Source organism: Methylomonas subterranea, from assembly GCF_024505185.1.
GTDB lineage: Bacteria > Pseudomonadota > Gammaproteobacteria > Methylococcales > Methylomonadaceae > Methylomonas > Methylomonas subterranea.
The window spans coordinates 1-46493 of the sequence record NZ_JANIBJ010000033.1 but is presented as its reverse complement, the minus strand read 5'-3'; the positions used below and the strand labels follow the sequence as shown (position 1 = coordinate 46493).

The window sequence follows — 46493 nt, the reverse complement described above, 5'->3', positions numbered from 1 at the left end:
CACATCGTACAGCAAACCCCGCCCTCGCACGTCCTTCCCTTTGATTTATAAGACTTATATCCAGGAATTTCATTCGCGCTTTGAGCGTCTGGCCCTGGGATGAGCCTTGTCGTACACATCAGACAAATGTTGAAAATCTAAATGCGTATAGATCTGGGTTGTGCTGACATCGGCATGTCCAAGCAATTCCTGCACCGCCCGTATATCTTGACTCGATTCCAGCAAATGGCTGGCAAACGAATGTCGCAACATATGCGGATGAATGCGCTCGGATAAACCGTTTTTGCGACACCATCTATCCAAGCGCTGTTGAATGCCGCGCTGACCCAGTCTCGCGCCGCGCGCCGAAACAAATAATGCTGGAGAAGCACACTCCGGGCGACAAGCCAACCACAGTTGAATTGCCTTTATGGCTTTCGAGCCAACCGGAACTTGCCGCTGCTTACCTCCCTTGCCATGCCTAATCCTTAAATAGCCATCCGACAGACTGAGGTCGGCAACATCCAACATGGCCAACTCGCTCAATCTGAGCCCCGAGGAGTAAAACAGCTCAAACATCGCCAAGTCACGGATTTCCAAAACCGAGTCCGTCCCGGCGTTTAGCATGCCAGCCACCTGATCGACATCCAGGGTTTTGGGCAGTTTCTTGCCGACTTTTGGCGCCCGCACAGCCAGCGCGGGATTTTGCTCTACAAGTTGTTTTTTTAACAGAAACCCGAAAAAGCTGCGGATTGCCGCCAACTCGCGCCGTATCGACTTGGCCGCTATTCCCGATTTATGCCTGTCGGCGACATACAGCCTGATATCGGCATTCTGCAAAAACCGCCATTCGCTCAACCTACTATCAGAACAAAATTTTTGCAATCTTGCCAAATCGCGGCCGTAATTAGCCACGGTATGACAGGAAGCCCACTTCTCTCCGCGCATATATTCCAAAAACATATCCACCGCTTGCCGAGCTTCACCGTTCATATCTATTCCGTGTTTTGCAACAAAGAAATCAAACGCGTGCCGACAATTTCACCCATCTGAGTCAGAAACACACTCCCCATACTGTAATGAAACCGCCCCTCGTCCCGACTGCCTATTGCCAACAACCCGTCCAACCGGGTAAACAACATTGGGATAATTGCGCAAGACCTTGCTTCGGCGGCGGCATCGCCAAACAAAAACTGGGCCTGAGCCAATGTCGGCCTCCCGCATTTGGGCTGGTGATTCGACAATTCCCCGGCAAAATGCACCAGCCCCGCATCTCCCGGGGAGACAAACAAATTATTCAAGGGAGAATCCAGATTGTGCTTAATGATTTTGACCGCCACGAAGTCGGTCAAAAAGCTTTCCGCCAACACTTCGTTCAAATTTGCAATAGCATCTTGCAACGTGGATGCTTCCAACATTGCCAAGGTCAACTCATGCATACGCTTAAATGCCGCATCATTTTCGCGCGCTATATCGATCAGCGCCGTAAGCTGATTTTCCTGCTCCTGATGCTTGGTTCTAAACAACTCGAGTTGCTTGGCAATCAACGAGATCGCATTTCCGCTGGGATGCGGAATCAACATTTGCTCCAGCAACCCCAAATGATTTTTAAAAAAATCCGGGTGTTGCTGTAAATAGCTAGCAACCTGTTGCTCGCTTAACGGCTCTTGCTGTTGAACATTCATATCCGTATCCGACCTTCGTAAACCGATACCGCCGGCCCACTCATAAAGACAGGCTGCCCGCGACCGGCCCACTCAATCCGCAACTCGCCACCGGGCAACCCAACAATAACACTGTTCTCGAGCAAGCCCTGCTCAATGCCTACAACCACGGCCGCGCACGCCCCACTGCCGCAAGCCAGGGTCTCCGCGGCGCCTCGCTCATAAACCCTCAATCCGATGCGCTGCCGATCTATAATTTGCATAAAGCCGACATTGACTCTTTGCGGAAACAGGCCATGCCGTTCCAACCGAGCACCCACCGTCTCCACGGGCGCATTCGCAACATCATCCACCATAATCACGGCATGGGGATTGCCCATGGATACCGCCCCAAAATGGATAACAGCGCCATCCAACTCCACTGGATAAAGCAAGGCTTCGGCATCGAATGACAAGGGAATCTGCGCGGGCGCATGTTTTGGCACCCCCATATTCACGGTTATCAAACCATCGTCCATAAAGCGCAATAACAGTTGCCCGGCATCGGTATCAACCGTTACCCTATCTTTATCGGTGAGATTCTTATCCCTTACAAAACGGGCAAAGCAACGCGCACCATTACCGCATTGCGCCACCTCTCCGCCGTCCGCGTTAAAAATCCGGTATTTAAAATCCGCATTTGCGCTAACCGGCCTTTCAATCAAAAGCAATTGATCGCACCCCACCCCAAAGTGACGATCAGCAATGAAGCGGATTTGTTCCGCCGACAAGTGAATGGCTTGATTGATGGCATCGATCACCACAAAGTCGTTTCCAAGCCCATGCATTTTAGTGAAATGGATCATCATAATCAGCTCGGCAACAGCGCCTCGCCCGCCCATAGCTGCTCGAAACTCTCTCTTTCCCTGATTAAATGAACCTGCTCGCCATCCACCATCACTTCGGCCGGGCGCGGGCGCGAATTGTAATTCGAGCTCATCGTAAACCCGTAAGCGCCGGCGGATCGAATAGCCAGCAAATCGCCCGGCATGAGCTTCAACTCCCGATTCTTACCCAGGAAATCGCCGGTTTCGCAGACCGGCCCGACAATATCCCAGTTTAGCGACTCCGTTCGACTGTCCTTATGCGCCGGAATGATATCCTGCCAAGCGCCGTACAATGCCGGCCGCACCAGATCGTTCATCGCCGCATCGACGATCGCAAAATTCTTGTCCGCCGTCGGTTTGAGGTATTCCACTTTAGTCAATAAAATACCGGCATTGCCGACAATGGCCCGCCCCGGCTCTAGCATAATTTCATACTGCCGGCCGGCCAACTTCTCCATCAGTGCCGCCACATAATCAGCAGGCAAGGGCGGCTGTTCATCACGATAACAAATCCCCAAGCCGCCACCCAAGTCCAGGTGATGCAGACTTATCCCTTCCGATTGCAATTGATCAACCAAGGCCAACACCCTGTCCATGGCAGCCAAAAACGGCGACGTTTCCGTCAATTGCGAACCGATATGGCAATCGACGCCGACTATTTTGATATTCGCCATTTGCGCGGCGCGACGGTATTCGTGGATGGCGGACCGTATATCGATACCGAATTTATTTTCCTTGAGGCCGGTGGATATATAAGGATGCGTTTTGGCATCAACATCCGGATTAACCCGAAAGGAAACCGGCGCGACCACGCCCAGTTCGCCCGCCACGCGATTGATTCTGTCCAGCTCACCACTGACTTCGACATTAAAGCACCGTATGCCTGCTTGCAAAGCCGCCCGAATTTCGTCTTCGCGCTTGCCGACACCGGAAAAAACTATTTTTTCCGGTGTCCCGCCAGCGGCCAACACCCGCCGTAATTCTCCGACCGAAACGATATCGAAACCCGATCCCAATCGAGCCAATAGATTCAGAATAGCCAGATTGGAATTGGCTTTCACGGCATAGCAAATCAGATGCGGATAGCCATCGAATGCATTATCAAACGCCCGCCAATGGCGCTCTAGGGTAGCACGGGAATAGACGTAGCAAGGCGTGCCGAATTCCGCGGCAATATCTGCGACAGCAGTGTCTTCGGCAAACAACTTGGCTTGCCGATAATTAAAAAAATCCATGTTTATTGTTCTTCGGCGGGAGATGTCTTAGGTACGTAAACGGGAGGAGGACTATCGGGCAAGTATAGAGGGCCGGTCTGCCCGCATGCCTGAGCAAGCAATCCCAACAAAACCAGAAAAAATAGTGCATTAACTTTCATAGCTACGGCAATCATCCAAAACGCGGAAAACTCCGCAATGAAGGTGTGAAAATATAGCACAGACCGGACATTAAAAGCATGATCAAGCATCGCGCATCGGAAAGGCGCGGCCCATCAGTCGCTTATAACCAGCGTCCTTTTAGAATTCGGAAATGGAGCGGAATTTTCCGCGATCACGAACCAGCGGCCGACTGATCCATATACTCCACCTCTACTTCCGCCAACCCTTTAACACCCAATTTTTTTGCGGCCGCGTGCGATAAATCAATCAATCTGGCATCATGAAAAGGCCCGCGATCATTGACCGTCACGGCGATGGAGCGGCCGTTTCGCAGATTGGTCACTTTTACCCTGCACGGCAAGGGCAGGGTTCTGTGCGCGGCGGTCAACTGATTCGGATTGAACCGACTACCCATGGCTGTCAGGCGCCCGGACTCAGCCCCATACCAAGACGCAACGCCGCGCATACGATATCCTGTCGCCGACAACAGCGGATAGTAGGTTTTACCCTTGACGACGTAGGGCTTGTTATAAGATGCCTGCTTATCGTAATCGGGAACTTCCGCCCGCTCCGGGCTTGGCGGCAAGGGCGGCTCTGAAGCACACCCGGCGATCAAAATTACCAGCACCGTTTGGGAAATAAACCGGCCGAATGGGCGGGCAAACCGCCGCCAATACCGCTCAACGCTTGCAAACATTCCCGCCATAGACTTACTCCCGTAGATTTGGATTAATTGTTTTTTCAGTCAATTCCTTTTCAATGTGCCAAGCCAGCCTTAACGATCCATTAACACGAAACGCTCAAACTCGGCCAGGCCTTACACGATTGGTTATAATGCGCCACAACGGAAATCAATACATAACAAGGAACATCTTTTGCGCGCACCCAGCGCCATTCATATGAGGGGAGACACACGATGGCTGACGACTTGCATAAAATCCTGATTATCGGCGGAGGCGCGGCCGGTCTGGAGTTGGCCACCAGTTTAGGTCAACAGCTGGGCAAACCGGGACTGGCGGAAGTCACCCTGCTGGATGCCGCTTCAACCCATATTTGGAAACCCTTGCTGCATGAAGTGGCTTCCGGCACCCTGGCGGAGGCAGAGGAAATCGAATACATGGCCCAGGCTCACCGCAATCACTTCCGTTTCCTGTTCGGACGGATGGAAGGATTAAATCGGGAAGCCAAGGAAATCATCGTCAGCCCCATCACCAATAAACAGGGCGTCGAATTGATTCCGGCCCGCCGCTTCAAATACGATACGCTAGTGATGGCGGTCGGTAGCGTCAGCAACACCTTCGGCATCAAGGGCGTCGATAAATATTGCCGTTTTATCGATACCACCAAGGAAGCCTTCCGGTTTCAAAAACAACTGGTCGAAACCTATTACATCCAGTCCTACGCCAACCAGAATCGCCAGCGCGACAAGCCGCTGTCGATCGTGATCATCGGCGCCGGGGCCACCGGCGTGGAATTGTCCGCCGAGTTGCACGAAGTCACCAAACTGCTGGCAACCTACGGACTGGAAGGCTCGATAGGCGTCAACATCACCATCATCGAAGCCGCCACCCAACTATTGCCGGCCCTACCGCCCAGGCTGTCGCAAGCCACCCAGGAACAATTGATCAAGCTGGGCATTCAACTAAAACTGGGACGCAAGGTAACCGAAATCACCGAAACAGCCGTACATACCTACGATGGCGAAGTATTCGACGCCGATCTGAAAGTGTGGGCGGCTGGCATCAAGGCACCGGATTGGATGAAAAACCTAGATGGCCTGGAAACCAACCACATCAACCAGTTGGTGGTCGATCAGACCCTGAAAACCAGCGACGACAATATTTTCGCCATCGGTGACTGTGCCGCCTGCGCTTGGATAGGCCACGGAGGCAACGTGCCGCCGCGCGCCCAATCCGCGCACCAAATGGCTTCGACGCTGGCAAAAACCATCGCCAACCGCCTGAAAGGCAAGCCGGCGCTGCCGTTTGTTTATCGCGATTACGGGTCGCTGGTTTCGCTAGGCAAATTCAGTACGGTCGGCTCGTTGATGGGCAGTTTGATGGGCACGGTAAGCGTGGGCGGCTTCATCGCTTATGTCGTGTATTTATCCTTGTACAAAATGCACCAAGTCGCCATCCACGGCTATTTTCGCACCGCGATGCTGACGCTGTCTAACCTGTTCAGACGCAGCACTCATGCCAAAATCAAAATGCACTGACCTTAAACCCCTACGAGACATCTGAATGTTAGAAATCGAATACGAATTCCGCGAGAAAGACCTGGTCCACTTCAACGAGTTAAGGCTGGCCAACGATCCGGCAATGCAGAAAAAAATCCGCCAGAATCGCCTGCTGGTTCCCGGCGTCATGCTGGTATTTGGCCTGTTTTATTATGTCTACTATGTCGACATGATGACCACAGCCTATATCACGTTGCTGGCGATGGGCTGGGGCGTCGCCTCGCCCTTCATCATGAAAATCGACCTGCGCCGGCAATTTTTCAACAAATATACCGAGGCAGAAAAAAAAGCCATGTTCGGCATCCATCAGCTAAAGATAGAGCCCGAATATTTGCTGGAAAAATCCCCCGGCGGCAAGCATAAAACCCCCTGGGCCGAAATGCTTAGAGTAGAACGGCATAAAGAATACGTGTATATCTACGTCGATATCAACGCCGCGATAGTAATCCCGCGCGAGACTGTTAAAAACGGCGATTTGAAAGCCTTCGCCAAGCAAGTGGAAAGCATGATAGACCGTTTAGGTTAAGAGCCCGTCGCGCCGCTGAATATACAAGCGGCAGGCATTCACGCAATCCGCCTTGGTTTTGAAGGGCCCGCCGATTTTGTCCACGGTATAAAACCACCAGCCCAGTTCATTCACATAATAACGGTCTTGCGGCTTGAATAACGGCTTGTCGGGTGTTCGAGGTTTATGAGGCATATTTTATTCACCTATCCTTAACGGCCAAGGGCAGCCGGGCTTTGCTCTGCTACACTACAAACAGCATTGACTATTCGGCTACTTTAAGCACTAAATATCCATACTTATAACAGGAGAGGCCTCATGAACAAAAAACCAATGATTGTTTCGGCGCTATTGGCGTTAACCCTACTCAGTGGCTGCAGCTCATATTACCGCCATAGCGAAGTCAAGGACGACGATCTGGTAGAGGTCAGCCACAAAGCGGTCGAACGATTGTTGCAGAACCTGAAACAACCTCTACCCAGAGGCAATCTGGTGGTGATCAATTCGCTGGTCAATGTCGGCGACCTGGGGCAAACCATGCCATTCGGCCGCATCGTCTCCGATCAACTCTCCTCCGCCATGCATCAGAACGGTTACCGGGTCATGGGCATGGAATTGCCGACCGAAATTTTCAATAAAAACGAAGTGGGCATCCTGGAACTCCCTGAAAAAACCAAGGAAGCCCTCAACAATGTACATGCCAACGCCTTGGTCATAGGCACCTACGCCGCCGGACGCAAAAATGTTTACGTTTCCCTGCGCGTAGTGGAAATAGCCACGCAAAACATCATCTCGAGCACCGATTATTCCATACCCATGGGCCCGGACGCCAAAGCCATGGCTTTGCCGCCCGAATCCAAGCATTAACATCCAAGGCGAGTGAATACTCCAAGCGTCATTCACTCGCCCTTATCCATCTAACCCCAGCAGTCTATTGATCGCCGGCTTGTTTAAATAACCAAGCGCTTTTTTGTCCAGGCTGTAAACATGTTCCCAACTTTCCCGGCCTTCAGAACTTTAGCCGCCTTGCTGTTAGTCGGATGCGGCATTGACTCGGCATCGGCACAGCTCCCAGCGCTTCTCAACCCCAACACCGCCCTTGAGGCCAGGGACTTGGCAGTCATTGTCAATGACAGCGACCCCTTGAGCCGGGAAATCGCCGAATACTATAGGCAAAAGCGCCAGATACCCGCCGAGCAGGTGATTCACGTCCGCTTTGCGGCGCACCATGCTTTCTTTAGTCAAAGCGAGTTCCGTAAAATCAAGCAGCAAGTGGACCGACAAACACCCAAGCACGTGCAGGCCTTCGCGCTGACGTGGTTGCAACCGTTTCGGGTCGAATGCATGTCGATTACCACTGCCTTTGCCGCCGACTTCGATGCGTCATTTTGCGCCAGCGGCTGCAAGACCACCCGAAACAGCCCTTATTTCGCTTCCGAAGCCGCAAAACCTTACGATCAATATCGCTGGCGTCCCACCATGGTCGTGGCAGCGGAGAATTTCGCTCAAGCCAAAGCCTTGATCGATCGCGGCGTGGCGGCGGACTTCAGCCATCCGCAAGGCGCGGCTTATCTGCTGAAAACCTCCGATCAAGCGCGCAGTTCACGCGCCGCGGCCTTTCCGGATATCGCCGAAAAATTCGGTCCCTTTTTGCAAGTTCATTATCTGAAACAAGACTACATTGCCGGCCGCGATGACGTAATGTTTTATTTTACCGGCCTGAAAACAGTACCTAACATCGGTAATAACCGTTATTTACCCGGCGCCGTGGCCGACCACTTGACCTCTGCAGGCGGCGTGATGTCGGGCAGCAATCAAATGAATATCATGGAGTGGCTGAAAGTCGGCGTTACCGGCAGCTACGGAGCGGTGGTGGAACCCTGCAACTTTCCCGCGAAATTTCCGAATCCGGGCATACTGATGTACCACTATCTGCGGGGCAGCTCCTTAATTGAAGCCTATTGGAAGAGTGTTGCCCAACCGGGGCAAGGGATTTTTGTCGGCGAACCGCTGGCCAAACCGTTTGCCTACTCCAACTAAAGCACCAGACCCGACAAGCGGCTCGCCACCGCCTGTCGGACATCGAAATTTACTTGCGCGTCAAAAAGAAATACAGAAACTTACATTTCAAAGTCATCTCATTTCCTTCCATTTCCACCACCGCGCAATCTTCATATTTTTCCCGGCCGGGCGTGGTTTGTTTTTTTATCACGCCATCGGCCACGCTATATTTGATCGGAATATTCATTTCGCCGATACCGCTACGGGCATCCTCGCCGGTGGTAACCAAAGTGCCGTCCTTTTGAAATTCCCAAGTCACGTGCAAGGGCTTCTTTTCCCGGTCCAGGGCCAGGGCTTCGGCCGTAACGACCCATTTTCCCAAAAGTTTGGAATTATCTTCGAGTTTGATTTCGGCATTGGCGGAAAAAGCCACAAGCGCTGCACAAAGGGATAGGAATGTTGTTATTGTTTTCATGGAATTCTCCCGACCGAGCGAAAAGATGGATTGAGCCGAAAATATAGCATATTCAATTTTGCCTCCCGCTTTTTTCTGTCTGGACTAAAACCAAGCGGGTATTCGACAATCGATCATGCCAACAGCACCGGCTTTTATCGAAAACACACCAAAAAAAACCCAGCCCCACACAGCCCCAAGACAATATGGCGGCCGCGAAACGCAAGCTGACCTCTTTCCAGCCCACCGCGCCGCCGTCCAAAGCGACCAGTTTGATTTTCCAAGCCCGAAGTCCCAGTGTTTGTCCGCCGTGAGTCCAAAACCAGCCATAAAAAGCATAGCTGACCGCAACCAGGTAAATCGGAAAAAAATATTGCTCGGACGAGAATGCCTGGCCCGAATTGAAGGGAAGGATGAGAGCGGTGGCAAAAAACCACACCGCCAGCAACAGCAGGGCGTCATAAATTACCGCCCCCATGCGACGCAAAAAACCCACCGCCAAATCGGCTTCGGCGGTGGGTTTTTTGGCCTTTTTGGTTTCGAAAGCCGGCAATTACTTGCGGAACAATTCGAGTTTTTGCCCCATATACATGCTCATAGCTACCAGCGCGCCCACCATCAACAGCGAAAACAAAAACGGCGGCCTATGGAACAACAGTATGGCAAAATCAGCTACAAACAAACTGGTAAACAAAGGCTGGTCAACAAAGCCGATCAAAATTTTCTTAAACATTTCCCCTCGCTCCTAAAATAATTGCCGATCGCACCAAGCAAAACGATGAATCCACTTAATATTCAGCGCCATTGGACAATGGCACAACTAACTTATGGATTCTACTATATTGTCATGCGATGTAAAAGACAACGCCGGATTGAGCAGTCATCTTGCGCGGTGTTATCATAAAGCAACAAACAGCCTGACTTTGCGGCACATGCGCATAACAAACAGGGATTAAACATTATTCACAGGGTTATTGTCATTTTTAAATTCTTCAAAAAAATTTTTTCGGCGAGTGATTCGCACGTTAGCGAAGTTGGTCCGGGCCTGGAAAGCCAAGCAAGAATCTATACCCGTTCGGAACATTGTATTTCCCGCGCCCAAATCAGCGAAAACGCTTTAAAAGTGTTGCAACGCCTGAAAAAAGCCGACTATGAAGCCTATTTGGTGGGTGGCTGCGTCAGGGATTTATTGCTGGGCCGCGAACCCAAGGATTTCGATGTTGCCACCAACGCCAGCCCCGAACAAGTCAAGCAGGTGTTCAGAAATTGCCGCATCATCGGTCGCCGTTTCCGGCTGGCGCATGTGTTCTTCGGCCGCGAAATCATCGAAGTCGCCACTTTTCGCGGCTCCGAGCCGGAAGAATCCGACCAACACGTGATACATGAGGACGGCCGCCTGCTGCGCGACAACGTATTTGGCACCCTGGAAGAAGATGTGTGGCGCCGCGACTTTACCGTCAATGCCTTGTATTACAACATCCGCGATTTTTCCGTGGTCGATTATACCGGCGGCATGCAGGATCATGCCAATGCAGTCCTGCGCCTGATCGGCGACCCCAACATGCGCTACCGGGAGGACCCGGTCAGAATGTTGAGAGCCATACGCTTTGCCGTCAAACTGGGTTTTACGCTGCATCCCCAGACCGAACAACCGATTTACACCCAGGCGGAGCTACTGAAAAGCATTCCCGCCGCCCGGCTTTACGACGAAGTATTGAAGCTGTTCCTATCCGGCTATGGCGTACAAACCTTTGAAATGCTTAGACACTATGGCCTGTTCGCCATGTTGTTTCCCGCCACCGACAAATGTCTGGAGACCCAAGACCATGAGTTTCCGCGCCTGTTCTTGATCAGAGCGCTGGAAAATTCGGATTCGCGTTTTGCGGACGGTAAAAGCCTGACACCCTATTTTTTACTGGCCGCCCTGTTGTGGGAACCCCTGCAATTGGCCGCGAACAAACGTATCGAACAAGGCGAACACGAGACCCTTGCCTACCAGAATGCCGCCAACGAAGTTCTGAGCCGGCAAATCAAAATCACCGCCATGCCGCGCCACATCACGCAATCGATGCGGGACGTCTGGTTTCTGCAAGGCAAGTTTTCCAAAACCTTTGGCGCACGGCCCTATCGCTTACTCGAACAACCCAAATTTCGAGCCGCTTACGATTTCCTGCAACTAAGAGCGGAAACCGGCGGTGCCGACCCCGAATTGGTGGACTGGTGGGCGCGGTTCCAACTGGCGGACGAAGAGACCCAGCGCGTCATGACGGCGCCACCCAGGGGCGGAAACCCTAAAACCAGGGGAAAACCGCGCCGCTATCGCGGCCGCAAAAAATCGGGTACTCCACAATGAGCCAGCCGTCCGACCGGCACATAGCCTACATCGGCCTCGGCAGCAATCTTGACGACCCCTTGCAACAAGTCCGCGCCGCCGCGCTGGAAATTGGCGAAATATCCGAAATTTACCACCCCACGCTATCTCCGCTCTACAGCAGCCAGCCGGTGGGCCCACGGGATCAACCCGATTACGTCAATGCGGTGATGCGAATTCAAACCACACTGTCGCCGCCAGCCCTGCTAAGACAATTGCAAGCCATAGAAAACCGGCACGGCCGCGTGCGCTCAACGCGCTGGGGCGCCAGGACCCTGGACCTCGACATTTTGCTCTATGACAACCTTATCCTAGACCAAGCCGACTTGATCGTGCCGCACCCGGAAATGGCGAAGCGGGGCTTTGTGTTATATCCGCTGGCCGATATTGCCCCCGCCGATTTGTGCGTTGCCGGCAAGGGCAGTTTGGCCGACCTGCTGGCTGACTGTCCGGCCGACGGCTTGCGGAGAATTGCTTAATGACACTCTATGCCGACACCGGCAAGACGCTTTCCATCCGCGACCTGCTGACCATGAAACAGGCCGGGGAAAAAATCAGCTGCCTGACCGCCTACGACGCCAGCTTTGCCGCTCTTTTGGATCACGTAGGCATCGAATTGCTATTGGTCGGCGACTCGTTGGGCATGGTCATTCAAGGCCATGGCAGCACCCTGCCGGTCACGATCCAAGACATGGCTTATCACACCCGCTGCGTGACAAGCGCCAGAAGGCGGGCCTTTGTGATAGCCGACATGCCTTTCGCCAGTTATGCCTCCCCGCAACAAGCCTTAACCAATGCCGCCTTGTTGATGCAAACCGGCAACGCGCAAATGGTCAAACTCGAAGGCGCCAAAATCGATGTCATCGAATTCCTGGTCGCACAGGGCATTCCGGTCTGCGGCCATTTAGGCCTGCTGCCCCAATCGGTCAACCGTATCGGTGGTTATAAGGTGCAAGGCCGCGAAGCCGGCCAGGCCCAGCAAATACTGGAGGACGCACTTGTCGTCGAACAGGCCGGCGCCGGCCTGCTGGTACTGGAATGCGTGCCAGCCATGCTGGCCGAGGAAATCAGCCGAAATCTGACGATCCCCGTGATAGGCATCGGCGCCGGCCCGGCCTGCGACGGTCAGGTGCTGGTGCTTTACGACATGTTGAATATTACCGCCGGCAATCGCCCGCGTTTTTCCAAAAACTTCATGGCCGAGGCCGATAGCATAGAAGAGGCGGTCAGACGTTATCACCACGCCGTAAAGACCCGCTTGTTTCCGGCACCCGAACATACGTACTGATTCGATGCGAATAGTCAAGAATATAAAAGACTTGAGATGCGTCATCGGCGAGTGGCGGCAAAACGGACAGAGCATCGCCTTCGTACCCACCATGGGCAATCTGCATGCCGGCCATCTACAGTTGGTCAAAACGGCGCAACTACAGGCGCATCGGGTCGTCGTCAGCATATTCGTCAATCCGGCCCAGTTCGGCCCCAACGAAGACTTTGCCAGTTACCCGCGCACGGAGCAACAGGATGAAGACAAATTGACCGCTTGCGGCGCGGATCTGCTGTTCCTGCCCGACGTAGGGGAAATGTATCCCAATCCCTTGCAAACCAAGGTTTCGGTACAAGGCTTGTCCACCCTGCACTGCGGAGCCAGCCGACCTGGACATTTCGATGGCGTGGCTCTGGTGGTCTGCAAATTATTGAATATGGTGCAACCCGATCTCTTGTTTCTGGGCGAAAAGGATTTCCAGCAACTGGCGGTCATCCGCACCATGGTGGCCGACCTGAACATTCCGGTGACCATTCAAGGCGTGCCGACAGTCAGAGAGGCCGACGGTCTGGCCATGAGTTCGCGCAACGGCTATCTGACCCCCGCCGAGCGGCAACTGGCCCCGCTGCTATATCGGGCATTGTGCGACGCCCGCGCCGAAGCGTTGTCGGATACGGCTGATTTCCCAGCCATCATCGAGCGGCAAAGCCAAGCTCTGCGGAATGCCGGTTTCGAGCTGGATTATTTGCGGATTTGCCGTCGCGCCGACTTGTTGCCGGCCGATAAAAGCGACACGGATTTGGTGATCTTGATCGCCGCCAAGCTAGGCAAAACCCGTCTTATAGACAATATTTACCTTAGCCGCTAACGCCGAAAGCTTAACCGGCCCATGCCCAAGCCAGTTATGCTTAAATTTGATAGCCCGATCCGTTTCGGGCATAATTCTCAATCCCCTAGTCTTTTATGATGTTCACTATGCACATAAACATGCTGAAAGCCAAGTTACACCGGGCGCGTGTAACGCATTCCGAACTCGATTACGAGGGTTCGTGCGCCATCGACGGCAAAATACTCGATTTTTCAGGGATTCGGGAATACGAGCAGATACACATTTACAACATCAACAACGGCCAGCGCTTTACCACCTATGCGATTCGAGCCGAAGACGGCTCCGGGGTGTTTTCCATCAACGGCGCGGCGGCGCGCTTGGCCTGTCCCGGCGACTTGATCATCGTGGCGGCCTTTGCCAGCCTGGATGAAAAGGAATTAAAAAACTATCAACCCACCCTGGTTTATTTTGACGGCAACAACAAAATCAGCCATTCCAGCCACGCCATCCCGGTTCAGGCCGCTTGAGCTCGCGCCAACCGCCGCGCCTGGCGGCGGTTGAGCTTTGTTAAATCAGGCTTCGGACACGTCGATTTCGCTGACTTTTTCAGTCAGCGTAATGCTTTGCTCGATATTCACCAACACCTTCTGCAGGCCTATGCGCTTGCTGCTGTTGATCACCAGGGGCGACTTGATCGAGCCCTTGATGGTAGGTTTACCGGAACTATCCCCTTCTTCCTTGTGTAGCACGATCAACACCACCAGATCGTCGCCACTCTCGGCCTGCAACAATTTTTCCTCATCGTCGTTCAAGACGAAATTGTAATTGATATTGAAATGCGCAGGACTCGCAACGGACAGCGTCAATTCATCGCTATCCACACCTTGCAACCAGAAGACAATCTCGCTGCCCTCCTGATGGAACAGCTTGAAGCGGGTTTGCTCCTCAAAACCGGGAATACCTCTGGGAAAGGTAATGATGGTATCGGGATTGACTTGTTGATCGCCCAGCAGCTTAGATTGAATGTCCATAAATATCGCCCGTGATTGTTATTTTAAGAAGGAATGCTTGATGCAAAGCCAATTTATAGCACGGAACACGGCATTTGCAATCATAATCCCGACGCAGCCGCAAACCCGCAAAACCAATTTATCTTGTCATCCGCCATCTAAGCACTTAGAATTGCCGACCTTCTTTCAGGTGTCCGGATCGAATCATCGATCCGGCTTAAACAGGAAGTCGGTGCCGCGCTTTGTTGAGCAAAGCCGCCATGCCGACGCTGCCCCCGCAACGGTAGATAAGTAAAAGAACCGCGCGAACGCCACTGTGCCCATCGGCATGGGAAGGCCGCGATTCAGGCCGCAAGGCCACTTATAAGCCCGGAGACTGGCCGGAAAGATCATTCGAGACAGCGGTGGGCTGTTGACGAAATGGTCGCAGCCCGTCTTCGCCTTTTTCGTTGGCCGTTTTCACCCTGTCCTTTATTCACCCGCATGCGCGGTGGGCGCAGAGGACAACATGCAAAAAACTTTATTCAGTTGCTGGCTGCTGGCTGGCTCCGGCACAACTATGTCATTACCGGTCAATGCGGCCGGCGCGGACACCAAACTCCCGGAAACCGTGGTCACGGCCACCCGCGCGGATACCGCGCTCAATGAACTGGCGGCCGCAACCACGATATTTACCCGCGACGACATTGAAAGACTACAGGTCAGAACCGTACCGGAACTATTAAACCGCTCAACCGGCATCGATTTAACCCAGAACGGCGGCTACGGCAAAACCTCCAGCGTATTCATGCGGGGTACCAACTCCGATCAAATACTGGTGTTGATCGATGGCATCAAGGTAGGCTCGGTAACCTTGGGCACCACGCCTTTCGAATTCATCCCGCTCGATCAGGTGGAACGCATGGAAATTATCCGCGGCCCGCACTCCAGCCTGTACGGCTCGGAAGCCATCGGCGGCGTCATTCAAATCTTTACCCGCAAGGGCGCCCAAACCAACACGCCCAAAGTCAGCCTGCAAGCCGGCGCCGGCTCGTTCGACACCTTCAACACCTCCGGCAGCGTCAGCGGCAAACTGCGCGATTCCTGGTACAGCCTGTCCGCATCGCACATCAACTCGCAAGGCATCAATGCGCGGCAAGACCGCGACCCCGATCGGGACGGTTATTACAACACCGGCCTGAACGCCCGTATCGGCCATCATTTTGCCAATAACGCCGAGTTGGAAGCTTTTTACCTGCGCGCCGAAGGCCGTACCGATATCGACAGCTTTGAACCCGGCATGCCGAATAAAACCGAATTCGCCAACCAGGTAGTCGGCATCAACGGCGGCATGGACTTCGGCAAAAATTGGCGTTCCTCGCTACGCCTGGGACAAAGCCGGGACGACAATGACAATTTTTATCCGACTTCAAGGTACGACAGCCGTTTTCACAGCACGCGCTGGAATGCCAGCTGGTTGAACGAAATCAAGCTCGGCGACCAGCACGTCCTAACCATGGGCAGCGACTACCGCCTGGACGAAGTCGAAAGTTCCACCACTTACCTGAAATCCCAGCGCTACGATGTCGGCATTTTCGGCCAACTGCATAGCCGGATACTGGACAACCACCATTTGAATGCGTCTCTGCGCTGGGATGAAAATGAGGCCTTCGGCGACTATGTCACGGGCAATTTTGGCTGGCGATATAACTGGAATCAAGGCATCAGCGCTTTTGCCAGCTTCGGCAATGCCTTCAAGGCCCCGACATTGAACGACCTATATTATTCGGATGAATGGGGCAGTCACGGCGATCCCGCCTTAAAACCGGAACAATCCACATCCTTCGAAATCGGCTTATCCGGCCAACAGGATTGGGCCAATTGGGAAGTGCGCGGCTATCACACCAATATCGACAACTTGATTACCTGGCATACCGATCTTAACAGCTATATTTCCGCGCCGATTCAAACCCAGAAAGCGCAGATCGACGGCGTGGAAACCGAACTCGGCACGGAACTGTTCGGCTGGCAAAACAAATTGGGCCTGCAGCTACTGCGCCCGGTCGACAGAACCACCAATCTCAGATTACCCCGACGAGCCGACACCATCATCACCTACGATCTATCGCGCCGCTTTGGCGCCATCGACCTGGGCGGTAACCTATTGGCCCGGGGTAACAGCTACGAAGAGGACTGGCTGGGCAACCGCACCGAGGTGGCCGGTTTTGCCACGGTAGACTTAAGGGCGGCCTATCATGTGAATAAACACTTCACCCTCAGCGCCAAATTGAACAATCTGCTGGATAAACAGTATCAAACCGTCGATACTTACAACAATTTCGGCAGAAATTTCTTTTTCACCATTCATTACAACAACTGATTCCTGGGAGACACTCATGAACTTACCTTCATTCACCGTAAAGCCCGGCGCGGTCGCGCTGATGGCTTTGATGGCCGCCACCCGCTTCCACCATTTCGGCACTCCGTTCGCCCTGCCGGATGCCTCGTTGGCAATCTTTTTCCTGGCCGGACTGTGGCTGGGCGGCCGTTATTTGTTTGCGGGATTGTTGCTGGAAGCCGGCCTGATCGATTATCTGGCCATCACACAGTTGGGCGTCAGCGATTTTTGCGTGTCTCCCGCCTACGTTTTTCTGATCCCCGCGTATGCCGCCATGTGGCTGGGCGGCAGTTGGTGCGGCAAGCAAAGCCTGTCCGCGGTCAGCGCCGTTTATCAATTTGCCGCGCTGGTAGTCGCCACTTCCAGCGCGTTTTTACTGAGCAACGGCAGCTTTTATCTGCTATCCGGCAAAACAGCCAACAGCTGGGATCAATACGCCCACGGTTTTGCTCAATATTATCCCTCCTACCTGAGCGCCACTCTGCTTTATGTAGTGGTTATATTCACCGCCGTGACTCTTATCAAATCATTGCTGGCTGCCAAAAACACCCAACAAACCATCTAAACCCACCGGGGAGGGCTAAATCAGCCCTCCCCGGCGCTATTTATGTCTCTGAGCTTAAGCCTGTTGTCGGCTCTAATCCTGGATTATTGCCTGGGAGAACCCGACAACGCGCGCCATCCCCTGGTCATCTTCGGGCATTACGCCAACCGGCAGGAAGACATCTGGTCAAAACCCCACCTGTCGGCGCCCGCACAAAAAATCCTCGGCAGCCTCGCGCTGCTTTGCGCCTTGTTACCCAGCCTGATCGGCTTGCCGGCACTTTGGCTGCCGCCCGCATTGCAACTCCCATTCGGCATCGGCGTTCTGTATTTCTGTATCGGCGCCAGCAGTCTGCGGCAACATGCCCATGCGGTTTATCAGGCATTGAACGAGCAGGATTTAGCCTTGGCTCGCCGGCGGGTCGGCCTTATCGTCAGCCGAGAAACGGAGCGCATGGATGCCGATGAGGTAAGACGGGCCGCCATAGAATCGGTATTGGAAAACGGCGCCGATGCAGTATTTGCGCCGTTGTTCTGGTTTGTGGTATTGGGCCCTTTCGGTGCCTTGCTGTACCGTTTCGCTAACACCCTGGACGCCATGTGGGGCTATAAGAACCCGCGTTATCTACATTTCGGCTGGGCCGCCGCCCGCTTCGACGACCTCTTGAACTGGTTTCCGGCCCGCCTGACCGCGTTAGGCTATGCCGCCATCGGCAACGGCCGCCAGGCTATTCATGCTTGGCGACATCAAGCGCATTTGCTCGACAGTCCCAATGCCGGACCGGTAATGACGGCTGGCGCCGGCGCCTTGGGTTTAAATCTGGGCGGCCCGGCTTGGTATCACGGCCAGCTGAAACAAAAACCCCGCTTCGGCGGCACACACACACCCGTGGACGCCGACATCGGCCGCGCGACAACGTTGGTCTATCGAACCCTGGGTTTATGGCTGTTACTGATAGCTAGCGGGGAAAGCCTTGCTTGAACATGGCGGCCGCCTGCGCCGGGCCGCCGACCGTTACGGCATCCCCTTGAGCGACTGGCTGGATTTATCCACCGGCATCAACCCCAACGGCTGGCCGGTGCCCGCGATTCCGGCCGCCTGCTGGCGGCGCTTGCCGGAGGAGGACGATAACTTGGTGGCCGCCGCCCGCGCCTATTACCGAAACGACTCGCTGTTGCCGGTGGCCGGCTCGCAGGCCGCCATACAGACGTTGCCACTTTTACGGCCCGCCTGCCGGGTCGGCGTGTTGCGACCGGCCTATGCCGAACACGCCGCCAGCTGGCAAAAGGCCGGCCATCAGCTACGGATAATCGATGCCGATAGCCTGGATAGACAACTGGACCGGCTCGACGTGCTGATCCTGATCAACCCGAACAATCCCACCGGCACGCTTTGGCCGCCGCAACAATTGCTGGACTGGCATGCACGCCTCAACCGGCGCGGCGGCTGGTTGATTGTGGACGAAGCCTTTATCGACGGCATGCCGGCGTACAGCCTGTCGGACCGGCCGGCTCGTCCGGGCCTGATCGTTTTGCGTTCGATAGGCAAGTTTTTCGGCTTGGCCGGCATCCGTTGCGGCTTTGTGCTCGCTGAACAGGGCTTGCTGCTGCGATTGGCGGAATTGCTCGGGCCCTGGACGATCAGCCATCCCGGCCGTTATGTCGCCGCCCTGGCCCTGATGGATACGGAATGGCAACGCTTAACCTATCCGGCCTTAAGCCAACAGAGTCACAGACTGGCGGCACTGTTGACCGAAGCCGGCTGGCCGCCGAGGGGCGGCTGTCATTTATTTCAATGGCTACAAACCGCCGATGCCACCGAAATACATGAGTTGCTGGCCGAGCAAGGCATACTGACCCGCTTGTTCGACACCCCGGCCAGTCTGCGCTTCGGCTTGCCGGGAACCGAAGCGGACTGGCGCAGACTGGCAACAGCGCTGTCACACCCCGCTATTTCCCGGCCGCAAAAAACCGCCGACGCGGCAGTTGGCTCGCCCGTATAGACTAACCGTGACCGGCCGGCTCATTCGAGCTCGAACCCGGCCTGCTTCCAGGCATGCGTGCCGCCATCCAGATTGAACAGATTTTCGTAGCCCAGCGCATGTAGCGAACGGGCCGCCGCGTTACCCATGGGGCCGCCCTCGCAGTAAAGATAAATCGGGGTGTTTTTATCCGCCGGCAACCGGTCTTGATGGGCCTCTATCTGATTATAGGGAATCACAAAATCGGTGCCCTTGATGTGTTTTTGTTCCGGCGTATGCACATCGATCAGCAACACATCCCTGTCTTGCAGGATATTGTGCAATTCGGTTGCCGATATCATGCGCACATAATCGGGCTGTTGAAATTGGCAGCCGGCCGCGACCAAAAACAAAGCCAGGATGGAAAAGTATTTGTTCATGTCTGAAATCCCCCGCGTTTAAGATTTTAAACTGGCCCCGGCGCCTTCCTTATTCCGCCGGACCGCCGTGATAGGCATCGCCCGTACCCAGCAAAGCCGCAATCATATTTTTCTGCACCTCCGAACTACCGGAAAACAGCCGTCCCGCCATGGCGTCCCGCGCCAGTTCGGCCATGACATTGCCCGCCCGTAATCCCGCCGCGCCCATGATCTGCACCGCATCCAGACTGGATTGCAAAAAGGCTTCGGCGGCATACAGCTTGGTTTGCGCGGATGCCAGCGTCAAGCGACGGCCGGCATCCGCCAAACGACCGCACTCGCCCAGCCAAAGTTCTGTGGTATCCAGCCGCAGTTTCATGTCGGCTATACGATGGCCGACGGCCTGATGCCGCCCCAGATGCACGCCGCCCGAACGTCGTTCCCGACTGTAGCGCACCACCTCATCCAACTGCCACTGCATGATGCCGGCAATACCGGCAAACACGAAGGCCCGCTCGTATTCCAGCGCTTTTTGTATCATCTGCGCGCCGGCGCCGACCTTGCCCAGCAACCGGTCGGCACCGATCCGGCAATGGTCCAACAGCACCCCGCCGGTGGCGCTGCCCCGGCAGGCATCCAGGCCGCCTTCGCGACTGAAGCGGCAACCCGGATCCCGCCGCGAGACCAGAAAAGCCGAAATCTTGCCGCCCAGCTTGGCATACACCACCAACCAATCGGCCAGCGGCGCATTGGTGATATAGCGTTTTTCGCCTTGTAACACAAACCCGGCCTCGGCCGTTTCCGCAACCGTCAGCATGGCTTGCGCATCGGAACCGCAAGACGGCTCGGTAATGGCGTGACCGCCCAGCCAGCGGCCGGCAATCAATTCAGGTAACAGTTGCCGCTTTTGCCCGGCGCTGCCGTATAACAACACGGGGAACACGATACCCCACAGATGGGCGTTGATCATCAACAACAAACCCGTATCGCGACAGGCCAGACCCAGCCGGCGATGACTTCGGCACAATTCGGCAAAGCCGTCGCCATGGCCGTCGAACTCCGCCGGCAATGCGTGCCGCAAACCGCCCTGCTCGGCAACCGCGCGAAAACGGGACAGGATTTGATCATCGTCCAGCGCAATGGAATAAGGCGGCAGGTTTGAAAAGTCGGCGGGAATATTCATGGCTTGGCCAGTGGGTATGATTAGCAATCAGCGTAAACGCTGGGCGGAATTAGTTCAATATTTCGCCTATGGCACGCTTTCCCCACAAGTTCGCAAATACAGGGGTGTCGGCTCAAGAAATCAAGCACCCGCCCGCGTCTCGACCCAAACGCCGCCTTCATGCTTATGCGTCAGAATCGGCAGTCCGGCCTCCAGATAATGCTTGTAGCGCTGGCGGCCGGCTTGTTTGCTTTCCTCGCTGTTATCCAGAATTTCCACGATGCGCTCGGTGGGAGCGACGGTGGGCGGGTAATGACGGGACAGGTTGACGATGATGTTTTGCCAGGGTTCCGGAATGGCGTTGCCGCCGATCAGGATAGTATTTTGCTGGGCCGGCAGTCTATCGGTATACAGCTGATGCGGCACGAAGCTGCCGGCCCGGAAGGTCCACAACGTTTTGTCCAGCTCGGCGGCCTGCTGCATGTTATCGGTCAACACGTAGCAAAACCGGCCGCCGCGATAGATTTTTTCTATCAGCCTGCAGGCGAAATCCTGGCGTTCATGCTGGGAGCTGGAAGCCAGCACATAAAAGACTACTTCGGGCACGCTGGGCAACACGCTTGTTGGGGTGGGCATTTAACGCTGCCGTGGGAACAGAATACGCAGCAGTCGCCCGGTTTGGGCCGCAGCAGCGCGTGGCATTGTTCGCATTCGTAGAACCACAGGCAGGCGTCGGTAGGCATGACTTCGATTTTTTTATGTCCGCAGTGCGGACAAGTCAGCTCCGACGCCGTTTCCGGGGTCATGCCGCGCGGTCTATCAAATACTGGATCAACAAGGCTACCGGCCGGCCGGTAGCGCCCTTGCCGGCGCCGGTACGCCAAGCGGTGCCGGCGATGTCGATATGCGCCCAGCGGTATTTTTCGGCGAATTTGGACAAGAACACCGCCGCGGTAATGCTGCCGCCGTCCGGGCCGCCGATGTTGGCCAAATCGGCGAAGTTGGATTTCAGCTGTTCCTGGTATTCCTCCCAAATCGGCATGCGCCAGATCGGGTCGCAGGCGGTCTCGCTGGCGTTCAGCAAATCGTGGCAGAGTTTGTCGTCGTTACCGAACAGGCCGCTGGGCACCCGGCCCAGGGCGACGATGCAGGCACCGGTCAGGGTGGCCATGTCTATGACGACTTCGGGGTCGTATTTCTTGGCGTAGGTCAACGTGTCGCAGAGGATTAAACGGCCTTCGGCGTCGGTGTTCAATACTTCTATGGTTTTGCCGGCCATGCTGGTGACAATATCGCCGGGTTTGTTGGCGTTGCCGTCCGGCAGGTTTTCAGAAGAAGGAATCAGGCCGACGATATTCAACGGCAGGTTCAGCAGGCTGGCGGCGCGCAAGATGCCCAGCACGCTGGCGCCGCCGCACATGTCGTATTTCATTTCGTCCATGCCGGCGCCGGGCTTCAGGGAAATGCCGCCGGCGTCGAAGGTCAAGCCCTTGCCGACCAAGACGATGGGTTTGGCATGGCGGTCGCTGCCCTGGTATTCCAGGCATATCAGTTTGGCCGGCTGACGGCTGCCGCGCGATACCGACAGGAAGGCGCCCATGCCCAGGGCTTCCATGTCGCTTTCTTCCAGGATGTCGCAGGTCAGCTTGTCGTGCTGACCCGCCAATACCAAGGCCTGTTCGGCCAGATAAGTCGGCGTGCAGATATTGCCGGGCAGATCGGCCAACTGTTTGGTCAGGGCCATGCCGTGGGCGATGGCGATACCTTGCGCCAAGCCGGTTTCCGCCGGGGCTTTATGCGCGTCGCCGGCAAGCAGCGTCAAGGTTTGCAACTGGACTTTGTCGTCGCATTGTTTGGTGGAACTGTATTGATACAGGCCGTCGTTCACCACTTCCACAATCTGCCGCGCCAGCCATTGGGCGTCGGCTTGGGCCAGTTCGACGTCCAGCAAGGCCGCGCAGGCGTTTTTGACTTTACTGTCTCGCAAGGCCTTGGCCGCCGCCGCCAGAGCCTTGCGAAACTGCTTGCGGGTCAGTTTGCCGTGTTCGCCGAAACCAACCAGTATCACGCGTTGAATGTTTTCCAACGGCAGGTTGTTGATTAGCAGGGTTTCGGCGTTCTTGCCCTTGATGTCGCCCCTCGCGATCAATTTGCCTATCAGGCCGTCGCACAGGCCGTTCAGGGCGGTAGCGGAAGGGCTGAGTTGTTGATTTTCGTAAATACCGACCAGCAGACAGTCGCTTTGCAGTTTGTCTAAGGTTGCGCTTTCTATAAAATAGTCCATGGCAGTGTCTGTGAATGTCTTAACGTTGAGGGCATCCCTTGCGGGGCATGTTCCACGAATTATACATCACGGCGCTGGCAACATAAGGCCTGGGGCTGGTTTAAATCCGGCGCGAACGGCTATAAGAACTTGGTATGTCGGGAGAATTTTTTGAGTAATGAACGCAGTCTACCCAGCGCCGGCCGGCCGATCAGGTTGTTCACGGTACTGGACAGAATGATCTTTATGGATCTGCTTAAAACCGTGGTCTCGGTATTGGCCGTGCTGGTGGTGATCATCGTCAGCCGCAAATTCATTAAAATTCTGGCCCAGGCCATCGAAGGCAATATCGCCAGCGAGACCGTTCTGGCGCTGCTGGGTTTGAAAATCGTCATCGCCGCGGCGACTTTTTTGCCCGCCGCCCTGTTCATGTCGGTATTGATGGTGCTGGGGCGCATGCACAGGGAACAGGAAATGGCGGCGATTGCCTCCGCCGGCGGCGGCGTATTTACTATATACCGGGCGGTATTCGGTCTGGTGGTGCCCCTGAGTGTGTGCGCGGCCGGCTTGTCGATGTACGCGGCACCGTGGGCGGAAGCACGCAGCGAGCAATTGCTGCATCTGGATGGCGAAAACGCCGATATCCGTAGCATAGCCGCCGGCCGTTTCAGCGAATATAGCAGCGGCGAACTGATTTTTTATACCGAAAATGTCGCTGCCGACGGCAAGATGAGCAAGGTGTTCGTGCAAAACAAACAGGGCGACAAGCTGGGGGTGGTGAACGCCGAGCAGGGACGACTGGAATATTTGCCCGGCGGCCTGTATCTGATTTTGGAACATGGCGAACGGGTACAAGGCATTCCGGGCCGGCGGGATTACACGGTGGAAACCTTTGACGAATATGCGGTGCTGGTGGAGAAAAAAACGGTCGCCTTTGTCCCGCATCTGGAGGCGCTGCCTACCGAAAAACTTTGGCAATCCCAGCGTATCATCGACATTGCCCATATTCAGGACCGGCTCAATGCGCCGATGGGCGTATTGTTGCTGGCTTTTTTGGGGGTGCCGCTGGCCAAGTCTTCGCCGCGCGGCGGCGTTTACGGCAGCGTATTGGTGGCATTCGGGATTTATTTCGCCTACGCCAACTTGCAAAGGGTCAACCACAGTTGGGTGATCAGCGAAATCGTGCCGGTTTGGCTGGGTTATTTTTGGGTGGAAGCCTTGTTATTGATGGTCGGCTTGGGCATGTTGGTGCGTCTGTATAGCTGGAAATGGGTGGTATTGAAATTAACCGGCAAGGTGACGCTGTGAATGTCCTGACCCTGTATATCGTAAGAGAAGTGACCAAGGGGTCCTTGCTGGCCATATTGCTGCTGTTGACGCTGTTCAATCTGTTCACCTTTAGCGACGAGTTAAAGGATTTGGGGCATGGACATTACGGACTGAAGCAGATTTTATGGTATCTGGCCTTGACTTCACCCAGGGTGTTTTTCGATTTGGTGCCGTCGGCGGCATTGCTGGGCAGCCTGTTCGTGGTGGGTGCCATGGCCAACAATCGGGAAATCGTGGCCATGCGGGCCGCCGGCTTGTCGATAGGCTGGATCATTCGCAGCATCATGCTGGCCGGCTTGGTACTGGTGGCAATCGCGGTGGGAGTGGGCGAATTCGTGGCCCCGGCCAGCGAACGCGCCGCGCAAATTTTAAAGACTACCGCGCAAAACAACGGCGTGGTGTTGCGCTCCCAATACGGCATGTGGCTGCGGGAAGGCAACCGCTTCATCAATGTGCGGCAAATCATGGACGACGGCTCCCTGGGCGACATCCGGATTTATGAAATCGACGAACGCCGTAAACTGAGTCAGGTCACGCAGGCCGGGCATGGCCGTTTTTTGGGGAACAAGCTATGGCAATTGAGCGATGTCGAGCAGTCCTTCATGGCGCCCGAGCGCGTCAATGCCGAGAGCAAGGCCGACATGCCTTGGCAATCGAGCATAGATTCGGACTTGTTGAAGGTGGCGGTGGTCAATTCCGATAACTTGTCGCTGTTCGATTTATATAATTACATCAATTTTTTGAAAACCAACAATCAAAAATCTCAGCAGTACGAGTTGGCCTTCTGGAGCCGTTTGATCAATCCGTTGGTGACTTTTGTGATGCTGATGGTGTCGGCGCCTTTCGTAATCGGCATTGGCCGCGGCATCGGTACCGGCGGTCGCATCTTGATGGGTGTGTTGATCGGCATGAGTTTTAATATTCTGGACAGAATCGCCGGCCATATGGGCTTGGTTTACGATATCAACCCGATGTTGATGGCCATGGCGCCCAGTACGCTGGTATTTTGCTTGGCGGTTTTCGCGGTATGGCGGATGAGTTGACGATGTTTGTAAAATATCCGGCCACGCGGGATTTTTATTTGATTTGTTGAAACGAGAGGGCTCACAATGCGGAAAACACGCCGTTTGATCTTAAGTCTCCCCGTCATGGGTCTGACCATTTTATTGAGCGCTTGCGCCAGCGACCCCACGCCGCCGCCCGAACCGGAAAAAATACTGTCCGGCGAGCAAATGCTGCGGGATAGCCAGGGCATAGCGCAGTTGGGCAGCCGTTGGCAGGAAGGCAAGCAACTGGTGGAAAAAGGCCAAGCCATGCAGCGCGATGGCCAGTTACAGATCGACCAAGGCCGCGCGTTGGTGGAAGAAGGCCGGAAGATCATGCTGGAAAGCGAAGAAGGCTACAAAAACATTAAAAAATAAGCCGGGCATGCAAGCAAGCCGCGACGACATCATCCATGTTCGTCGCGCTACAAAAATCATTTTTTCACAGCCTTTTTCGATTGCGAGGGATTAACCAGAGAGATTCTTCAAAAAAGCTCCGATCGGCAGTGGCTATATCAGCGCGGAACAGAACTTTTGCCCGACCGGCATACCTAAGCCAATAGCCGAAAATGCTGGGTTTTCGACAAAATATAAAACCGAAAGTACTTATTCTGGTGACCTCTAAAACAGGAGGGTCGAAATGAAAAAAGTACGCAAAATAGTTTATTGCTCGCGTTGCGGCGATGAAATATCAGCGGAGGAATTGGCACTGCTGCCCGGCACGACCTGTGCCTTGTGTAGCCATATGCAATACGAGGCGCGCGAAATCCGGCAACAAAAGCGCAAAGCCATTGTGCCGGTCCTACCCTTGCACTCCATAGCCGTCAATTCGAGATAAGCCCGTCCACGATTCGAAGATGCCGGCGCGCCCGCGCGCCGATATTGCCGTCATGGGTGATGACCATCAAGGTCACGCCTTCTCCGTTGAGTTGCTCCAACAAATCGATGATCTCCATCCCGGCCTTGCTGTCCAGGTTGCCGGTGGGTTCGTCGGCCAGCAGTAGCGAGGGCCGCATAATCATGGCCCTGGCAATGGCGATGCGTTGCAACTGCCCGCCCGACAACTGACTGGGTTTATGCTCGGCGCGATCGGACAGATTCACCGCTTCCAAGGCCCGCCGCACCTTCTGTTTCCGCGTCTTGCCGGCCATGCCGGCCAATATCAGCGGCATTTCAATATTTTCGGCGGCGGTCAAGCGCGGAATCAAGTGAAAAAACTGAAACACAAAGCCGATGTTTTCCCGGCGGATCTTGGCCAGCTCGTCGTCGCTTTGCCGGGTAACGTCATGCCCATTGAGGACATAACGGCCCGAAGTCGGTTGATCCAGCAGCGCAATGATATTCAGCAAGGTGGATTTACCGGAACCAGACGGCCCCATGACGGAAACATAATCGCCGCGCTCAATCGATAGATCGATCCCGTTCAAGGCTCGCACGGTCTGGTCTCCAACCTGAAAATACCTATGGATATTATCGAGCCGTATCATGGTTTTGGCTTAACCTTGGCGCCATCCACGACACCTTCCTTGCCTAGTGAAATCGCCACCCGGTCACCGGCATTCAATCCGGACAACACTTCGGTATAACTCCAGTTGGCCAGGCCCGCTTGAAAGCTTTGTTCGCGCAATACATTGTCCGCATCCAGCTTGAGTACCCGGTTGTTTTCCAGAATGGCTTCGGCCGGCAGGCGGAGGGCGTTGTCTTTGCCGGCCACTTGCACTTCGATATCCGCGCTGTAGCCAGGCAGCAATTCCGCCAAATCCCTGGGTTCTTTCAAGGTCACTTCCACTTCCACGGTACGGGCCTGTTTTTCCTTTTCCAGCACATACGGAGCGATGCGGGTGACGACGCCGGAGCAGCGCTTGTCGGGAAAGGCATCCAGGGTTACGCAGGCGCGCATGCCGGTTTCCAGCGCGGCGGCATCGACTTCGTCTATGGGCGCCGAAACCGTCAGACAGCTGACATCCAGCAAATCGATGGGCGGCAGCGTGGGTATGCCGGGCGGCGACGGAGTAACGAATTCGCCGAGCTCGGCATTCACCTCGGCCACTGTTCCGTCGAATGGCGCCAATACCAAGGTGCGGCGCACGGCGGCCTCGGCAACCGCAACCTGCGCTTCGGCCACTTCGACCGCCTCCAACGCCGCCTGGCAGGCGGCGCGCTGCGATTTGCCGCCGGTGACTGATTTGTCGACCTGTTCGACCGAGACAATCTGTTTACTGCCTTGCAAGCGCTTCATGCGCGCGGCCTCGCGCTCGGCACCGCCCGCCAGTTGACAAGCTTGCTCGGCACTGGCTTTACTGGCCTTGATCTGGGCTTTTTGCAGGCCGACCTGGGCTTTCAGATCCTGGTTCCAGACCTCCAGCAACAATTGCCCCCGTTGAACCTTGTCGCCTTCCTTGACATGCAGCGCCGCCACTTGGCCGCCGGTAGCCGGCGCCAGATAGGCGCGGCGGCAGGCTTTCACCGTGCCGACCCTGGTGTTGGATACCGTCGACCGCACTTCGCCGGGACCTAGCGTATAAATATCCACCTCCACCGGCCCTGGCCCGCGGCTGTAGAAAAACAGAGCAATCAGCAGCGCCGAAAGGGCAAAAATGACCAGCGGTTTAATTTTCATGGCGGTTGGGGGGCGAACCTGAATGGCTTGAGGCGGTTAGCCTACCGCGACTAAGCCGATTTTCAAAGCGGCGGTTTTGGCGGGAAGGGGAAATAGATATCCGGCCTGTCCCATGCTTCGCTGGCGCTTTTATAGTCATTGCACTTCAAATTTCGGTTGTTAATTCCCTCACCCGGAGGGCGAGGGATGGGGTGCCGAAATTTGAAGTTCGAAAGGCATAAAAGGAAGCTAGGCCGGACAAGCCGGATGGAGCGGACCGTTACATGCCGGCTTTTTTTCCGTACAGCGAATAAGCGCCAAAGCGCATCTGGTGCGCCCGGCCCAGTTTCTCTTTATTGAAGTCAATCGAGAACTGCTCGGTCAACTTGTTGCCGTCCCAGTTGTAGGCCTTGAAGAATTGCTCGTTATCGGCGCCTTTTTTGTCCCAATTCGCCAGCAGCGACGAGGTGTAATACAGGCGTTTGCCGTCCCAGCTGGAGGACACCATGTTGACTTGGGAGGCGATTTTTTGTTCGAACACTTGTTTGGGGTGGAATGGGTCGCTGATGTCGAAACGGCGGGTCATGCCGTCCATGAAGGTGTTGACCCACAGGGTTTTGTCATCGCTGGAGATGGAAATATCCACCGGCAGCGGGATCTTGGCCGGATCGCCAATGTCCGCGACGTCCTTGGCTTGCCATTCGCCCTTGTCGTCCTGATGAATCAGCCAGATTTTCGAAGTCAGCGCGGTGCTGGTGAAGCAATAGTTATGCTCTTCCGCCCAGGCGCAACGAATTTCCAGCGGCGCGCCGGGCACGTCGAAGACTTTTTTAGGCTGGCGACTATGCAGGTCCCATTGCACCACGGTATTGCCGAAGCGCTTCATCGCTTCCGGGTCGTTCAGCATCTTGCCGAAATCCATCATGTAGTTCGACCAACCGGTAAACGACGAAGTCAACATCAGGTTTTTACGCGGCAGGGCACGAATATCGTAGTTGTAACCGTCGGCGTATTTGCCGGATTTGATGGCACCTTGCAAATTGCTGTCGGTCGGCAGCCAGTAGGTGGCGATGTAATCGCCGGCATTGCTGTATTCCACAATCGCCGTGCGGCCGCCGTGGTCTTTGTTGTTGGACAAACCGGTGATGATCATCCGCCCCGGCAAGGCATACAAACTATGAGGACCGACCACGCCGCCGCTCTTGGCAACGAAATCGGTGATGGTCTTGGTCAATTTGGGCTTGGCCGGATCGCTGGCAACATCGAAGATGAAAATCTTGTTGGTATCCAAACCGCCGGCCCACAGGAAACGGCGGTCGTCGGTGAAGTCGGAATGGTGGGCCTCATTACGACCGCCCACGGACAGGCTGGCAACCACCTTGCCGTATTGCTTGGACTGGGGATTTACGTCGACGGTGACCAGTTTGTCCTGTTCGTCGCCGACGCCTTCCGCGCCCAAGGTCCAGATGTAAACGAAATCCTCCTGACCGGTGATTTTCGCCATGTACGGCGAGGCACAAGTTTCGTCGGCTTGCACGGAAAGGCTGGCGGTGCCGAGCAATAGCGCGGCGGTGAATGTAGTTAGTTTGAATGTCATGAGAGTTCTCCCCCGAGAGTTTTATTGTAGTTTTACCCGTAGGATGTGCCGACCTTAGGAGGCGCATCGTTCGAGATTGATGCGCTTCACTGCGTTCAGCACATCCTACGGCGGTGTGGTATCAATCGCCCGTGGTCGGATCGATGATGGTGGTAATTCGTTCGATGCGATTGGCCGGGAAACCGCCTTGTTCGGCATGTTCGCGTATCGCCTGCTCGCTGTCCGCAATGTAAATGCAATACACCTTGTCGCCGGTTACGTAGCTGTACAGCCATTGAATGCGCGGCCCCATATCGCGTAGCACCCCGCAGGATTTTTGCGAAATACCTTGCAGTTCGATCGCCGTCAGTTTACCGGCGCCGGGAATATCGCGTTCGATAATGTATTTGGGCATGATGACCTCCTGATAAATGACCGGTCGTCTACTCGGTCGATTCTAAAAAAGCCGCCGAAAAGGCAGCGGTTATTTGCATCGTATGGCACTCTCCAACCAGTCCTAAACTTCCCAGAACGGATTGCTCCGAATAAGCTAGCGCATTCGACGGCAGGCAGAACACTTTCCGTGCGAAGACGCCGCCGTTAATCGTCCCTCCGCCTCTGCTACGCGCTCAAGCTCAAGCTCCGCTATTTAAATCTTAAAATAATCATCCAGCAAATCCCGGCAAACCGCTTTCAAAGGCTCCACCGATTGCTCCACCTTCATTCTCAACAGCGCGCCCTGCCAACCATTCAGCATCAAATCGGCCATGCTTTTCGCCGAACGATCCACGCGAACTTTGCCTTGCAACTGGCCGCGTTCCAGGGCGGTTTTTTGTAAATTACTGTAGCGTTCGACCGCGTCCAGCAAGGCTTTTTGGCACAGCGGACTGGTATCGCCGATCTCGCCCATTAAATTGCCCAGCAAGCAGCCACCCTTGAAACCGGTTCGCTCGACTTCCGCGATCAGTTCCATGTAATAGGCTTTCAAGGCCGCCAAGCCATCCAGATTCGGGTTTTGCAGGTGCCCGGACAAACGCTGGATGAAAGGTTCAATGTAATGATGAATGGCTTCGGCGGCGAATTGTTCCTTACTGTTGAAATAGCTGTAAAAAGAACCCTTGGGGATTTGCACCGTATCCAGGATCTCTTTCAAGCCGGTAGCGTGATAGCCTTTTTCCAGCAGCAAGCTGACGCCTTGCTCCAGCAGTCTGTCCTTTTTGATCTGTTTGGGTTTTAAATTCGGCATGAACTAATTATGCGACCGGTCGTCTTTATTGTAAAGCTCAAATTTTCCGCTTGCTCCGGTTTAACGATCGGCTTTATGCATTCAGAAATACTTAAGCCGAGACGGTTATGTTGAAAAACGACTCTTGGCAAGACGGGGTCACAACTGGTATATTTATCTAAACCATTGATAAAAAACAAATAATTTACCATTATTTATCCATAGAAGCGCTGTTAGCCTGCAGCTTGACCATTACTGATTCGCCATGAACTCTGAAAAGCATTTTCGCCGCAGTCATGCAAGACGCCAAAGCGAGAGGAGAAGCAACCCCTTCGCGTTCAATTCGCCGGAATGGATAGCCGTGATGAGGGAAAACTATGAGTTATGGCCCAAACAGGAGCGCAGAACCCTGGAACGCCGCACGGCAGACCGGCGCTCGGCGGAACGGCGGGTGCAGCGCGGAAATTCTTTCGCCGCCAGACATTTGCGCCGATCCGGCCGCCCGTTTTCCGAAGACATTTTGGCGGAAGATGAGAAGAAAATGATCATGGATTTGTTTCGCGACGATTGATCTTCAGTCGGCATCCGGCATTCTTAGCGCCGGTTTTCCCGCCGCGAGCCGAACGCATTTGCCCGCAACGTCAGCCGCATAAGAGCCGCCGCGACCAACGCACCTTAAACTTTTTCAGCCGCTCGCTAGCGACGACTGCTATATTCCAAACGCCCGACTTTAGGCCCTCTCATTTCAACGACTGAATGTGAAACCTCCATGGTAAACGGCGATTTGGACTGTACATTAATCGAATCTTTAAAAAATCCGGCCTGTTATCCGCATCCGGTTGACTCGGTCCGCCTGCTGGAAACCCATATATCCTGGGTGCTGTTGGCGGGCGACTTCGCCTATAAAATCAAAAAACCTGTGGATTTCGGCTTCCTGAACTTTACCGAATTAACCTGTCGGCAGCGGTTTTGCCGGGAAGAATTGCGCCTGAACCGCCGCTTGGCGCCCAGTATCTATCTGGATGTGATAGGCCTGGGTGGTGGCCCGCAACAACCGATCTTCGGAGCCGAACCGGCTTTCGAATACGCGGTCAAAATGCGCCGTTTCGCCGAACAGGATTTACTGGACCATGTGCTGGCGCGCGGTGCATTGACTCGCCGGCACATGCAAAATCTGGCCTATACCCTGGCCGGGTTTCACGCCGGTTTGCCGCCGGCCACGGCTGATTCCGGTCACGGCACCGCCGAGGCCGTGGCCTTGCCCGCCCGACAAAATTTTCAGCAACTGGCCTTGTTGTTGCCCCCGGGCCAGTCTAGCCGACTGGCGGATTTGCGGGCGGCATCCGAAAGGGAATATGCCGCCTGCCTGCCGTTGTTTACGCAACGCCGGCGGGACGGTATGGTACGGGAATGCCACGGCGATTTGCATTTGGGCAATATCGTTTTACTCGGCGGGCAACCGACGCCGTTCGACGGCATAGAATTCAATCCGGCCCTGCGCTGGATAGATGTCATGAACGATATCGCCTTTCTGTTGATGGATTTGCAACAGCGGCAACGACCCGATTTAGCCTTCGCTTTTCTCGATGCTTATATGCAAGCGAGCGGCGATTATGCCGGCCTGGGCGTGTTGCGGTTTTATCTGGCTTACCGTTCCATGGTGATGGCCAAAGTCAGCGCGATTCGGGCGGCTCAGTTGGGCGGACACGGCATGCCGACGCAATGCCGGCGTTATCTGGCCCTGGCCGGCAAATTTTATCTGCCCGCCAAGCCCGGCTTGATCATTACTCACGGCCTGCCCGGCTGCGGCAAGACCACTCTTTCGCAACTGATACTGGAAAAACTGGGCTGCATCCGCCTACGCTCGGATGTCGAACGCAAGCGCCTGTTCGGCTTGCAACCCCATCAAACCGGCGCAACCGAGATTTACGCCGCCGAAGCCAGCGCGAAAACCTACCGGCATTTATTGCGGTTGGCCAGCGACATCTTGCATTCGGGATATTCCGTAATTGTCGACGCCGCCTTTCTGAAGCTGGCCGAGCGCCGGCAATTTCAAGCTCTGGCCGATAATCTAAACGTTCCGTTTGCCATCGCGGCGATTGAAGTCGACGAAACCTTGCAGCGGCAACGACTGAGCAATCGGCAAAACGATGCCTCCGATGCCGACACCACGGTACTGGATTTTTTAAAAACCGCCCACGAAACCTTAAGCGGCGAAGAGCTCGAATCCTCGGTTATATGGCTCAATAACGGCTCCGAGGCGGATATTTACAGCCAAAGCTCCGCCTGGGATAGATTAAATCGCTTATTGCGGCGGGTTGAGACGGATTAAGGCTAAATTTTTCCGCTTCGATATGCTATTTTGACCGCTCGTTTACTTAGTCAATTGCAACAAGCCAGATGAGCATAAAATCAGACCAATGGATACGCCGCATGTCAGAGCAACACGGCATGATTGAACCGTTTCAAGCCGGACAGGTGCGCGAATCGGCGCAGGGCCGCATCATTTCCTACGGCACATCCAGTTACGGTTACGATGTGCGCTGCTCCAACGAATTCAAAATCTTCACCAACATCAACTCCACCATCGTCGACCCCAAGGATTTCGACGAAGGCAGTTTCGTCGACGTCAAATCCGATGTCTGCATCATCCCGCCCAACTCCTTCGCCCTGGCGCGGACCGTGGAATATTTCCGCATTCCCCGCGACGTACTGGTGGTCTGTCTGGGTAAATCGACTTATGCCCGCTGCGGCATCATCGTCAACGTCACGCCGCTGGAGCCGGAATGGGAAGGTCACGTGACGCTGGAGTTCTCGAACACCACGCCCTTGCCGGCCAAAATCTACGCCAACGAAGGCGTGGCGCAAATGCTGTTCTTCGGCGGCGATGAAGTCTGCGAAACTTCCTACAAGGACAGGGGCGGTAAATATCAGGGACAGGTGGGCGTCACTTTACCCAAGGCGTAAACGCCTTCCAAGCGATGTATAAACAATTTTTCAGTCAGAATATGTCAGCAACCCAGGAACCCACGGGCAACACCTCTTCTTCCGCGCCGGACGGCCTGGACAGTTATTACCGTCAGGTGCAAGGCATTATTCTGAACCGGCAGGATTGGGTCAGCGGCTTGTTGCCGGCCAGCACCGCCGTCACCACGCACGGCAATTACACCGATGCCTGGGTACGCGACAATGTCTACAGCATTCTGGCTGCCTGGGGTCTGGCCCTGGCCTATAGACGCAACGGCCAGCGTCCGGACCGCACCTACGAGTTGGAACAAAGCGTGGTCAAGTTGATGCGCGGCTTGTTGACCGCCATGCTGCGCCAGTCCGCCAAGGTGGAAAAATTCAAGCATAGCCAGGACCCGATGGACGCCCTGCATGCCAAATACGATACCCATAGCGGCGAGGTGGTGGTCGGCGACCATGAGTGGGGGCATTTGCAACTGGATGCCACCTCGCTGTTCCTGCTGATGTTGGCGCAGATGACGGCTTCCGGTCTGCGTATCGTCTTTACGCTGGATGAAGTCAACTTCGTGCAAAACCTGGTGCACTACGTCAGCCGCACCTACCGCACGCCGGATTACGGCATCTGGGAGCGCGGCAATAAAATGAACCATGGCCAAGCGGAACTGAACGCCAGTTCCATCGGCATGGCCAAGGCGGCATTGGAAGCGTTGGCCAATTTCAATCTGTTCGGCAAGGAAGGCGGCCAAAGTTCGGTCATTCACGTGGTCAGCGACGATATTGCCCGTACCCGCATCACGCTGGAATCGTTGTTGCCGCGCGAATCGATTTCCAAGGAAGTCGATGCGGCGGTATTGAGCGTGACCGGCTTTCCGGCCTTTGCGGTCGACAATCCTGAATTACGCCATAAAACCCAGACGGCCATCGTGGACAAACTGCAAGGCCTTTACGGTTGCAAGCGCTTTCTGCTGGACGGCCACCAAACCGTGCTGGAAGACCACAACCGGCTGCACTACGAACCCAACGAACTCAAGCAGTTTGCCGACATCGAATGCGAATGGCCGCTGTTTTTCTGTTATCTGTTGTTGAACGGCTTGTTTAACGGCGACGCCCGGACTGCGTCGGACTATCGGCGCAAGCTGGAAGGACTGCGGGTGGAAGAAAACGGCCAATGGTTGCTGCCCGAACTTTATTGGGTACCGGCGGAGGCCGTCCAGGCCGAGAAAGCCGAACCACACAGCCAGCAACGTAAGCCCAACGAAAACGTTCCCTTGGTATGGGCGCAAAGCCTATTTATTTTGGGTTGCCTGCTGCAGGACGGTTTTATCGACTTGGCCGACATTGACCCACTGGGTCGACACCTTGCCACCGAGCAAAAACCCCTATCCTCCGTGCAAGTCGCGCTGCTGGCGGAAGACGAAGCAGTCAAGGCGGAATTGAACGGGTACGGTATTCCCTGCCAGACCCGGGCGGAAATTGCCCCCATCCAGGTAAGGGAAGCCAGCGAGCTGGCGGCGGCCTACACCCAGGTCGGCCGCAACGACCGCATAGGATTGAGCGGCCGGCCCTTGCGCCAGCTGCGCACGCTGTCGACTTCCAAATTATATGAGCTGGCCGGCGAACCCTTGTTGTTCCTGCCGCAGTTCCTGGATCAAAAAGGCTTTTATATCGCCATGGACAACCAGCTGTTGATTCAACGCTTGCGACTAGAGCTGGCTTACATCGCCAAACACTGGGATAAACCCGGCCTGCCCTTGGTGGTTATCAATATCAAACAGAATATGCTGTCCGGCGAGGATGGACAGGTATTGCTGGGTTTCATTCAACAGCTGCAAACCGGCAACCTGAACGGCGTATCGATACGGCTGGCGCCCTTGGCCGGTTTTCTGGATACGGTCTGCCGGGAAAAAATCGGCTATCTGCACGATTTCAAATTTTCCGAAGTGGTTTGGAGCGAGCCGGAACGGCCGTTTGCCGACTTACTGGCCCATGGCGATTCGCTACCGCAACCGATGGACAATTACCGGCTGACCGAATGGGAAATCGGCAACGATGAGGCCTTGCTAAGCGCATTGCAGCACAACGGCAATCTGTTCGCGCAGTTGGAAGCCTTGGCTTTACTGGCCCAACGCCACGGCCTTGAGCATGACAGTGGCCTGAGCAACGCCAACGGGCAAAGCGCGCGGGTGCGGGATTTACTGGAGGAAGTATATCTGCGGGCCGGCGATTCGCATCTCTGGCAAATCGTGCGCCGCTGCGCCGGGTTGCTGGGCAAATACGACATCAATCTTGAACAGGCGGCCACCGAAATTCTGGTACGCCAGCACGGCTTGACGGTGGGAAGGGCTTACAGCGGCAAGGCCACCTTGCGCAGGCCGACCGATTCCTGGCAAATCCTGGAAATCATTCGCGCCTTTAACCCGGACGATAGCAGTCAGCAGATCTTGACTCAGGAATTGATCATTTACCTGGGCATGCTGATCAAGTTGAATCCGGATTTGTTTGCCGACATGCACACCATCCGGGTCGGACATATTCTGCAATTGATCATTGCCCGGCAAAAACGCCTAGGCAGCAGTTCGCTGGACGCGGCCTTCGGCGACATCATGGCCTTGCCGCCGCATTGCCTGTCGCAATTGGTCAGGGAAACCCTGGAAGATTACAGCAACAGCGAAACCCAATTGGGCAGGGTGGAAACGCTACACTACGAAGGCCAGCGGCAAGGTTTGGGCGCGGCGCGCTTTCCGGCCGACATGGACCCTCCGCACTTCGGCGGTGCCGAGGACTGGTATGCCTGGCGCGAACAACAGGGCAGCGTCGGCCGCGAAAACGAGGCATTTTTCGGCGGAATCTGGGATTTGCTGCACCACTGCAGGGGCCTGATGATAGGCGAAAAATACAATAGCAAGCGCCGTATCGACAGCGAAATCATGCTGGCGCAGATGACGGCCGGCGAGCAAAGCTTCAGGCTACACATCAATCATGTGTTAAACAAGATTCAGGCACCGGTTTACCGGCAACTCAGCGTGGAAGCCCTGCGCGCCCTGGCATCCATAGTACGCGACAATCCCGATCTTTACATCGACGACACGCTGGTGACCGATATACTGATAGGCCATGCGGTGAGGATCTGCTGGCTGCAAGAACACCCGCAGTATTACGACCATTACGACGACTGTGTGTCGCTGGCTTGGCAGGCTTTTTATCAATTGCCGCCGCATGCCTTGGCCAACGGCATCCTGGATGCGCTGGTGTATTTGCTCAACCATAATCAACATTAACGGGGTCGACCATGATTCTTGCCGGCGACATAGGCGGTACCAAAACGGTTTTAGCTTTATTGGAAACGAATGCGGACGGTCAGTTGCAAACGGTGCGGGAGCAGACCTTCGCCAGCGGAGAATACGACAGTTTCGACGATATTTTGGCGCTGTTTTTGCCGGCCGACGTCCCGCTGAGTTCGGCCTGTTTTGGGGTGGCGGGTCCGGTGGTGGAACAACGCTGCTATGCCACCAATCTGAATTGGACCCTGGATGCCGAGCAACTCAAAATCATGCTGGGCACCGAAAAAGTAAAATTGCTGAACGACCTGGAAGCCATGGCCTTCGGCATGCTGCATCTGGAAGCCGGTGATTTTGTCGAGCTTAACCCCAACGCCGAGCCGCAATCCGGCAATATTGCCGTCATCGCCGCCGGCACGGGTTTAGGTGAGGCCATGCTGTATTGGGACGGCCAGCGCTATCATGCGATTGCCAGTGAAGGCGGCCACTGTTCGTTTGCGCCTCAAACCGCGCAGCAGGACGAACTGCTGCATTTCCTGCGCGGGCAATTTCCGCGGCATGTCAGCTACGAACGCATCTTGTCGGGATCCGGCTTTAGCCATTTGTACGACTTCCTGCTTGCCAACCGGTTTGCACCGCCCTGCCCGGCGGTACCTAGCGCGGAGGCCTGTAACGATAACGGTGCCGATCGCAACGCCATCATTTCCCGCCTGGGCATTAACGGCGAGGATGCCTTATGCGGCGAAGCGGTGAGACTGTTCGTGGAGATTTACGGCGCGGAGGCCGGTAATTTATTCATGAAAGCGTTTGCGACGGGTGGCGTATTTATCGGTGGCGGCATAGGCCCGAAAATACGTTCCGCCATGCAGGCCGGCGACTTTATGAGAGGGTTTTCCGCCAAGGGACGTTTTCAAGCCTTGCTGGGTAGAGTGTCGGTAAAACTGGCTTTAAATCCCAGGACGCCGCTGATTGGCGCGATACATTATTTTGCCGCCGAATAGACTGTCTTTTTGGCGTGTTAAAGCCGCCCAGTCCTTAAAGTTGACATAGCCGTTCCCCGCGGTAATCAGGGGAACGAGTATGTCGAGCGGTTCTTAGTGAGCCGCGTTGTAAAGTTTCATCATTTCTTTGTACATCGCTACCAATTCATTCAAGGTAGCCGCAGCGCCCGCATCGCCTTCTTCAACTTGGCTGCGCGCGATTCTCAGCTTGTCGCCGGCTTTTTGACGCAAACGCTCGGTACCTTCAAAACGAAATTCTTTTTGCAATTGGCGAACTTCGCTCAATACATTAGCGATTTCTGCTTTATCGGCACCTTTGGCTTGCAAGCTTGCAGCTTCTTCAACTTTAGCCAACGCGCCTTCGCCAGCTGCTCTTACTTTGGCGTCGGTTGCGCCGGCGGCAAATGCAGATGATGACATAACCAGGGCTGTTGCCATTGCCAAGGAGACCAAAGCTTTTTTAATGTTTACCATTTTTTCAAATCCAATTGTTAGAGGTGTTGTAATACTAATTAACAAAACAATTTAATGCCGATCGCATGGCTAATTAGCTGCCACTTTGTAGCAGATTCATCCTATCATAGTCAGGCAAATAAAACTTGCGGAATAAGCCATTTAACCAGGCGGATGCAAAAATAAAATGTATTACAAATTGCCTGTATTTTCGAAATGTTTTATTGGCGTTATTTATCAAAATCTTACGATATTTTATGCCAATAAACCCCAATCAGAAAAAAGGATTTTTCCGACACCGATGGCTAAATCCAACTTTAAATAAAGGTTTATTTTCCCGGATAATTAATGGGGTTAAAAATGCTCGGCAAAATGCTGGCCGGCAATAATAACCCTGGCCAAATAATGGAATTTAACGGCCCGGATTAATACTCTCGCAAAACAAACAGCCAATACATGAGAGAGGCGTAATTTAAATACGCCTTTTTGGGGAAGTCTTAGACAGTCTCGGGCTGAACCTTTATCAGCTTTTAGGTGGTAGCCGACCCAGTGCGCCTTCACGGCCGCTTGCGGCGATGTCCATCAGTTGTTGCCCCAATTCCTTGCCGACATGCAATTCATCCAGCGCGGCCTTCAACTGTTCCAACAGAATACTATAGTGGTCGTCGTCCGGCCCCAGTTTCAGCAGAAAGCTGTGGCACATGCATAGCGGGGTGATGACTTGAATATCCTGGCCGCCGATCACGTCCAGCAGGAAAGCAAAATCGTTTCCGGTCACCAGACTGGGCTTGGCATTGTTGCGAGCAAAAGCGGCGGAGAAAAACTCATCCAGCAAGTCAAGATGCTCGCTGACTTTTGCCCCGCTTAGCACTTTCTTGACCAAGGCCTTTAGCGGCTTAGTCTGTTCGGGTAGCGGGTTGCTGTTAAAAAATCGGTTGACTCGGTAGTCGTCCAGCATTTTCTCAAAACATTTATCGATGATTTGATCGAGCAGCGGCAGGTCCAGGCCGGGTAACGAAACGGGGAATTGGGTAGCTGAGTGTGTTGCCATCATGATGCTGTCTCCTGCAATATTATTGTTGTCGGGAAGCCAATCTCCAAAGCAAACGGGGCTAGCCGTTTGGTTCCAATAGTGTTCCAGTCGAATGAACTTTGTCAAAAAAACTTAGTTTTTTGCTTGGTTTTGTGGCGGCCGACCCGGCCGTTCAGCGATAAATATGCGTTGCTTTAAGGCCTTGCAGACAATAGAGCAGGTCGCGTTGGCGGTTTTGGATGCTGTCGCAAAACGCGAATTGCGTCAGGGCCCGGGTCAGATTCTGCCTGGGCTCCCGGACTTTGAAGTAGCGGTTTCCCGCCAGATAGTCGCTAAAAAAACGCAGGCCGAGTTCGAATGGAATCAACCAGATAGCCGTATAAAGATAGTCGTAATCGCTGGCGGTGAAAAAATCGCCGGCTTCGCGCAGGTAGTTTTGCAGGATTATTTTGCATTGCGACAGGTTAAAACTGTTGTCTTGTTTGTTACGGCAACTGGAGCGTATGCAGTCGCCTATATCGTAATGCAACAAACCCGGTTTAACGGTATCCAGGTCGATCAAACTGATAACCCGATCCCCTCCCGGCATAAATAGAAAGTTGTTCAGTTTTGGATCGCCGTGAATCACCCGAAGCTGTAGCTCCCCGCGCTGTTTAGCGTCCTCCAAAACCCCGATTTGCTCCCGGCGGGCCTGAATAAAAGCCCGGCAATCGATGACACCGGGGTCTTTTTCCACGGATAACGCTGGCCTCGGCAGTTGCCGGTAATGCTGAAAATAGCCGGGAGCATTGTGAAAACCCGGCAGAGTGTCGTGCAACGACTCGGCCGGCAAGTCGCGGCAAAGACGGTGAAAATGCGCCAAGGCAAAACCGACTTGCGCGGCTTCGCCATCCGAGCCGAGTTGTTCCCGGCTCTCGGCCGGCTGGATCATTTGCAGCGCTCGCCAGACTTGCCCCCCGTCGTCGCGATAAAACATTTTGCCGTCCCGGGCGGACAACAACTCCGGAATTTGCAGCTTTACCGAAGATATGGGCTTGAGCCGAATATGCCGATTCAACAGGGCCAGATTATGCACAACCCACTCGGGCTCGGGAAATACCTCGGCATTGATACGCTGCAAAACGAAGCGGCCCGCTTCCGTCGCCACCGAAAAAGTATCGTTGATCAGGCCGTTACCCAGCGGGTCGATAGTCTGAATCGACCGGTCGGACGAAAATTGTCCGGCGGCCTTTAACAGGACATCCCTCACCGCTGCTTCAGTTGCTCGGTCAGTAAGCGTAGGGCCTGGCCGCGATGACTCAAGCTGTTTTTAATTTCCGGCGCCAATTGCGCGGATGAACATTGTTGCGTTTCCAACCAAAACACCGGGTCGTAACCGAAGCCGTTTTCGCCCGCGGCCGCATGCAAAATGCGGCCTTCCCAAACGCCCTGGGCAATCAGGGGCGTGGGATCGGCGGCGTGGCGCAGATAAACCATCACGCAAATAAAACGCGCCGTGCGCAGTTCGGTTGGAACATCGCGCATTTCCAGCAACAGTTTTTCCAGATTGGCTTGATCCGACGCCCCGACGCCGGCATAACGGGCCGATATAACCCCCGGGGCGCCTTGCAAGGCATCCACCACCAAGCCGGAATCGTCGGCAATCGCCGGTAATTTGCAATGCAACGCGGCATTGCGGGCCTTGATGATGGCGTTTTCGATGAAAGTGGAACCGGTTTCGGCCGCTTCCAGCACGTTGAATTGCGACTGCGGCAGAATGTTGTCGTTCCGCAAAATGGCTTGAATCTCGCGGATTTTGCCGGAATTGCCGCTGGCTAACACAATTGATGTCATGCAGATCGGCCCGGTTTCGTTAACGGGGTTGTTTGGCGATTTCCAACGCCTGTTGTTGTTTTTCGAGCAGAAGATTGATGCCGTGCTCGGCCAATTCCAGCATGGCGTTCAGCTCGTCTTTTCTAAAGGCATGGCCTTCGGCGGTACCTTGCACTTCGATGAAATTGCCGGCCTCGTTCATGACCACATTCATGTCGGTTTCGGCCTGACTGTCTTCGGCGTAATCCAGATCCAATACCGGCACGCCGCCGAAAATACCCACCGAGACGGAAGCCACTTGGCCATGCAAGGGATTTTTCTTGATCCGGTTGGTTTTCAACAAATGCTCGATGGCGATCGACAGAGCCACAAAGCCGCCGGTAATCGACGCGGTGCGGGTGCCGCCGTCGGCCTGGATCACATCGCAATCGATGGTGATGGTGTGCTCGCCCAGCGCCTTCATGTCCAGCGCGGCGCGCAGGGAGCGGCCAATCAGACGCTGGATTTCCAGAGTGCGCCCGCCCTGTTTGCCGCGACCGGCCTCCCTGTCCATGCGGCTGTGGGTCGAACGCGGCAGCATGCCGTATTCCGCCGTTACCCAGCCTTCGCCCTTACCCTTTAAAAAACGCGGCACGCTGTTGTCGACGCTGGCGGTGCACAGCACCCGGGTGTCGCCGAATTCGACCAAAACCGACCCTTCCGCGTGCTTGGTGTAATGGCAGGTAAAACGAATATCGCGCAGTTGGTTAGGGTTGCGTCCGCTTGGTCTCATGATGGTCTCGCAAGATAAAAAATCGTCGCATTATACTGGCTTTGCCGGGCGACCCATGAACTATATCGGAACGGGACGGAGAATAGCAGCCGGACATTCGGCCGTCGCCAGTGAGATTACGGAGTCAGCGCCTGAACCAATTCAGCCACGACTTGCGGACGCTGCTCCGGCCGTATGGCCATTGCCCAGTCTATGGCCTTCAACAGATATTCGGGGAATTTGCGCTTATACGCCTTGGTCGCCGGAGGCAAGGTATCCTGCTTGGCCCGCTCGTTGGAGGGAGGCGGTATTTTCAAATCCAGACAAGCGCGCATGCTGGCGCCGACGGCATAGATATCCGTCCAAGGCCCCAGCCTGCCATGATTCTCGTATTGCTCCACCGGCGAGAAACCATTGGTCAACACCTTGGCCCGGTGGTTGCTTGGATGGCTGGGAAATTTGCGTATCGCCCCAAAATCCAGTAACAGCGGGTCGTTATCCGCCCGTATCAAGATGTTGGCGGGCTTGATATCCAGATGTACCAACTGATGGGCATGGATGATTTCGATACCCTTCAATAACGAGCAAAATACCGTCAATAAAAACGATTCGGTGGTGGGCAGAATTTTCCTATGCAGAATTTTATCCAGGCACAAACCGTAGTCATAAGTCATCACCATGTACACGGTATCGTTGGCCTGAAAGAAGTTGATCACTTCCACAATGTTGTGGTGCTTCAAGGTTGCCAAGACCTTGGCTTCCTCAAAAAACAGTGCCCGCCCGCGCATGAACATGGGCCGGGTTTCCTCGCTGTTGGGCACCACAATATTGTTCCAGGTGCGATGCGCGAGCTTGCGCGGCAAATACTCTTTTATGGCCACTTGCACCTGATCCTCCAGTTGTCTAGCCAGGTAAACGGAGCTAAAACCGCCGTGCGCAAGCTCACGCTCTATCATGTACTGATCTATAATGGTTCCCGACTGCAGATAATTCCACTGCTGCGGGTAGGTTTCCGGATCGTAATATTCGGCCATTGTTTATGCGTTTCGCGAGGTATCGCGGCGATTATAGGTGAAAAATGATTAGAAGCATGACTGCGTTCGCGGACGGCGAGATTGGCGTCGATAACTTGACCATCCTGTGCGAACTGCGGTCCGTGAATCATCGTTACAGCGACGTCAGCGTCAAACTGCCCGAACGACTGCGCTTTGCGGAAGCGGATGTGCGCCGCCTGGTGGCTGACAAACTCAAGCGCGGCAAGATCGAATGCAACTTGAGCTATAAAAAGCAGCCGGGCAGCCAAAGCTTTAACATTCACGCCGAAACCTTGCAAAAACTGCTGGCGGCAACCGCGGAAATAGAGTCCCGCATGACCAATCCGCACGCTTTTTCCGCATTGGACGTGCTGTTGTTTCCCGGCGTGCAACAAGAATCGGAAACCGACAAAGAAGCTTTGCAGGAAAAAATCATTTGCCTATTGAACGCCACCCTGGACAAGTTGCTGGAAACCAGGGCCCGCGAAGGCGCGCAATTGGCTATCCTGCTGACCGACCGTTGCGAAAAGATCGGCCAACTGGTGGAAGCAGCTCATAGACGCATGCCTGAAGTTCTGAACAACCTGCGCACGAAGCTGATTGCCCGCGTATCCGAGCTGGTGTCCGAACCGAACCATGACAGGCTGGAACAGGAACTGGTGCTGTTGGCACAAAAATTGGATGTGGCCGAAGAACTGGATCGCCTGCAAACCCACGTGGCGGAAGTCTTGCGAGCGCTCAAGCAGAAGGAGCCCATAGGCCGGCGGCTGGATTTTCTGATGCAGGAAATGAACCGGGAAGCCAACACTTTGGGCTCCAAGTCCGCCGACAGGGAAATGACCCAGATTTCCATCGACCTGAAAGTGCTGATCGAGCAAATGCGCGAGCAGATACAGAATATTGAGTGATGTTTCAGACTGTCTAAACCAATCCCAACGAACGAATCAAGCCCAGTCAATCTGGGCTTTTTTGTGTCCGTAAGCTTCCCATTTAATCCCAAACCAGCGCATAATAGATGGGCACCACTACGGGCACCACCTGGAAAAATATGGTGTATTTGGTGGTGCCCACCCTTGGAGGCTACTATGAACGAATTGACAGACATTCAGATAAAGGCATGGATTAAAAACGGCGAACGCTTTGAACAGCGTGGCGATGGTGGCGGCTTGTTTCTGAGTTATCGAGAAAACTTTGCTACACCTATATGGCGCTTTCGCTATCGTTTTGCTGGCGCTCGTAGAGTGATGAGCTTAGGCAGCTATGCCGACTTATCGTTAGCAGAAGCACGCAGACAGGCTAAAGAACTAAGGGCACGTGTGGCGCTAGGTTATGACGTAGCAGGTGAGAAGCAAGAACGCAAAGCCGAAGCCTTGGAAAAGATAGAAGCTGCAAAAAACGCTTACACGGTCGGTCAATTGGCTGATGAATATTTCACCAAAAACATACTAGGCCGCTGGAAGCATCCCAACATTGTCAGATCAAGAATCGAGAAGGATATAAAGCCCAATATCGGCAAGATACCGGTTGACGCTGTAAAGCCTATGGACATATCCAGGATGCTGCAAACCATTGTAGAGCGTGGAGCGCCAACCATTGCCAATGATGTTTTACGCTGGACAAAGCGCATGTTCGACTTTGCTATCAAGCGCCATATCATTCAGTTCAATCCTGCTTCGGCCTTTGATTTGTCGGACGCTGGCGGCAAAGAGGAAGCACGGGAAAGGGCTTTGTCACGTGATGAGCTGGTAACACTGTTTGCAGCCATGCGGAAAACGAAAGGCTTTTCATCGTTGAATGAATACGCCTTCAAACTGCTGCTGATGTTATGTGTCAGAAAAAGCGAACTGATTACCGCACGTGTTGAACAGTTCGACCTGGATAATGCCACTTGGCGACTGACTACCAGCGACACCAAAACAAAGGCAGAAATCATTATCCCCCTACCAAAGCAGGCGGTTGAATTGTTGCGGGATATTATCCGGCTGTCTGATGGTGAATACCTGTTCCCTGCCCGGCAATATCAGGACAGGCGTTTGCCCTATATCCATGAAAATACCTTGAATGTTGCACTGTCCAAAGTGAAAGCCAATATGCCAGAGGTTGAGCCGTTCACCATCCACGATTTTAGACGCACAGCCCGTACCCACCTTGCAGCCTTGGGTATTGAGTGCCACATTGCCGAACGTTGCCTAAATCACAAAATCAAGGGCGTGGAGGGTATTTATAACCGGCATGATTACTTTGACGAGCGCAAAGCCGCACTGCAAAAGCTGGCAAACTTCATAGAGGCTTGCGAAACAGGCAAGACGTGGAATGTAACCCCAATCAGAAAAGCGGCGATATAATCAAATTTAACCGGATAGCTCGACGTAGCAACAAGCGGGATTCGTCTCCCGTTTCCGGTTAATACTTTGGCCTTAATTTAGTTTAGGCTCTATCATGATTGTTTTAACCCAGCCCTTTTGTCCATTCTCTGTGGTTATTTCAGTCCATTCTCCATCAGCTTGCCCGATTAACAATTTATCTTTTTTATACAAAAGCAGTATACGCTCAGAGTTCAAAGACTGCCCCTTGTAAAGGCCCAATGGCTCAACTCTCAAGCTAGCTGAGTCGCCAGCTTTAAACTTGTTTACTACTGTTAAATTGTTAGCTTTGATTGTTTCTGGAATATCAGCAGATTTAGCTGTGCAATTGTTTCCCTGCCAAGACCAGTCTGTGATTATTCCACTGCTGTTAACGGAAAAGCGTGTGATGCATTTTAGTGAAACATTCTGTATCGGAGCCTGCTTTTGCAAATATGACGTAGATGTACCTGAATAAACCGCATACGCTGAATCCCCACTACTGCTATTGTAGGTATTTACAACCCCATTGTGGTGGGTAGTTTGAGGGGTTAAATAGGCATACCCCCCAAATGGAATATTCGTCTGACTTGAGTATTCTAAAAACCGTTTTCCGTCATTACTGATGTAAGAGTTTTGTGGAGGTCCCCAGGCCGACACTAGTTGCGAATCGTAAGCGCCAACCCATGAGTTTAAAATTTTCTCGTAATTGGCGCTGGTTGCGCATCCGCCAAGAAATAAAGCTAAAGTAAAAAACTTAGTAA

52 protein-coding genes and 1 riboswitch are annotated in these 46493 nt (G+C 54.3%); of the genes, 24 read left to right on the top strand and 28 right to left on the bottom strand.

Annotation, left to right across the window (positions count from 1 at the left end; all coding sequences use genetic code 11):
• Nucleotides 1–69: 69 nt before the first annotated feature.
• The 6 genes from xerC to NP590_RS16030 form a co-directional block, all read right to left on the bottom strand.
• A complete protein-coding gene (gene xerC, locus NP590_RS16055; RefSeq protein WP_256603634.1) occupies nucleotides 70–972 on the bottom strand; it encodes a tyrosine recombinase XerC in 903 nt (300 codons plus the stop codon).
• Nucleotides 973–974: 2 nt separating this feature from the next.
• Nucleotides 975–1664, bottom strand: coding sequence for a DUF484 family protein (locus NP590_RS16050; protein ID WP_256603633.1), 690 nt, complete (start codon nucleotides 1662–1664; stop codon nucleotides 975–977).
• Complete coding sequence (dapF, locus tag NP590_RS16045) at nucleotides 1661–2488, bottom strand: diaminopimelate epimerase (RefSeq protein WP_305888708.1); 828 nt, start codon at nucleotides 2486–2488, stop codon at nucleotides 1661–1663. Before dapF ends, NP590_RS16050 begins: the two co-directional genes overlap by 4 nt.
• A gap of 5 nt (nucleotides 2489–2493) precedes the next feature.
• A complete protein-coding gene (gene lysA / locus NP590_RS16040; protein WP_256603632.1) occupies nucleotides 2494–3744 on the bottom strand; it encodes a diaminopimelate decarboxylase in 1251 nt (416 codons plus the stop codon).
• A gap of 2 nt (nucleotides 3745–3746) precedes the next feature.
• Nucleotides 3747–3884: an LPS translocon maturation chaperone LptM gene (lptM, locus tag NP590_RS16035; protein ID WP_256603638.1), complete on the bottom strand. Its 138-nt coding sequence runs from the start codon at nucleotides 3882–3884 to the stop codon at nucleotides 3747–3749.
• A 173-nt stretch (nucleotides 3885–4057) separates the two neighbouring features.
• A complete protein-coding gene (locus NP590_RS16030) occupies nucleotides 4058–4582 on the bottom strand; it encodes a septal ring lytic transglycosylase RlpA family protein (protein WP_256603637.1) in 525 nt (174 codons plus the stop codon).
• Between the two features lie 219 nt (nucleotides 4583–4801).
• On the opposite strand from NP590_RS16030, the gene NP590_RS16025 reads away from it, so the two are divergent.
• Together NP590_RS16025 and NP590_RS16020 are read left to right on the top strand one after the other, a co-directional pair.
• Entirely contained in the window at nucleotides 4802–6103 is a 1302-nt protein-coding gene (locus NP590_RS16025; protein ID WP_256603631.1) for an NAD(P)/FAD-dependent oxidoreductase, read from the top strand.
• Between the two features lie 25 nt (nucleotides 6104–6128).
• Nucleotides 6129–6650 (top strand): YcxB family protein, encoded by a 522-nt coding sequence (locus NP590_RS16020; RefSeq protein ID WP_256603630.1) that lies wholly within the window; start codon nucleotides 6129–6131, stop codon nucleotides 6648–6650.
• Here NP590_RS16020 and NP590_RS16015 read toward each other — a convergent pair.
• A complete protein-coding gene (locus NP590_RS16015) occupies nucleotides 6642–6824 on the bottom strand; it encodes a hypothetical protein (RefSeq protein WP_256603629.1) in 183 nt (60 codons plus the stop codon). The genes NP590_RS16020 and NP590_RS16015 overlap by 9 nt on opposite strands.
• Nucleotides 6825–6947: 123 nt before the next feature.
• Here NP590_RS16015 and NP590_RS16010 point away from each other — a divergent pair, with 123 nt between their 5' ends.
• A complete protein-coding gene (locus NP590_RS16010) occupies nucleotides 6948–7496 on the top strand; it encodes a FlgO family outer membrane protein (protein WP_256603628.1) in 549 nt (182 codons plus the stop codon).
• A 246-nt stretch (nucleotides 7497–7742) separates the two neighbouring features.
• Nucleotides 7743–8669 (top strand): TIGR03790 family protein, encoded by a 927-nt coding sequence (locus tag NP590_RS16005; protein ID WP_256603627.1) that lies wholly within the window; start codon nucleotides 7743–7745, stop codon nucleotides 8667–8669.
• Between the two features lie 49 nt (nucleotides 8670–8718).
• On the opposite strand, the gene NP590_RS16000 is transcribed toward NP590_RS16005, so the two are convergent.
• From NP590_RS16000 to NP590_RS15990, 3 genes are all read right to left on the bottom strand, one after another.
• On the bottom strand, nucleotides 8719–9063 hold the full coding sequence (locus tag NP590_RS16000; RefSeq protein WP_371927312.1) for a hypothetical protein: 345 nt from the start codon (nucleotides 9061–9063) through the stop codon (nucleotides 8719–8721).
• 94 nt (nucleotides 9064–9157) lie between these two features.
• Entirely contained in the window at nucleotides 9158–9562 is a 405-nt protein-coding gene (locus tag NP590_RS15995; protein ID WP_256603636.1) for an RDD family protein, read from the bottom strand.
• A gap of 75 nt (nucleotides 9563–9637) precedes the next feature.
• The gene (locus NP590_RS15990; RefSeq protein WP_256603624.1) at nucleotides 9638–9817 is read right to left on the bottom strand and encodes a hypothetical protein; all 180 of its coding nucleotides are present in this window, start codon (nucleotides 9815–9817) and stop codon (nucleotides 9638–9640) included.
• Nucleotides 9818–10042: 225 nt separating this feature from the next.
• Here NP590_RS15990 and pcnB point away from each other — a divergent pair, with 225 nt between their 5' ends.
• The 5 genes from pcnB (at nucleotide 10043) to panD (ending at nucleotide 14078) form a co-directional block, all read left to right on the top strand.
• Complete coding sequence (gene pcnB, locus NP590_RS15985) at nucleotides 10043–11437, top strand: polynucleotide adenylyltransferase PcnB (protein ID WP_371927313.1); 1395 nt, start codon at nucleotides 10043–10045, stop codon at nucleotides 11435–11437.
• Nucleotides 11434–11934, top strand: coding sequence for a 2-amino-4-hydroxy-6-hydroxymethyldihydropteridine diphosphokinase (gene folK, locus NP590_RS15980; RefSeq protein ID WP_256603623.1), 501 nt, complete (start codon nucleotides 11434–11436; stop codon nucleotides 11932–11934). Before pcnB ends, folK begins: the two co-directional genes overlap by 4 nt.
• Nucleotides 11934–12743: a 3-methyl-2-oxobutanoate hydroxymethyltransferase gene (gene panB, locus NP590_RS15975; protein WP_256603622.1), complete on the top strand. Its 810-nt coding sequence runs from the start codon at nucleotides 11934–11936 to the stop codon at nucleotides 12741–12743. The genes folK and panB overlap by 1 nt, the downstream gene beginning before the upstream one ends.
• Nucleotides 12744–12747: 4 nt before the next feature.
• The gene (gene panC, locus NP590_RS15970) at nucleotides 12748–13590 is read left to right on the top strand and encodes a pantoate--beta-alanine ligase (RefSeq protein WP_256603621.1); all 843 of its coding nucleotides are present in this window, start codon (nucleotides 12748–12750) and stop codon (nucleotides 13588–13590) included.
• A 107-nt stretch (nucleotides 13591–13697) separates the two neighbouring features.
• Entirely contained in the window at nucleotides 13698–14078 is a 381-nt protein-coding gene (panD, locus tag NP590_RS15965) for an aspartate 1-decarboxylase (RefSeq protein WP_256603620.1), read from the top strand.
• A 45-nt stretch (nucleotides 14079–14123) separates the two neighbouring features.
• On the opposite strand, the gene fliW is transcribed toward panD, so the two are convergent.
• Entirely contained in the window at nucleotides 14124–14582 is a 459-nt protein-coding gene (fliW, locus tag NP590_RS15960; RefSeq protein ID WP_256603619.1) for a flagellar assembly protein FliW, read from the bottom strand.
• 150 nt (nucleotides 14583–14732) lie between these two features.
• Nucleotides 14733–14960, top strand: a riboswitch (cobalamin riboswitch).
• Between the two features lie 109 nt (nucleotides 14961–15069).
• Between fliW and NP590_RS15955 the strand changes: the two genes are divergently transcribed.
• Genes NP590_RS15955 through cobD form a run of 4 tightly spaced genes read left to right on the top strand, consistent with a single transcriptional unit; the run spans nucleotide 15070 to nucleotide 19484 of the window.
• Nucleotides 15070–16920, top strand: coding sequence for a TonB-dependent receptor domain-containing protein (locus tag NP590_RS15955; protein WP_256603618.1), 1851 nt, complete (start codon nucleotides 15070–15072; stop codon nucleotides 16918–16920).
• Between the two features lie 16 nt (nucleotides 16921–16936).
• Nucleotides 16937–17503 carry a hypothetical protein gene (locus tag NP590_RS15950; RefSeq protein ID WP_256603617.1) on the top strand — a complete coding sequence of 189 codons (567 nt, stop codon included), beginning with the start codon at nucleotides 16937–16939 and terminating at the stop codon, nucleotides 17501–17503.
• 42 nt (nucleotides 17504–17545) lie between these two features.
• Entirely contained in the window at nucleotides 17546–18463 is a 918-nt protein-coding gene (cbiB, locus tag NP590_RS15945; protein WP_256603616.1) for an adenosylcobinamide-phosphate synthase CbiB, read from the top strand.
• Nucleotides 18456–19484, top strand: a complete 1029-nt coding sequence (gene cobD, locus NP590_RS15940) for a threonine-phosphate decarboxylase CobD (protein WP_256603615.1) — start codon at nucleotides 18456–18458, stop codon at nucleotides 19482–19484. The genes cbiB and cobD overlap by 8 nt, the downstream gene beginning before the upstream one ends.
• Before the next feature lie 20 nt (nucleotides 19485–19504).
• Here the strand turns inward: cobD and NP590_RS15935 are convergent, their stop codons facing one another.
• The 5 genes from NP590_RS15935 to NP590_RS15915 form a co-directional block, all read right to left on the bottom strand.
• Nucleotides 19505–19882 (bottom strand): rhodanese-like domain-containing protein, encoded by a 378-nt coding sequence (locus tag NP590_RS15935; protein ID WP_256603614.1) that lies wholly within the window; start codon nucleotides 19880–19882, stop codon nucleotides 19505–19507.
• A 49-nt stretch (nucleotides 19883–19931) separates the two neighbouring features.
• The gene (locus tag NP590_RS15930; RefSeq protein WP_256603613.1) at nucleotides 19932–21044 is read right to left on the bottom strand and encodes an acyl-CoA dehydrogenase family protein; all 1113 of its coding nucleotides are present in this window, start codon (nucleotides 21042–21044) and stop codon (nucleotides 19932–19934) included.
• Nucleotides 21045–21164: 120 nt separating this feature from the next.
• Nucleotides 21165–21659 (bottom strand): DNA polymerase III subunit chi, encoded by a 495-nt coding sequence (locus tag NP590_RS15925; RefSeq protein WP_256603612.1) that lies wholly within the window; start codon nucleotides 21657–21659, stop codon nucleotides 21165–21167.
• The gene (locus tag NP590_RS15920; protein ID WP_504222748.1) at nucleotides 21617–21766 is read right to left on the bottom strand and encodes a GDCCVxC domain-containing (seleno)protein; all 150 of its coding nucleotides are present in this window, start codon (nucleotides 21764–21766) and stop codon (nucleotides 21617–21619) included. The genes NP590_RS15925 and NP590_RS15920 overlap by 43 nt, the downstream gene beginning before the upstream one ends.
• Nucleotides 21767–21825: 59 nt before the next feature.
• Nucleotides 21826–23307: a leucyl aminopeptidase gene (locus tag NP590_RS15915; RefSeq protein ID WP_256603610.1), complete on the bottom strand. Its 1482-nt coding sequence runs from the start codon at nucleotides 23305–23307 to the stop codon at nucleotides 21826–21828.
• Nucleotides 23308–23457: 150 nt separating this feature from the next.
• Between NP590_RS15915 and lptF the strand changes: the two genes are divergently transcribed.
• The 4 genes from lptF (at nucleotide 23458) to NP590_RS15895 (ending at nucleotide 26496) form a co-directional block, all read left to right on the top strand.
• Nucleotides 23458–24594 carry an LPS export ABC transporter permease LptF gene (lptF, locus tag NP590_RS15910; RefSeq protein WP_256603609.1) on the top strand — a complete coding sequence of 379 codons (1137 nt, stop codon included), beginning with the start codon at nucleotides 23458–23460 and terminating at the stop codon, nucleotides 24592–24594.
• A complete protein-coding gene (gene lptG, locus NP590_RS15905; protein ID WP_256603608.1) occupies nucleotides 24591–25658 on the top strand; it encodes an LPS export ABC transporter permease LptG in 1068 nt (355 codons plus the stop codon). The genes lptF and lptG overlap by 4 nt, the downstream gene beginning before the upstream one ends.
• Nucleotides 25659–25724: 66 nt before the next feature.
• Nucleotides 25725–26036 (top strand): hypothetical protein, encoded by a 312-nt coding sequence (locus NP590_RS15900; RefSeq protein WP_256603607.1) that lies wholly within the window; start codon nucleotides 25725–25727, stop codon nucleotides 26034–26036.
• A gap of 262 nt (nucleotides 26037–26298) precedes the next feature.
• Nucleotides 26299–26496 carry a hypothetical protein gene (locus tag NP590_RS15895; protein ID WP_256603606.1) on the top strand — a complete coding sequence of 66 codons (198 nt, stop codon included), beginning with the start codon at nucleotides 26299–26301 and terminating at the stop codon, nucleotides 26494–26496.
• Here the strand turns inward: NP590_RS15895 and NP590_RS15890 are convergent.
• The 5 genes from NP590_RS15890 to NP590_RS15870 form a co-directional block, all read right to left on the bottom strand.
• Entirely contained in the window at nucleotides 26483–27145 is a 663-nt protein-coding gene (locus NP590_RS15890) for an ABC transporter ATP-binding protein (protein ID WP_256603605.1), read from the bottom strand. The genes NP590_RS15895 and NP590_RS15890 overlap by 14 nt on opposite strands.
• Nucleotides 27142–28278: an efflux RND transporter periplasmic adaptor subunit gene (locus NP590_RS15885; RefSeq protein WP_256603604.1), complete on the bottom strand. Its 1137-nt coding sequence runs from the start codon at nucleotides 28276–28278 to the stop codon at nucleotides 27142–27144. Before NP590_RS15885 ends, NP590_RS15890 begins: the two co-directional genes overlap by 4 nt.
• 259 nt (nucleotides 28279–28537) lie before the next feature.
• The gene (gene mtoX / locus NP590_RS15880) at nucleotides 28538–29854 is read right to left on the bottom strand and encodes a methanethiol oxidase (protein WP_256603603.1); all 1317 of its coding nucleotides are present in this window, start codon (nucleotides 29852–29854) and stop codon (nucleotides 28538–28540) included.
• A gap of 121 nt (nucleotides 29855–29975) precedes the next feature.
• Nucleotides 29976–30248 (bottom strand): DUF4242 domain-containing protein, encoded by a 273-nt coding sequence (locus NP590_RS15875; protein ID WP_256603602.1) that lies wholly within the window; start codon nucleotides 30246–30248, stop codon nucleotides 29976–29978.
• Between the two features lie 234 nt (nucleotides 30249–30482).
• The gene (locus tag NP590_RS15870) at nucleotides 30483–31079 is read right to left on the bottom strand and encodes a TetR/AcrR family transcriptional regulator (RefSeq protein ID WP_256603601.1); all 597 of its coding nucleotides are present in this window, start codon (nucleotides 31077–31079) and stop codon (nucleotides 30483–30485) included.
• Between the two features lie 244 nt (nucleotides 31080–31323).
• Between NP590_RS15870 and NP590_RS15865 the strand changes: the two genes are divergently transcribed.
• From NP590_RS15865 to glk, 5 genes are all read left to right on the top strand, one after another.
• Nucleotides 31324–31629: a hypothetical protein gene (locus NP590_RS15865; RefSeq protein ID WP_256603600.1), complete on the top strand. Its 306-nt coding sequence runs from the start codon at nucleotides 31324–31326 to the stop codon at nucleotides 31627–31629.
• Between the two features lie 198 nt (nucleotides 31630–31827).
• A complete protein-coding gene (locus NP590_RS15860) occupies nucleotides 31828–33390 on the top strand; it encodes a bifunctional aminoglycoside phosphotransferase/ATP-binding protein (RefSeq protein WP_256603599.1) in 1563 nt (520 codons plus the stop codon).
• Nucleotides 33391–33458: 68 nt separating this feature from the next.
• Nucleotides 33459–34025: a dCTP deaminase gene (gene dcd / locus NP590_RS15855; protein WP_256603598.1), complete on the top strand. Its 567-nt coding sequence runs from the start codon at nucleotides 33459–33461 to the stop codon at nucleotides 34023–34025.
• Between the two features lie 41 nt (nucleotides 34026–34066).
• Nucleotides 34067–37303 carry a glycoside hydrolase family 15 protein gene (locus NP590_RS15850; RefSeq protein WP_256603597.1) on the top strand — a complete coding sequence of 1079 codons (3237 nt, stop codon included), beginning with the start codon at nucleotides 34067–34069 and terminating at the stop codon, nucleotides 37301–37303.
• Between the two features lie 11 nt (nucleotides 37304–37314).
• Nucleotides 37315–38304, top strand: a complete 990-nt coding sequence (gene glk, locus NP590_RS15845; RefSeq protein ID WP_256603596.1) for a glucokinase — start codon at nucleotides 37315–37317, stop codon at nucleotides 38302–38304.
• 93 nt (nucleotides 38305–38397) lie between these two features.
• Here glk and NP590_RS15840 read toward each other — a convergent pair whose 3' ends face one another.
• The 6 genes from NP590_RS15840 to NP590_RS15815 all read right to left on the bottom strand — a co-directional run bounded on the left by NP590_RS15840 (nucleotide 38398) and on the right by NP590_RS15815 (nucleotide 43387).
• On the bottom strand, nucleotides 38398–38823 hold the full coding sequence (locus tag NP590_RS15840) for a hypothetical protein (protein ID WP_256603595.1): 426 nt from the start codon (nucleotides 38821–38823) through the stop codon (nucleotides 38398–38400).
• A gap of 457 nt (nucleotides 38824–39280) precedes the next feature.
• Nucleotides 39281–39811, bottom strand: a complete 531-nt coding sequence (locus NP590_RS15835) for a hypothetical protein (protein WP_256603594.1) — start codon at nucleotides 39809–39811, stop codon at nucleotides 39281–39283.
• A gap of 151 nt (nucleotides 39812–39962) precedes the next feature.
• Nucleotides 39963–41039: a phosphotransferase enzyme family protein gene (locus tag NP590_RS15830; protein WP_256603593.1), complete on the bottom strand. Its 1077-nt coding sequence runs from the start codon at nucleotides 41037–41039 to the stop codon at nucleotides 39963–39965.
• A complete protein-coding gene (gene rdgB / locus NP590_RS15825; RefSeq protein ID WP_256603592.1) occupies nucleotides 41036–41623 on the bottom strand; it encodes an RdgB/HAM1 family non-canonical purine NTP pyrophosphatase in 588 nt (195 codons plus the stop codon). Before rdgB ends, NP590_RS15830 begins: the two co-directional genes overlap by 4 nt.
• Before the next feature lie 19 nt (nucleotides 41624–41642).
• Entirely contained in the window at nucleotides 41643–42374 is a 732-nt protein-coding gene (gene rph, locus NP590_RS15820; RefSeq protein ID WP_256603591.1) for a ribonuclease PH, read from the bottom strand.
• Nucleotides 42375–42490: 116 nt separating this feature from the next.
• Nucleotides 42491–43387, bottom strand: coding sequence for a serine/threonine protein kinase (locus tag NP590_RS15815; protein ID WP_256603590.1), 897 nt, complete (start codon nucleotides 43385–43387; stop codon nucleotides 42491–42493).
• A 56-nt stretch (nucleotides 43388–43443) separates the two neighbouring features.
• Between NP590_RS15815 and NP590_RS15810 the strand changes: the two genes are divergently transcribed.
• Both NP590_RS15810 and NP590_RS15805 read left to right on the top strand, forming a co-directional pair.
• Nucleotides 43444–44295, top strand: a complete 852-nt coding sequence (locus tag NP590_RS15810) for a YicC/YloC family endoribonuclease (RefSeq protein WP_256603589.1) — start codon at nucleotides 43444–43446, stop codon at nucleotides 44293–44295.
• Nucleotides 44296–44472: 177 nt separating this feature from the next.
• On the top strand, nucleotides 44473–45732 hold the full coding sequence (locus NP590_RS15805; protein ID WP_256603588.1) for a tyrosine-type recombinase/integrase: 1260 nt from the start codon (nucleotides 44473–44475) through the stop codon (nucleotides 45730–45732).
• A gap of 72 nt (nucleotides 45733–45804) precedes the next feature.
• On the opposite strand, the gene NP590_RS15800 is transcribed toward NP590_RS15805, so the two are convergent.
• Nucleotides 45805–46493 (bottom strand): hypothetical protein (locus NP590_RS15800; RefSeq protein WP_256603587.1); only part of this gene is annotated, 689 nt, incomplete at its 5' end.

What these genes read in the sequence shown, in the direction of transcription:
- NP590_RS16030 (WP_256603637.1), bottom strand. Translation starts at nt 4,582, where the DNA reads ATGTTTGCAAGCGTTGAGCGGTATTGGCGGCGGTTTGCCCGCCCATTC.
- NP590_RS15835 (WP_256603594.1), bottom strand. Translation starts at nt 39,811, where the DNA reads ATGATGGCAACACACTCAGCTACCCAATTCCCCGTTTCGTTACCCGGC.
- NP590_RS15955 (WP_256603618.1), top strand. Translation starts at nt 15,070, where the DNA reads ATGCAAAAAACTTTATTCAGTTGCTGGCTGCTGGCTGGCTCCGGCACA.
- glk (WP_256603596.1), top strand. Translation starts at nt 37,315, where the DNA reads ATGATTCTTGCCGGCGACATAGGCGGTACCAAAACGGTTTTAGCTTTA.
- NP590_RS15935 (WP_256603614.1), bottom strand. Translation starts at nt 19,882, where the DNA reads ATGAACAAATACTTTTCCATCCTGGCTTTGTTTTTGGTCGCGGCCGGC.
- fliW (WP_256603619.1), bottom strand. Translation starts at nt 14,582, where the DNA reads ATGGACATTCAATCTAAGCTGCTGGGCGATCAACAAGTCAATCCCGAT.
- NP590_RS15930 (WP_256603613.1), bottom strand. Translation starts at nt 21,044, where the DNA reads ATGAATATTCCCGCCGACTTTTCAAACCTGCCGCCTTATTCCATTGCG.
- panC (WP_256603621.1), top strand. Translation starts at nt 12,748, where the DNA reads ATGCGAATAGTCAAGAATATAAAAGACTTGAGATGCGTCATCGGCGAG.
- cbiB (WP_256603616.1), top strand. Translation starts at nt 17,546, where the DNA reads ATGTCTCTGAGCTTAAGCCTGTTGTCGGCTCTAATCCTGGATTATTGC.
- NP590_RS15990 (WP_256603624.1), bottom strand. Translation starts at nt 9,817, where the DNA reads ATGTTTAAGAAAATTTTGATCGGCTTTGTTGACCAGCCTTTGTTTACC.
- dapF (WP_305888708.1), bottom strand. Translation starts at nt 2,488, where the DNA reads ATGATCCATTTCACTAAAATGCATGGGCTTGGAAACGACTTTGTGGTG.
- lptM (WP_256603638.1), bottom strand. Translation starts at nt 3,884, where the DNA reads ATGAAAGTTAATGCACTATTTTTTCTGGTTTTGTTGGGATTGCTTGCT.
- NP590_RS15885 (WP_256603604.1), bottom strand. Translation starts at nt 28,278, where the DNA reads ATGAAAATTAAACCGCTGGTCATTTTTGCCCTTTCGGCGCTGCTGATT.
- dcd (WP_256603598.1), top strand. Translation starts at nt 33,459, where the DNA reads ATGAGCATAAAATCAGACCAATGGATACGCCGCATGTCAGAGCAACAC.
- NP590_RS16020 (WP_256603630.1), top strand. Translation starts at nt 6,129, where the DNA reads ATGTTAGAAATCGAATACGAATTCCGCGAGAAAGACCTGGTCCACTTC.
- NP590_RS15900 (WP_256603607.1), top strand. Translation starts at nt 25,725, where the DNA reads ATGCGGAAAACACGCCGTTTGATCTTAAGTCTCCCCGTCATGGGTCTG.
- rdgB (WP_256603592.1), bottom strand. Translation starts at nt 41,623, where the DNA reads ATGACATCAATTGTGTTAGCCAGCGGCAATTCCGGCAAAATCCGCGAG.
- NP590_RS15860 (WP_256603599.1), top strand. Translation starts at nt 31,828, where the DNA reads ATGGTAAACGGCGATTTGGACTGTACATTAATCGAATCTTTAAAAAAT.
- NP590_RS15915 (WP_256603610.1), bottom strand. Translation starts at nt 23,307, where the DNA reads ATGGACTATTTTATAGAAAGCGCAACCTTAGACAAACTGCAAAGCGAC.
- NP590_RS16025 (WP_256603631.1), top strand. Translation starts at nt 4,802, where the DNA reads ATGGCTGACGACTTGCATAAAATCCTGATTATCGGCGGAGGCGCGGCC.
- NP590_RS15995 (WP_256603636.1), bottom strand. Translation starts at nt 9,562, where the DNA reads ATGGGGGCGGTAATTTATGACGCCCTGCTGTTGCTGGCGGTGTGGTTT.
- folK (WP_256603623.1), top strand. Translation starts at nt 11,434, where the DNA reads ATGAGCCAGCCGTCCGACCGGCACATAGCCTACATCGGCCTCGGCAGC.
- xerC (WP_256603634.1), bottom strand. Translation starts at nt 972, where the DNA reads ATGAACGGTGAAGCTCGGCAAGCGGTGGATATGTTTTTGGAATATATG.
- NP590_RS15875 (WP_256603602.1), bottom strand. Translation starts at nt 30,248, where the DNA reads ATGCCCAAATACATTATCGAACGCGATATTCCCGGCGCCGGTAAACTG.
- NP590_RS15810 (WP_256603589.1), top strand. Translation starts at nt 43,444, where the DNA reads ATGACTGCGTTCGCGGACGGCGAGATTGGCGTCGATAACTTGACCATC.
- NP590_RS15950 (WP_256603617.1), top strand. Translation starts at nt 16,937, where the DNA reads ATGAACTTACCTTCATTCACCGTAAAGCCCGGCGCGGTCGCGCTGATG.
- NP590_RS16050 (WP_256603633.1), bottom strand. Translation starts at nt 1,664, where the DNA reads ATGAATGTTCAACAGCAAGAGCCGTTAAGCGAGCAACAGGTTGCTAGC.
- NP590_RS16015 (WP_256603629.1), bottom strand. Translation starts at nt 6,824, where the DNA reads ATGCCTCATAAACCTCGAACACCCGACAAGCCGTTATTCAAGCCGCAA.
- lysA (WP_256603632.1), bottom strand. Translation starts at nt 3,744, where the DNA reads ATGGATTTTTTTAATTATCGGCAAGCCAAGTTGTTTGCCGAAGACACT.
- NP590_RS15805 (WP_256603588.1), top strand. Translation starts at nt 44,473, where the DNA reads ATGAACGAATTGACAGACATTCAGATAAAGGCATGGATTAAAAACGGC.
- NP590_RS15870 (WP_256603601.1), bottom strand. Translation starts at nt 31,079, where the DNA reads ATGCCGAATTTAAAACCCAAACAGATCAAAAAGGACAGACTGCTGGAG.
- rph (WP_256603591.1), bottom strand. Translation starts at nt 42,374, where the DNA reads ATGAGACCAAGCGGACGCAACCCTAACCAACTGCGCGATATTCGTTTT.
- NP590_RS15865 (WP_256603600.1), top strand. Translation starts at nt 31,324, where the DNA reads ATGAACTCTGAAAAGCATTTTCGCCGCAGTCATGCAAGACGCCAAAGC.
- NP590_RS15925 (WP_256603612.1), bottom strand. Translation starts at nt 21,659, where the DNA reads ATGCCCACCCCAACAAGCGTGTTGCCCAGCGTGCCCGAAGTAGTCTTT.
- panB (WP_256603622.1), top strand. Translation starts at nt 11,934, where the DNA reads ATGACACTCTATGCCGACACCGGCAAGACGCTTTCCATCCGCGACCTG.
- NP590_RS15895 (WP_256603606.1), top strand. Translation starts at nt 26,299, where the DNA reads ATGAAAAAAGTACGCAAAATAGTTTATTGCTCGCGTTGCGGCGATGAA.
- panD (WP_256603620.1), top strand. Translation starts at nt 13,698, where the DNA reads ATGCACATAAACATGCTGAAAGCCAAGTTACACCGGGCGCGTGTAACG.
- NP590_RS16010 (WP_256603628.1), top strand. Translation starts at nt 6,948, where the DNA reads ATGAACAAAAAACCAATGATTGTTTCGGCGCTATTGGCGTTAACCCTA.
- NP590_RS15920 (WP_504222748.1), bottom strand. Translation starts at nt 21,766, where the DNA reads ATGCCTACCGACGCCTGCCTGTGGTTCTACGAATGCGAACAATGCCAC.
- NP590_RS15815 (WP_256603590.1), bottom strand. Translation starts at nt 43,387, where the DNA reads ATGGCCGAATATTACGATCCGGAAACCTACCCGCAGCAGTGGAATTAT.
- NP590_RS15890 (WP_256603605.1), bottom strand. Translation starts at nt 27,145, where the DNA reads ATGATACGGCTCGATAATATCCATAGGTATTTTCAGGTTGGAGACCAG.
- NP590_RS15850 (WP_256603597.1), top strand. Translation starts at nt 34,067, where the DNA reads ATGTCAGCAACCCAGGAACCCACGGGCAACACCTCTTCTTCCGCGCCG.
- mtoX (WP_256603603.1), bottom strand. Translation starts at nt 29,854, where the DNA reads ATGACATTCAAACTAACTACATTCACCGCCGCGCTATTGCTCGGCACC.